Annotated in this window: 35 protein-coding genes, 1 tRNA gene and 2 pseudogenes; 18 read left to right on the top strand and 20 right to left on the bottom strand. The window is 70.8% G+C overall.

Annotated features, from left to right (window positions below; translation table 11 throughout):
• Nucleotides 1–288 precede the first annotated feature (288 nt).
• The 3 genes from ABT025_RS11110 (at nucleotide 289) to ABT025_RS11100 (ending at nucleotide 3,573) form a co-directional block, all read left to right on the top strand.
• Complete coding sequence (locus ABT025_RS11110; RefSeq protein WP_350992335.1) at nucleotides 289–2,136, top strand: DUF8823 domain-containing protein; 1,848 nt, start codon at nucleotides 289–291, stop codon at nucleotides 2,134–2,136.
• Between the two features lie 99 nt (nucleotides 2,137–2,235).
• Complete coding sequence (locus tag ABT025_RS11105) at nucleotides 2,236–3,168, top strand: adhesin (RefSeq protein ID WP_350992333.1); 933 nt, start codon at nucleotides 2,236–2,238, stop codon at nucleotides 3,166–3,168.
• A gap of 180 nt (nucleotides 3,169–3,348) precedes the next feature.
• Entirely contained in the window at nucleotides 3,349–3,573 is a 225-nt protein-coding gene (locus ABT025_RS11100) for a hypothetical protein (protein ID WP_350992331.1), read from the top strand.
• Here the strand turns inward: ABT025_RS11100 and ABT025_RS11095 are convergent.
• The 7 genes from ABT025_RS11095 to ABT025_RS11065 all read right to left on the bottom strand — a co-directional run bounded on the left by ABT025_RS11095 (nucleotide 3,561) and on the right by ABT025_RS11065 (nucleotide 15,906).
• Nucleotides 3,561–5,033 (bottom strand): glycosyltransferase family 39 protein, encoded by a 1,473-nt coding sequence (locus tag ABT025_RS11095; RefSeq protein ID WP_350992329.1) that lies wholly within the window; start codon nucleotides 5,031–5,033, stop codon nucleotides 3,561–3,563. The genes ABT025_RS11100 and ABT025_RS11095 overlap by 13 nt on opposite strands.
• A gap of 451 nt (nucleotides 5,034–5,484) precedes the next feature.
• A complete protein-coding gene (locus tag ABT025_RS11090) occupies nucleotides 5,485–8,199 on the bottom strand; it encodes an FG-GAP-like repeat-containing protein (protein ID WP_350992327.1) in 2,715 nt (904 codons plus the stop codon).
• A gap of 310 nt (nucleotides 8,200–8,509) precedes the next feature.
• Nucleotides 8,510–12,241, bottom strand: coding sequence for a trypsin-like peptidase domain-containing protein (locus ABT025_RS11085; protein ID WP_350992325.1), 3,732 nt, complete (start codon nucleotides 12,239–12,241; stop codon nucleotides 8,510–8,512).
• Between the two features lie 7 nt (nucleotides 12,242–12,248).
• Complete coding sequence (locus ABT025_RS11080) at nucleotides 12,249–12,554, bottom strand: trypco2 family protein (protein WP_350992323.1); 306 nt, start codon at nucleotides 12,552–12,554, stop codon at nucleotides 12,249–12,251.
• 348 nt (nucleotides 12,555–12,902) lie between these two features.
• Complete coding sequence (locus ABT025_RS11075) at nucleotides 12,903–13,511, bottom strand: hypothetical protein (RefSeq protein WP_350992321.1); 609 nt, start codon at nucleotides 13,509–13,511, stop codon at nucleotides 12,903–12,905.
• Between the two features lie 371 nt (nucleotides 13,512–13,882).
• Entirely contained in the window at nucleotides 13,883–15,310 is a 1,428-nt protein-coding gene (locus ABT025_RS11070; protein ID WP_350992319.1) for an FG-GAP-like repeat-containing protein, read from the bottom strand.
• Between the two features lie 335 nt (nucleotides 15,311–15,645).
• Nucleotides 15,646–15,906 (bottom strand): cold-shock protein, encoded by a 261-nt coding sequence (locus ABT025_RS11065; protein WP_350992317.1) that lies wholly within the window; start codon nucleotides 15,904–15,906, stop codon nucleotides 15,646–15,648.
• 54 nt (nucleotides 15,907–15,960) lie between these two features.
• On the opposite strand from ABT025_RS11065, the pseudogene ABT025_RS39480 reads away from it, so the two are divergent.
• Nucleotides 15,961–16,143 (top strand): annotated as a pseudogene (locus tag ABT025_RS39480) (site-specific integrase); the annotation flags it as partial.
• Between the two features lie 65 nt (nucleotides 16,144–16,208).
• Here ABT025_RS39480 and ABT025_RS11060 read toward each other — a convergent pair.
• The 4 genes from ABT025_RS11060 to ABT025_RS11045 form a co-directional block, all read right to left on the bottom strand.
• Nucleotides 16,209–16,281, bottom strand: a tRNA-Arg gene (locus ABT025_RS11060).
• A 443-nt stretch (nucleotides 16,282–16,724) separates the two neighbouring features.
• Nucleotides 16,725–17,423, bottom strand: a complete 699-nt coding sequence (locus ABT025_RS11055; protein ID WP_350992315.1) for a HEAT repeat domain-containing protein — start codon at nucleotides 17,421–17,423, stop codon at nucleotides 16,725–16,727.
• Between the two features lie 61 nt (nucleotides 17,424–17,484).
• Nucleotides 17,485–18,108 (bottom strand): glyoxalase, encoded by a 624-nt coding sequence (locus ABT025_RS11050; RefSeq protein ID WP_350992313.1) that lies wholly within the window; start codon nucleotides 18,106–18,108, stop codon nucleotides 17,485–17,487.
• 164 nt (nucleotides 18,109–18,272) lie between these two features.
• Nucleotides 18,273–19,031 (bottom strand): IclR family transcriptional regulator, encoded by a 759-nt coding sequence (locus ABT025_RS11045; RefSeq protein WP_350992311.1) that lies wholly within the window; start codon nucleotides 19,029–19,031, stop codon nucleotides 18,273–18,275.
• Between the two features lie 319 nt (nucleotides 19,032–19,350).
• Here ABT025_RS11045 and ABT025_RS11040 point away from each other — a divergent pair.
• Nucleotides 19,351–21,104, top strand: a pseudogene (locus ABT025_RS11040) (class I adenylate-forming enzyme family protein).
• Here ABT025_RS11040 and ABT025_RS11035 read toward each other — a convergent pair.
• Nucleotides 21,091–22,368, bottom strand: a complete 1,278-nt coding sequence (locus tag ABT025_RS11035; protein ID WP_350992307.1) for a M6 family metalloprotease domain-containing protein — start codon at nucleotides 22,366–22,368, stop codon at nucleotides 21,091–21,093. The pseudogene ABT025_RS11040 and the gene ABT025_RS11035 sit on opposite strands and share 14 nt — an antisense overlap.
• Nucleotides 22,369–22,770: 402 nt before the next feature.
• Between ABT025_RS11035 and ABT025_RS11030 the strand changes: the two genes are divergently transcribed.
• Nucleotides 22,771–23,433: a TetR/AcrR family transcriptional regulator gene (locus tag ABT025_RS11030; RefSeq protein WP_350992305.1), complete on the top strand. Its 663-nt coding sequence runs from the start codon at nucleotides 22,771–22,773 to the stop codon at nucleotides 23,431–23,433.
• Between the two features lie 170 nt (nucleotides 23,434–23,603).
• Nucleotides 23,604–25,136: an MFS transporter gene (locus ABT025_RS11025; protein ID WP_350992303.1), complete on the top strand. Its 1,533-nt coding sequence runs from the start codon at nucleotides 23,604–23,606 to the stop codon at nucleotides 25,134–25,136.
• Nucleotides 25,137–25,243: 107 nt separating this feature from the next.
• Here ABT025_RS11025 and ABT025_RS11020 read toward each other — a convergent pair whose 3' ends face one another.
• Nucleotides 25,244–25,756: a MarR family winged helix-turn-helix transcriptional regulator gene (locus ABT025_RS11020; RefSeq protein WP_350992301.1), complete on the bottom strand. Its 513-nt coding sequence runs from the start codon at nucleotides 25,754–25,756 to the stop codon at nucleotides 25,244–25,246.
• A 134-nt stretch (nucleotides 25,757–25,890) separates the two neighbouring features.
• Here ABT025_RS11020 and ABT025_RS11015 point away from each other — a divergent pair, with 134 nt between their 5' ends.
• Nucleotides 25,891–26,673 (top strand): dioxygenase family protein, encoded by a 783-nt coding sequence (locus ABT025_RS11015; protein ID WP_350992299.1) that lies wholly within the window; start codon nucleotides 25,891–25,893, stop codon nucleotides 26,671–26,673.
• 88 nt (nucleotides 26,674–26,761) lie between these two features.
• Here the strand turns inward: ABT025_RS11015 and ABT025_RS11010 are convergent, their stop codons facing one another.
• Entirely contained in the window at nucleotides 26,762–27,802 is a 1,041-nt protein-coding gene (locus ABT025_RS11010) for a questin oxidase family protein (RefSeq protein ID WP_350992297.1), read from the bottom strand.
• Between the two features lie 248 nt (nucleotides 27,803–28,050).
• Entirely contained in the window at nucleotides 28,051–28,605 is a 555-nt protein-coding gene (locus tag ABT025_RS11005) for a GNAT family N-acetyltransferase (RefSeq protein ID WP_350992295.1), read from the bottom strand.
• Between the two features lie 147 nt (nucleotides 28,606–28,752).
• Here ABT025_RS11005 and ABT025_RS11000 point away from each other — a divergent pair, with 147 nt between their 5' ends.
• Complete coding sequence (locus ABT025_RS11000; RefSeq protein ID WP_350992293.1) at nucleotides 28,753–29,751, top strand: sigma-70 family RNA polymerase sigma factor; 999 nt, start codon at nucleotides 28,753–28,755, stop codon at nucleotides 29,749–29,751.
• Nucleotides 29,752–29,961: 210 nt separating this feature from the next.
• On the opposite strand, the gene ABT025_RS10995 is transcribed toward ABT025_RS11000, so the two are convergent.
• On the bottom strand, nucleotides 29,962–30,942 hold the full coding sequence (locus tag ABT025_RS10995; protein WP_350992291.1) for a helix-turn-helix transcriptional regulator: 981 nt from the start codon (nucleotides 30,940–30,942) through the stop codon (nucleotides 29,962–29,964).
• Between the two features lie 62 nt (nucleotides 30,943–31,004).
• On the opposite strand from ABT025_RS10995, the gene ABT025_RS10990 reads away from it, so the two are divergent.
• Nucleotides 31,005–32,558 carry an MFS transporter gene (locus ABT025_RS10990; protein WP_350992289.1) on the top strand — a complete coding sequence of 518 codons (1,554 nt, stop codon included), beginning with the start codon at nucleotides 31,005–31,007 and terminating at the stop codon, nucleotides 32,556–32,558.
• 93 nt (nucleotides 32,559–32,651) lie between these two features.
• Here ABT025_RS10990 and ABT025_RS10985 read toward each other — a convergent pair whose 3' ends face one another.
• The gene (locus ABT025_RS10985) at nucleotides 32,652–33,422 is read right to left on the bottom strand and encodes a DUF6227 family protein (RefSeq protein ID WP_350992287.1); all 771 of its coding nucleotides are present in this window, start codon (nucleotides 33,420–33,422) and stop codon (nucleotides 32,652–32,654) included.
• Between the two features lie 133 nt (nucleotides 33,423–33,555).
• Nucleotides 33,556–34,701, bottom strand: a complete 1,146-nt coding sequence (locus ABT025_RS10980; RefSeq protein ID WP_350992285.1) for a P1 family peptidase — start codon at nucleotides 34,699–34,701, stop codon at nucleotides 33,556–33,558.
• A gap of 305 nt (nucleotides 34,702–35,006) precedes the next feature.
• On the opposite strand from ABT025_RS10980, the gene pflB reads away from it, so the two are divergent.
• The 8 genes from pflB (at nucleotide 35,007) to ABT025_RS10940 (ending at nucleotide 43,802) form a co-directional block, all read left to right on the top strand.
• Nucleotides 35,007–37,265 (top strand): formate C-acetyltransferase, encoded by a 2,259-nt coding sequence (pflB, locus tag ABT025_RS10975; RefSeq protein ID WP_350992283.1) that lies wholly within the window; start codon nucleotides 35,007–35,009, stop codon nucleotides 37,263–37,265.
• Nucleotides 37,266–37,411: 146 nt separating this feature from the next.
• On the top strand, nucleotides 37,412–38,233 hold the full coding sequence (pflA, locus tag ABT025_RS10970; protein WP_350992281.1) for a pyruvate formate-lyase-activating protein: 822 nt from the start codon (nucleotides 37,412–37,414) through the stop codon (nucleotides 38,231–38,233).
• A gap of 105 nt (nucleotides 38,234–38,338) precedes the next feature.
• A complete protein-coding gene (locus tag ABT025_RS10965; RefSeq protein WP_350992279.1) occupies nucleotides 38,339–39,490 on the top strand; it encodes an MFS transporter in 1,152 nt (383 codons plus the stop codon).
• A complete protein-coding gene (locus ABT025_RS10960) occupies nucleotides 39,487–41,811 on the top strand; it encodes a molybdopterin oxidoreductase family protein (RefSeq protein WP_350992277.1) in 2,325 nt (774 codons plus the stop codon). Before ABT025_RS10965 ends, ABT025_RS10960 begins: the two co-directional genes overlap by 4 nt.
• A 7-nt stretch (nucleotides 41,812–41,818) precedes the next feature.
• Complete coding sequence (locus ABT025_RS10955) at nucleotides 41,819–42,421, top strand: 4Fe-4S dicluster domain-containing protein (RefSeq protein ID WP_136327991.1); 603 nt, start codon at nucleotides 41,819–41,821, stop codon at nucleotides 42,419–42,421.
• Nucleotides 42,418–43,122, top strand: coding sequence for a QcrA and Rieske domain-containing protein (locus ABT025_RS10950; RefSeq protein ID WP_350992274.1), 705 nt, complete (start codon nucleotides 42,418–42,420; stop codon nucleotides 43,120–43,122). The genes ABT025_RS10955 and ABT025_RS10950 overlap by 4 nt, the downstream gene beginning before the upstream one ends.
• On the top strand, nucleotides 43,119–43,496 hold the full coding sequence (locus tag ABT025_RS10945; RefSeq protein ID WP_350992272.1) for a hypothetical protein: 378 nt from the start codon (nucleotides 43,119–43,121) through the stop codon (nucleotides 43,494–43,496). Before ABT025_RS10950 ends, ABT025_RS10945 begins: the two co-directional genes overlap by 4 nt.
• Before the next feature lie 96 nt (nucleotides 43,497–43,592).
• Nucleotides 43,593–43,802: a hypothetical protein gene (locus ABT025_RS10940; RefSeq protein ID WP_350992270.1), complete on the top strand. Its 210-nt coding sequence runs from the start codon at nucleotides 43,593–43,595 to the stop codon at nucleotides 43,800–43,802.
• Between the two features lie 59 nt (nucleotides 43,803–43,861).
• Here ABT025_RS10940 and ABT025_RS10935 read toward each other — a convergent pair whose 3' ends face one another.
• Both ABT025_RS10935 and ABT025_RS10930 read right to left on the bottom strand, forming a co-directional pair.
• Nucleotides 43,862–44,347 carry a large conductance mechanosensitive channel protein MscL gene (locus tag ABT025_RS10935; RefSeq protein ID WP_502971919.1) on the bottom strand — a complete coding sequence of 162 codons (486 nt, stop codon included), beginning with the start codon at nucleotides 44,345–44,347 and terminating at the stop codon, nucleotides 43,862–43,864.
• 174 nt (nucleotides 44,348–44,521) lie between these two features.
• Nucleotides 44,522–45,109 carry a hypothetical protein gene (locus tag ABT025_RS10930; RefSeq protein WP_350992266.1) on the bottom strand — a complete coding sequence of 196 codons (588 nt, stop codon included), beginning with the start codon at nucleotides 45,107–45,109 and terminating at the stop codon, nucleotides 44,522–44,524.
• Between the last annotated feature and the right edge of the window lie 312 nt (nucleotides 45,110–45,421).

Below are 45,421 nucleotides of genomic sequence, written 5' to 3'. Positions count from 1 at the left end.
GGTACGAGGCCGTGGCCGCGCCGAAGACGAATCCGGGCGGGACTGGACGGGCGCGAGGGCGACCACGAGGGCACGGGCGGCGGCGCGGTGTCGGCGTTCACGCAACCGCACCCGGCGTCCACCGGGGTGCGAGCCACCTCACGGGGTTATTCGGGGCCGCGGCGAGAATGTGCGTGTTAGCGTCCCGGGGGCAACGCGTGGACCCTGGAACGCGTCTTCCCGCCCATGAGACCCGAGCAGGCAAGCCGGCGGTTCCAACGCGTCCGGGGAGGGACGGGGAGAGTCGCAGTGACCACTGCCGAGCCGACACGGGCGGAGCAAAGCACGGCTTCCGCAGGCTCCACGGAGAGTGCGGAGAGTCCGGGCGGGACAGGCGATCCGAAGGAGCCGCGTCGTTTCGCCGGCCGGTTCGACCGGCTCGACCCGCTCAAACAGCGATGTCTGAGCCACCCCGTGCTGCTGACGACCGCCGTGGCGGCGGCCGTCCACATCCTCTGGTTCCTCTTCTTCGCCAACAGCGGCGGTGACATCGCGGCTCAGGACGCCTGGGCCGAGTTCGTCGGCCGGCACCCCGGGACCGCGTACAACCTGGCCTGGTACGGGGGAATGCACCCCGTCTCGTACAGCGTCGTCTCGCCGTATCTGATGTCGCTGCTCGGCGTACGCACGACGATGATGATCGCCGGGACGGTCTCGGCGGGGCTGACCTCGCTGATCCTGTACCGGGTGAAGGCGGTGCGCAATCCGCTGGCCTGCTCGATGGCGGGTGTCTTCGCGTATCTGTGCAACGCGCTGTCGGGCCGGGTGACGTTCGGGCTCGGCATGATGTTCGCGGTCGGTGCGACTGCGGCAGTGTTCTGCTGGCCGCATCGCTGGCGGTACAAGCGCTGGGCGAAGGCGGCCGTCGCCGCGCCGCTCGCCGCGCTCGCGACGGCGGGCAGTCCGGTTGCCGGGCTCTTCCTCGGAGTGATCGCGGCCGCGCTGTTCCTGAACGGGCGGCGCCCCGGCGCGTACGCCCTGGGGCTGGCGCCGGTCGCGGTGGTGGCGCTGTCCTCGTGGCTGTTCCCGTTCTCCGGTACGCAGCCGATGTCGATCGCGACGCTGTCGGGGCCGTTCATCTTCGCTGTTCTCGTCTTCTTCCTGGTGCCGGGCGACTGGAAGACGGTGCGTACCGCGGCCGCCGTGTACGGCATCGGGACGCTGCTGACCTACGTGATCGACTCGCAGATCGGCTCGAACGTCTCGCGGATGGCGATGCTGTTCGCCGGGGTGGCGCTGCTTGCCGCGCTGCCGTACACCGTGCCCCGCTCCCGTAAGTGGTACGCGCTGGTCCTCGCGTTCGCCGGGCTGAACTTCTGGATCGGCTTCAAGGGTGTCGACGACATCGTCAAGACCGCGCCCACCGCGTCGTGGGCGCGCGCACTGGCGCCGCTGGTCGACCAGTTGCAGCAGATCGGAGCCGATCGGGGCCGGGTCGAGGTGGTCCCCGCGAGCAGCCACCGGGAGGCGGCCGCGATGCTGCCGTACGTCAATCTGGCCCGCGGCTGGAACCGGCAGGCCGACATGGAGCGCAACCCGCTCTTCTACGACGACACCCTGAACCCCGTCAACTACCGCCAGTGGCTCGACCGCTGGGCCGTGCACTACGTGGTGCTGCCCACGGGCGACCCGGACTCCAGCGGTGCCGTCCAGGAGGCCGAGCTGGTCGACAAGGGGCAGCCGTACCTCAAGGCGATCTGGTCCGACGAGAACTGGCGGCTCTTCGCGGTCGACAGCCCCGTGCCGATGGCCGATCCGCCGGCGACGGTGGACGAGGCCGGTGCCGGGGAGCTGACGATCCATGTGAAGAAGGCGGGCCGGGTACTGATCCGTATCCCGTACTCGCACTGGCTCGCCGTCGTCGACGAGGACGGCAACAGCATGGAGCGGCCGCAGGAGACCGAGGCGTCCAAGCAGCGTGCCGACAAGGACACCCCGAAGTCCTTCGTGAACACGAACGGCTGCCTGATCAAGGTGGAGGAGGACGAGCACGGCGACGAGTGGACGGAACTGCTCGCCCCCCGCCCCGGTGTGTACCGGCTGGGTGCTCCCTACCAGCTGTCGCCCGGGACGCCGTGCCCGGACGAACTGCGCTGACACCCGCCGCCGGTCCCCGCGCTGCGGTACGGGGACCGGCCGGGCCAATTCCGTACGAGCTCTCCCTGCGGGGACGCGGCACTGGCATGGTGTGCTGCCATGAGGTGCCAACAGTGCGGCGGCGAACGGCGTGGGGCGCTGCCCGGTATGAGCTGTCCCGACTGCGACTCCGTGACGCGTGCGGGCAGCGGGGACGGCGCCTGGATCGCCCGGGAGACGCTCGCGGGCCGGATATCCACCCTCCCCGGGAACCGCAAGGCCTGGCTGGCAGCGGGCGTGGTGGTGCTGACCGGCTTCCTCGTCACGGTGGTGTCGCTCATCGCGTCGGCGGGCGGCGAGACCCGCACCGGGGCGATCGGGCAGGCGGGCACGGGCCCCGGAGACCGGGCGGGCGGCGCCCCCACCCGGATCAGTCCCTCGGACGCCGGACCGGCCGCCACCGATCCCGCGTCCTCACCGGCCGCGAAGCCGTCGGAGTCCGGCAGCCGCCCCTCCGCACCGGCGCCCGTGTCCCCGTCCCCCTACCGCTACGCGGCGTGGGCGGGCCCCGGCTGCTCGACGGGGGACTACCGCGAGCACGGGCGCTTCGAGAACGGTGAAGCGGGCTGGTACACGGTCGACTCGGGCGGCTTCCACGGCGGCTCGTGCGACGGCCGGTTCAGCGCCGTCCCGATGTCCGGCAGCCCGGACGAGGACCGGGGCAACACCGCTACCTGGTCCTGGCGCCTGGGGCCAGGCTTCCATGAGTGCGCGCTGACCGTCTTCGTCCCGCGCTCGGGCCGGGACCGGGACGTCGCCGGAAACCCCACCGTCTACCGGGTGCTCTCCGACCCCGCGAACGCGGACTCCGCGTACACGGGATTCGCCTTACGCCAGACCGTGCACCGGGGCAGCGCGGTCGACGTGAACAGCTACCCGGTCAAGGGCGACACCTTCGCGGTCCAGCTGATCGACCGGGGCCGGGACTGGGGCAGTACGCAGTTGGTGGGTGCGCATCACGCGGCGGCGCAGCTGAAGGCATCCTGCCGCTGAGGCGGCGTCTGCCGGGTGGGTGGATACTTCCGCTTCGGGGAGGACCCGCGCTTCCCGAGCTCCGGGCGGAGCGGCGCTCCCCATTCCCTGAAGGATCCGCCCTTCCCGAGCCCGGGGCGGGACCGCCCTTCCCAAGTCCCGGGCGGATACGAGCAGATACGAGACAAGGCAGGTGCGCCCATGCCGGCACCCTCAGGCTTCAGCTACGAGTCCCGCAACGACGGAACAGTCCTCATCACCCACCGCGACCGGAAGGCCACGACGCTGCGGGGCGACCGGGCGGCGAAGTTCGTGGCCGAGGTCGAGGCCGGTGACGCGCAGGCGGTGATGGCCCGCTGGACTGGCGCGTACAAGTTCGGCAATGAGCGCATGGCGCGCAACCACCCCAGGAATCAAGGGCGTTGACCGGACCGGAGCCGTTCGGTGCCGCGGCCGGCCGGGGTGCACCCGCCGCGGTCGTGGCGGTGTCGGTACACCGTGACCTGGCGGCCGCGTGCGGTGGTCGCGGAGCAGCGGACGAAGTACGCCTTCAGGGCGCGCTGTTTGGCCCGGTCGCGCTTCGTGGCGGCGGGCGGGGCCCCCGGGTCGCTGACGACGACGATCCGGTGTGCGGCCGCCACCGCGGTGGCGATCTGTTCCGGGCTGCCCTCCACGCCGCTCAAGGTGCCGGACTCCAGCGGGCCCCGGACCAGGGCCAGGTCTCTGGCCCCGGTGAACGCGGCAGGGGAGACGAGGGCGGTGTCGCGGCGTGCCGCGGGGATGTACAGCACGGCATCGCCCGCCTCGCGGACAGCGGCGACGCTCTCGGCCGTGGCCAGCACGTCGTCGACCCGGCTGTTCGCATGGCGGAGTGACAACTGGAGGGGGAGCAGCCCGAGAAAGGCGAGAGCCATGACCGCGACGACCGTCCGGCGGGGAGGAGTGCGCAGCCGGTACGCGAGCGCGTGGCAGGCTGCGCCGATGAGCAGGGCGAGCCCGATGTGGCTGAACAGCACGTAGCGGGTGAGGTAGACGGGGCGGGCCAGGGAGGCGGTGAGCAGCACGAGCGGGGGGAGTACGAGCAGGGGCAGGGCGACCGCGGTGAGCGGGAGTCGCGTGCCGTGGGGCATACGGCGGCCTTCTCCCGACCGTACCGCCCATGCGCAGAGGGTGCCTGCGGCCAGCGTGAGCAGGAGCACCGACAGCGTGCTCGGGCTGACGGGGCGGATCCAGGCCACCTGCTGCGACTGCGCCTCGCTCGCCACCACGAGGGGGAGCGTGCCGGTCACGGCGCAGGACGCGGCGATGCCCCAGCGCACCACGGTGGCGCGCGGAGGACGGGCCAGGACGATCGTCGCCGCATGGGCGCACAGCATCAGGAGCGAGAACCAGTTGAGCAGCGCCGCGACCAGCACGGTCACGCCGTAGGCCGCCCAGCGCCCCGTGCCCGGGCTGTCCACCGCCATGACCAGCAGCAGACAGGCCAGGGCCGAACACGCCGTCACCAGGGCGTAGGGGCGCCCCTCCTGCGCGAACTGCTGGACCGCGGGGATCAGGGCGAAGGCCAGCCCGCCGGCTAGCCCCGCACACCGGCCGGCCAGTCGGGAACCCAGGAGGGTGATCAGGGCGGCGGCACCGGCCATGGCCAGGGCGGAAGGCAGCCGCAGGGCGACTAGACTGTCTCCGGCGACGGCGAATACCCCGTGCATGAACAGGTAGTAGAGGCCGTGTACGACGTCGATCCGGTCCAGCAGATGCACTGTGTCGGGGACGCTCCGGTGGGCCGCCTCCCACGTCGCCGCTTCGTCGCGCCACATGCTGTTGTCGCGGGTGATGCCCCACAGGCCGAGCAGAAGAGTGAGAGTGGCCGGCCCGGCCGCGGCCAATCCCGCCCGCTCTCGTGCTGCGGGACTGACAGTTCCAGGTCTGACAGCTCCGGGCGTGGCAGCACCGGGCGTGGCAGCACCAGGTCTGGCAGCACCAGGTCTGGCAGTTCCGGGCATGGCAGTTCCGGGCATGGCGAACCTCTGTTGGGCGCGAAGGGGACCACCGGAATGCCGGGCGGTCGCCGGGCGATCCCGATCACCTGAAACACGCTAGGCCGCTGCCCCGTTGAGGTCGTCACCTGCGATGGCGACCCCGGGGGTCCACCGCAGGGACTACGGCGGAGGGCCCTTCGCCCGGCGGACGTAGTCCTCCCGGCAGACGCCGCGACGCGGGTGCCCGCCCTGCATCCGGACAGCATGCGGAAGGGCCGGTACTCAGCGATTCCTGCTGAGTACCGGCCCTTGCGGCCCTTCCGTTCCTACTTGAGTAGCCCTGAGCCGCCCTGAGTCGCTACGGCGTCAGCGTCTGGCCGAGGTGGGCCGCTGCCGGGGTGCCGAGGTTGGAGCGGCCGTAGTAGAGCGCGCTCTTGGGGGAGACCCCCGCGCTGCCGCTGTCCAGCTGCAGGAAGACGCCGTCGCCGGCGTTCTCGCCGTCCGCGCCGATCGCCAGGTCCGCACGGCCGTAACCGGACAGGTCCTGGAGGAGGACGGAGGAGCCGAGGCGGTCGCCGGATTCGGTGTCACCCGAGATGTCGGCCGTGTCCTGGCTGTACGCGATCGAGCCGGTGCCGGAGATACCGGTGGAGGTGCCCTTGAAGAGGATCACCGTACCGGCGTCGACCTGGCTCACACCGCCGCGGGCGATGTCCTCGTTCGGGGCGCCGGCCAGAACGTCCGCGTATCCGTCGAGGTTGTAGTCGCCGACGGCGACGGAGGTGCCGAGGTCGTCACCCGCCTCACCGGTGCCCGGCACGTCGACGGAGTCCTGTCCGAGAGTGATCGCGCCGGTCGCGGTGAGCCCGGTCGTGGTGCCCTTGAGCAGGGTGACCGTGCCGCCCTTGGCGGTCGTACCCGACTCGGTCGTGCCCGGCTGGCCGACGACCAGGTCGTCGATGCCGTCGCCGGTGACGTCGCCGGCGGCGAGGGAGCGGCCGCCCTTCGCCGTGAGGATCCCGACGCGCTGCAGGCCGGTGGCCGAGCCCTTCAGCCAGAGAATCCGGGAAACGCTGCTCGGGTCACGGAAGTTGACCACGGCGTCCGCGTACCCGTCCAGGTTGAAGTCACCGGTGGCGACGGCCGCGTAGGACACGGCCGCGGTGTAGGCGGAGGTGTTCAGGTACCCCGACTTGGCGGCGCCGGACTGGGAGTCGTACGACCACCAGCGGCCTGGCGTGCCGGGCGCGACCGAGAAGATGTCGGCCTTGCCGTCCGCGTTGAAGTCCCCGGTGGCGACGGAGGTGCCGAGCTTCTCACCGGCGGCTCGGGTCGCGGTGGCGGTCCCGTACGACGTGCCGGTGGTGAGCGCGGGGCCGTACATCACGGAGATGAGGCCCGAGTCGGCGTGACCGCTGGTGTCGTCCTCGCCCGGTGCGCCGATGACCAGGTCGCCGTATCCGTCGCCGTTGACATCGCCGTAGGCGTTGGACGAACCGAAGAGGTCACCGGTCTCGTTGCTGCCGGGGACGCCGGTGCTGTTCTGGTCGATGATCGTCCTGGCGGAGGCCACGGGGCCGTCGTCACCGCCCGGGACGACCGTGATCGAACCGGTGTTGCTGCTCGTCTTCGGGGTGCCGGCGACCAGGTCGGTCACGCCGTCACCGTTGAAGTCCGTGCGGGTGAGGGCATGCGAGATGCCGGGCGCGGCAGCGAGGGTGCGGATCAGCGGCAGCTTGGTGTACAGCGCGTCGCCGGGGCAGAGCGTGGTGTTGGTGTCGCGGTGGCCGAAGACCCGGGGCAGCGTGATCGAGTCGCCCTGGGCGACCTTGTTGCCGTCCTGGCCGAGCGGTGAGCCGGACACCAGAGTCACGTCGGAGGTCGGGCTGATGCCGTACATGCCGAACTTCCAGGCGACGACACGGGAGATGGCCTCCAGGCCGGCCCGCGTCGGCTTCAGCGTCATCGTGTTGCCGATGTACGAGATGCCTACCGTGTTGGTGTTGAAGCCGACGTCGTGGGCGCCGACCACCGGGAGGTCCATGCCGCCGCTGCGGCCCTCGAAGATCTGGCCGCAGCGGTCGACGACGAAGTTGTAGCCGATGTCGTAGTAGCCACGGGCGAAGTGCTCCTGCTGGATGGTGCGCATCCGGGCCTTCGACTGGCTGCACGGGACACCGTTGTCCTGGTCCACACCGGTGTGGTGGACGACGGCGGCCTTGATCTCCTGGCCGTACCCGGGTGTGCCGTCGTAGTCCGTGGAGGCACCCCACTCGGCCTGGGTGATGACCGGCGGCTTGACGACGGTCGAGGGGAGGGGGGCCGGGACGGTCGGGGACGGGGAGGCCGTGACCGTCTCGCTGGGCGTGGTGCCGGGCGACGCGGTGCCGGTCGGCGAGGCCGTGTCGGTCGGGGACGCGCTGTCGGTCGGGGACGCGGAGTCCGTCGGGGACGCGGAGTCCGTCGGTGTGGCCGTGTCGGTGACGGTGTCCGTCGGCGTCGGCGTGACGTCCTGCGCGTACGCGGCGGGCTCCGCGGTGCCCTTCGGGTCGGTGCCCGGGTCGAGGAGCTTCACGTCCATGCCGGACGGGAGGGCGGCGGTGGAGCCGTCCTCGGCGACCACCCGCACCTCGACACCGTCCGAGGGCCCGGTCCACACCGAGGCGGTGCCGCCACGGGTGGCCGCGTCCTCGGCCTCCTTGCCGTCGGCGGAGAAGGGATCGTCCGGCAGGGCCTGCCAGCCCGACCACTTACCGGTCCCGGCTTCCTGCGATCGGATCTGGGCGGTCCCCTTGAGCTCGGCCCCAGGGTCCGGCCAGGTCAGCAGTACCGCGCTGAACTGCGCGGTGTCCTGCTTCGGCAGCCCCTTGCGGCCGGCACCCTGCCCGGCGAGCTTGACCGTACGCACGGCTGCGGCCCGCTCCTTGTGGCCGTTCGCCGGTCCGTTGTCGGCCGGCCCGGCGACTGCGTAGGCTGTCGCCCCCGCCCCGCCCAGGACGACGGCGCCGACGGTCAGCCAGGCACGTCTCTTCAGGCTCAGCGGTTTGTACGCGTGCTTTGTGCGCGGGCTCAATGCCCCACCCCATTGCTTCCGTTCGCGGTCACGTGAGCACCACAAGTTCTCTTGACGGTCTGAAGTACCCAGCGTCCGCAGGGCTTGGAGTGTCACACCCGATGCCGGTCCCGGCCCGGTCGCGACGCGGTCGCGACGCGGTCCGGACACGGTCCGGGATGCGCTCCACCGCTTCGACGAAGCAGGCCCGGCCGGTGCGGACCCGGTCCGGCCCCTCGCCCGAGCCGAGCGGAAATCCGACGGCCGCGTCACGGCCCCGTCGGAGTCGACGGCTTTCGCCGGGGCTGCCCGCCGTTCACGCTCATCCCGCTCATTCCGCTGTTCCGGCCCGGTCCGCCCGGTCCGTCCGGTCCGCTGTTCCCGTTCGAGGGGGCGCGGGGGCCAGTGGCGCACGGCCGTCGGACGGTTCCGGGCGCGGTGCCGGGACGCCCGCCGGCCGTTGCCCGCGGATGGTGTCCGAACCGGGCGGCATCCAGGTGTCGACGAAACGGAGGGCCTCGGCCCTGCGTTCGTCGTCGGGCCACCCGGCAGCCCACCGACGCAGGCGCTCGGCCAACTCCCGCGTCTCCGCACCGGTGAACCGGCCGCTGAGCGCCATTGCACGGCATCGGGCGACGATGGTGACCAGTGGGCGGTACACGGCTGCGCTCATGGAGAACGGCAGAGCGACCCAGCGCTGGATGCAGTCGTCCGCCCAGGCGGCCCCCACCCCGGTGCGGAATCCGATCGCGAGCTGGCACATGAGGACATCGAGTATGCCGTTCGGATTGCTCGCAGCCCCGCGCAGTTCGCAGTGGTCGAGACAGAGCTCGACGGCCCGGAACCAGTCACGGGTGCTCTCCCACGACGTGACGTGGGGGCCCACCAGCGGGGCGGCCGCGGCCATACGCGGGACGACATCCTCGTGATCGGGGTTGGCGTGGACCCAGGCGAGCAGTGCCCGGAGGATCTTGGTGCTCATGATCCTCTTGCGCAGCACCCACTTGCTCATGAACAGGAAGTCCGGCGTCGGCATCCGCGCATCGAGCCACGCCTCGACGAACCCGGTCACCTCGGGCGGCACTTCGTCGATCGGGAGCCGTCTGAGCAGCGCTTCCAGCACGAACTCGGACCCCGGACCTGCGGCGTGGTCGCCGATGCCGAGCCAGACGAGGGTGGCAGCGATGGCCCTCCTGGTATCGCCGGGCGCGAGCTCGGTGCGGTCGAGCAGCGGATCGAGGACGAACTTCGCCTCCAGGGCCGTGGCGTGGCTGTCGGTGTCGAGCCAGGCGAGGGCCGTGGTGATGATCCGGCACGCCTCGTCGTGAGTGAGGTCGTGGCGGGAGAGGAGTGAGTTCAGGACGTACTGGGCGTCGAGGTGGGTGCCGCGGTCATCCGCGCCGAACCAGGCGAACGAGGCCGTGACGGCCCGCCGTACCTGGTGTGGCGTGAGGCCGGTTTGTTCGAGGAGCGGATCGAGGACGTAACCGGCCTGGGCCGTGGTGATGTGGTCGTCGGTGTCGAGCCAGGCGAGCGCGGTGGTGACGGCTCTGCGTGCGTCGTCCTCGGTGAGGTCGGTGCGGTCGAGCAGGGTGTTGAGGACGAACTGGGCGTCGATGTTCGCCTTGTGGTTGTCCGTGTCGAGCCAGGCGAGCGCGGTGGTGACGGCTCTGCGTGCCTCGTCCTCGGTGAGGTCGGTGCGGTCGAGCAGCGGGCTGAGGACGAACTGGGCGTCCTGCTGGGTGATGCGGTCCTCGGGTTCGAGCCAGACGAGCGCCGTGGTGATGGCCTGACGGGCGTCACCCGCGCTGAGGATGTCCCGGGACAGCAGCGGCCGGAGCACGAACTTCGCCTGGTCGGTCTGCCCGTGGAACCTCAGCCACCCCAGTGCGGTGCGGCCCAGGCGCCGGGCACTGCCGTCCGGGAGATACCGCAGTCCGCGGTAGAGGAGGTGGCGGGCGTTGACATCGGTGCCGAAGTCGGCGAGCCAGGGGCCCACGATCTGTTCCCAGCAGCGGACCGCGGCGGCGGACCAGGGTGATTCCGAGCAGACGGCGCCGAGTGCGTAGCTGCCGATGTTGGAGTTCTCCCGCATGATGCGGCCGATGGTTCCGGCGTGGTCGACGAACCAGTCGTTGAGTACGGCGGTCACGGGGCCCGCGCGGTCGACCAGCGCCATGTCGTTGACGAGGCGGGTGACGTTGACCGCGAAGCGCCCGACGGTGCGGGGGCTGGTCAGGCAGCCGGCGAGCATGGCGTACGAGCCGGCCGCATCGGGGGCGGCGTCCCGCTCAGGCAGGAGAACGGACTCCATGAACTGGTCGGCCACGATGTCGTGGGCGACCGAGAGCACGCCTTCGCTGTCGGTCTCCAGCCAGCCCAGCGACACGAGGGTCGTCACCACGGCGTCGGCGTCCGGTACGTCGGACGCCGCCTCCCCGTTCGCCATGGCCTCGGTGAGGGCCGCCCGGGCAGCGGCCATGACGGGGGTGCGGGGCTGGGGGCAGGCCGCCGCGGCCGCCGCGGCGGCCACCAGGACGTGGGAGGCCCGGGCGGGCGCGTAGATGCTCGTACGCCCGGGCACGGTCAGCTCGTCCTCGTGGAGTCGGCTGACCAGCCAGACCGGCAGCTCGCCGCCCTCCCGCAGGCCTGCCGTCTCGGGCAGGGACAGCTTCGACTCGATCCGGTGCTCGATCTCCCGGGCGACCAGCAGGGCCACGATCGGGCGGCGTCCACAGATCGCCAGCATGCGGTCCATACCCAGGCGGCGGAGGGCCGTCGGTGCCAGGGTCGTCAGGGCGTTGGTCGCCACCAGCTGCTGGAAGTCGTCGTCCTGCCGCAGTTCCACTTCCTCGAACAGCTCCTGCAGCAAAGGGCTGTTGGACTTTTTCAGCTTCAGCCAGCCCGGACGGACGGAGGCGAGCAGTGCCACATGGACATGGCGGCGGCGGGCCTCCGGCAGCAACTGGCGTCGCAGGGCCGTCAGATCGAGCTGTGCCTCGTTCAGATAGTCGACGACCACCAGGACGGGGGTCGGCTCCGCGAACACTTCCTGAGCGATTCGCGCGGTCACCGACTCCTCTTCGCCGGGCACCACGTGCAGGACCCGCCAGCACGCCTCCAGGGCGAGCCGGCCCACTTCCAGACAGGTCCGGCTCTTGCCCGTGCCCGCGGCGCCCACCAGGAGCACACCCGCGTCCCGCGCGTTGACCAGGCGCACGAACAGATTCTCGGGCTCGGCCGGATGGTCGCTGCCCGGTGAGACGAAGGCCAGCCGGTCCTGTGTGAGGTTCTTCTTGAAGTCCGGTAAGCCGTCGATGAGTTCGTGCTGCGAGATGACCGGGCGCAGCGGCCCCTTCTCGTCGTCCTGCGGCAGGTTGACCGGTACCGTCCAGGACGGTACGCCGTGGCGGGCGAGAACGGCGCAGAACTCCGGGTCGGCCAGCGCCGTGGCGACCGGCTCGGCCTCCGCGCTGTTGGTGCCCGCCGCGGGCAGGCGCTGCGCCTGCACTGCGATCAGCGTCCCGCTGTCCTCGGCGAACAAGGCGGCGCCGGACATGCCGAGCCAGGGGTCCGGCACGCCTCGTGCCGGTTCGCGTGGCGGGGTGGTGGTGAACGTGAGATCCAGCAGTCCGGACTTCAGGTTCGAGCCGAGCTGTACGAATCCGGTGACCTGTTTGCTGTCACGTCGCAGCAACCCCTCCCTGCCCACCGCCTCGGGCCGCAGGGCGAAGGCGGGGAACCCGACCGAGGCGAACGGGATGCTGCCCGCACCCTCCGGCAGCCGCCCGAAGACGGCGGCCGGAACCCTGTCCGGCACGGGCCCGTCGAGGTGGAGCAGCGCAAGATCCTGCGTGGGGCTCCGCCACAGCCGCGTGGCGGGGTACTGGTCGGCACGTGCCCCTAGGAGGACGGTGCAGACGACGTCCGCCGCATCGTCGCCGACCAGGTGGTCCGCCGTGAGGACGAGCCGGGAGGAGATGCGGTAACCGGACCCGTACTCGGCCTTGTCGCTGCGTCTGACCAGGACCTCGGCCACCCGGGCCGTGTCGACAGGACTCATTCAGCGATCAGTTCGTCGCCAGCAGACCCGAAACGTCGTCACTGGTCCGGACCAGCTCGCCCGTGTCCGTCTCGGCTGTCAGGCTGATCTTGACCGTGTGGGTCTGCGCCGACTTCGCACTGCCCTTGCCGCCGAGCGAGACCACCCAGAACCGCACTCCCGCGTTGGCCTCGGCGGACTTCTCCACGGCGACCTGGAGCTCGAGATCAATGGAGTCGATACGGAACTTGACGTCCTGGTTGTGCGCTTCGAGCCGCGCGCGGTTGATCTCCGACCGCAGGGATGCGAGCAGGTCGGCGAGTTCGATGTCCATGGGCCCCCCGAGGCGAACGAGCGGAAGACAAAGTGTTGCAGAAAGCCGGTGTGGTGTCCCCGGCTTGCGCGATCCGGTCCGAGCGGATCGCCGAGGCGGAGGATCCCTGAGTTTCGCGCCACGCGGCTTCCTGCCCGGTCCTGGCCGGTCCTGCTCGATTCCGCCCGGTCCTGCCCGGTTCTGCTTCTGATACCTCGTGCGGGAGCTGTCCGCTCACGGATCGCGCAGGCATGAACGGGGCGCGGGTGTAGGCGGAGGGCGCGTCGGCGTCGGCCATGCTCCGTGGCCGACGAGGACGTACGCAAAGCGCCCCCGTCGAACACGTGTTGAGGGTGGGTGACGGCCGGGTCAGGCAGCCTGGAGCACTTCGCAGGAACAGTGGCGGAATTCCAGGCCGAGTTCGTGGTCCACGGCTGCGCTCGAACGCGTGGCGGCTTCGGCGACCTTCTCCCAGGAGCCGTACTTCATGTAGAGCTGGTCCGCTGTCGGGCCGAGCGGGTTGCCGTACTTCTTCTGGTTGCGGGCCTCCAGTTCCGCGACCTGTTCCGGGGTCATGCCGGCGCGGACGATGTCCTTGGCGTCGTTGCGCATCCGGACCAGAGTGCGGGCGATGTCCTCCTCCGAACGCCCTTCGGCGCGCATGGCGCACTCCGTGCGTTCCATGTCCTCAAGAAGCCCGTGGTAACGCATCCGCTGGTCGCGGGCGACCTCGCGCTCCTCCGGGGTCTCGCTACGGATCAGGCACACGACCGGCTCCGGGCTGGTGCAGTCACCGTGGTCCGGGGCCGCCTGGGAGACAGGGGCGACGACGACCGAACCGCAGCCGGCGGACGACCGGCACGGCTGCGCCACGTGCGCGGCGGCGGAGGCGGACTGAAGGGGGAGGAAGGCGGCTTGGGCGACCAGCAACGTGGGAACCACGCGGCGGGCCAGCGAACGCAGACTGATCAGTGACATGCGCTCATCGTTCGGCAGACCACGACGGGACCGGGGCATGGCGAGGCCGAAGTACTCCTGGCGGGCGGCCGACTCCACTCCGCCGAGTGAAGCGAGGAGCAGCGCCGCCGGGGAAGACGCGCGGCCACTCTGCGCTCATCACCAAACCGAGTACGTGCCCGAGCCCGTTCCTCCGAGGCTGTTCCCTTCGGGCCTGCTTCCTTCGAGCCCGTTCCCTTCGAGCCCGTTCCCTTCGAGCCTGTTCCCTTCAGGCGGACCCGGCGATCGCGGAGAGGAGACGGTGGCGCGGCTCGTGCCGCGAGCACACGCCGCTCCTCCGCGATCGCCCGGCCGGGGCAGACGTGCGGCCGGGCGGGGCTGCCGGGTCCCGGTCAGATGACTCCGAGGAGCCCGTTGCCGCCGAGGAGGGTGCTGTCCTTCTGCGGGAAGCCGACGGACGAGGCGGTGATCATGATGCTGCCCTTGCCGGTGGGCCCGCCGGTGCCACCCGGAAGGACCCAGACGGCGCCGGTGGCGTTGTTCTCCTCCGCTGCGCTGACGAAGAGTTCAGGCCTGCCGTCCTTGTTGATGTCGCCGACGGCCACGGTGGTGCCGAACGAGTCATCGGCCTCGTCCGCTCCGGGGATTCCGGCGGAGTTCTGGGTGAAGGCGTAGGCGCCGCCGCCCAGGGCCCCGGTGCGGCGGCCGGGGATGACCGTCACCTGCCCGGCGTTCCGTTGGAGCGTGTCCTCCTGCGGCGCGCCGACCACGATGTCCGCCAGCCCGTCACGGTTCAGGTCGGCCACCGCGAGGGCGCCGCCGAAGTTGTCCCACTTCTCGCTCGCACCGGGAACGCCGGAGGTGTTCTGGGTCAGCTGCACCGGCTTCACGTCCCGCGCGATGCCCTGCGCCGAGCCGTACCAGAGGAGCACCCGGCCCCCGAGCGCACCGTTGGCTCCGGTGCTGTCGGGCTCGTCGGGGTCTCCGACCACGAGATCGGCGTATCCGTCGCCGTTGACGTCCCCGGTGGCCGCGATCAGGCCGTTGCCCGTCTGCTGTGCGCCGCTGCCGGCAGCGGCGGCGTACACCTCGCCGCCGCTCAGCCCGCTCATCCGGACGGTGACGGCCACCTCGTCCGGGAAGCCGTCGTGGCCGAAATCGCCCAGCGCGACGCTTCCTACGGAAGGGGTGTCCCGGTTCTCCACGGCCTGGCCGTAGGTGCCGTTGCGGCTGAAGGGCCCCGTGAAGCGCATCGCCCCCTCGTACCCGGCGACGAGCACCTCGGTCTTCGCGCCGGGGCCGGAGCCGAGCGCCGCGATGTCGAGGCCGTAGTACTTGCCGGCTGTTGTCGCCGGCAGATACGTGCCGGCTGTCAGCCCCTTCTTGCCACCCCACAGGACCGTCACGGTGCCGGCGTCCTGGCCCTGCGTGGTGTCCTCGTACGGGGTGGAGACCACCAGGTCCGCATAGCCGTCCCGGTTCAGGTCCGCCGTCGCGGTGGCGGCCCCGAAGCCGTCGTTCGTCTCGGCCGCACCCGGCACCCCCGCGGTGTTCTGCGTGATGGTCGCCCGCCGGGACGTCGACAGCCCCGACTTCGATCCGTAGAGCACGACCACGGCACCGGCGCCCTGCTTGCCGGCCACGTTCGCCCCCGGCGCGGGCAGCACGGCGTCGCTGTACCCGTCACCGTTGAAGTCACCGGGCACCGCCCCGTGCACGGCCGCCGCGGGCGTGGCGGACAGCAGCGGAGCGCCCATGACGACGGCGACCAGAAGCGCCCCCGTTCTCCAACCGCCGCGCAGACCTTCTCTGTTCATCATGAGCCGGATCCCCCTCCCCCTCGACGCACCTGGCGTGCGCCGCGGTCAGGGCATCGTACGAGGAGCCACGCAGGCCCTGACGTCCAGCCCGATGAGGCCCTCACACAAACGGCCTCGACGGCCTCGGACGAGGAGCCCGAGGCCGAATGGAGCGCCTCCCCGGGGGAGAAACTCCGGCCAGTGGCGTAACGCGCTTCGCCCCTCGGCAGGATTCGAACCTGCGACACCCGCTTCAGGGGTCGATCCGCACCCGCATCCGAGGCCGTCGACGGCTGGCCCGGTGGTCGCCCGGTGGGCATGCCGCCGTCCGGCCCCGTTGATGTCAGCCGTGGATGTCAGACGGGGCGGGGAACGATGCTCACCGCCCGGTAGTCGTATCCGTCCTGCTTGAATCCGGGGGCTTCCCAGGTGAGATCGACCTGTTGCCCTGGTGACAGTGTGCGAAAGCCGGGCGCCTGGATGTCGGCGTAGTGACCGAAGCACCCTCCGGGAGTCTCCGGCGAGTCGAGGACACCCCAACCCTCCTCGTCCCTCCACTCACGCACAGTCGCAGTCACTGCTGCGGCGACCTTGCGGGTCCCTCTCCGACGACTCATTGCCTCTCCCCTCATCCGTCCCACAAGATCCAAAACGCGTGACGCTCAGGTCCCGGCACGGCAACCTTGCTCAGGGTGGCGGGAGTTGCGTCCCGCGTCGTGATGGAGAGCCTGGGCCGCGCTCGGACCAGCATCACCGTGGACGTCCGTACGCACGTCGTGCGGGACACGCAGCGCGAGGCCGTGAGCCACACGGTCCGGCTGCTCAGGAAGCGCCCCGGTCGTCAGTATCCGTGATCGTTGATGTCAGAACTCGATGCCAAAGGCCCCGGACCATGATCGGTCCGGGGCCTTTTCCTCTGTGCCCTCGGCAGGATTCGAACCTGCGACACCCGCTTTAGGAGAGCGGTGCTCTATCCCCTGAGCTACGAAGGCGGGGATCCGTCGGAAAGCGTGTCCGGGAGTCTGCCGCGACAGGCGGACGCTCGGGCTTGCTCAGCGACAGGTCGCGGTGGCGGCCCGTGAGGGCGCAGCCACCGCGGTCAGTGTAGCGGGTGGTGCCTGATCCGAGGGCGGGGAGATGTGCTTACCGGCTCGGGCTGCGAGCCTGTGGATGATCTTGGCGTGTGTGAGGGAGTTGCTCAGCGAGGCCCAAGGGCTGTCCCGTAATCCCTTGCGGGCGCGCGACGACAGCTACGGCACCTCGCCGCGTTGTCGGAACGTCCGAACACATCCAGTATGCGGACGCTCCTCCGCCTTGCGATGCACCGCATCCGACGCCGCGCGCCGATCCACCACGGCTTACGGGACAGCCCTTGGGTGACGTGGATCAGCAGGGTTGCGATTGCACCGGGACCCACTGTCCTGGCAGAAGCCCCTTACGCGGCTTCGGCGGCCAGTGCCGCCGCCCGTTCCGGATCCCCGCCGGCGCGGGCGAGCAGGGCGTCCGCGTTCCACGCCGACTCGCTGTGCCCGACGGTGCCGAGCAACAGCGTCAGGTTCGTCTCGAAGCGCGACGCGTACAGGGCCCAGTCCGCCGCGGGCAGGAGGGCGTGGACCGCTTCCAGCAGGGCCCACGCCGCGGCATCGCGCAGCTCCCGTGCGGCCGGGTCGCAGGCCTGGAGTGCTTCCTGAACACCGGGGTCCGCGGGGTCGTACGTGCGCAGCGACGGAAGCAGTCGTGGATCGCCCAGTACCGCTGCCGCGTTGAACGTCTGCACGTAGGCGGTCGGTTCTTCGAGCAGCGCGGCGAGCAGGGGAACGGCACGCGGATCCCGGCGCACGGCGAGACCGCGTACGGCCTCCTCGCGCGTCTCGGGGTCCTCGTCCTCGACGCGACGCCACAGGGCCGACCTGATGTCCGGTCCGTCCACATCGGCCAGCTGCCCCAGCGCAAAGGTGGCCCGCTCGCGCACAGACGCCTCCCGGTCGCGGGTCAGCGGGATCAGGGCGGCCAGTGCGGGGTCGTCCGGCTGCCCGGACATGGCCGCGGGCAGCTCGCCCGCCGCCTCGGCGCGGAGGTCGGGATCCGTATGGCCCGCCTGAGCGACGAGGGCAGAGATCGCGTCCGCGTTCATGCCCTCATTCTCCGGCAGGCCTGCCTGTTTCCCGGCGGCGGGCGGATTCCCCGGAACCGGATCAGGGCGCGGGTGTCAGCGACGCGGCCTCCCAGCCGAACCCGTCCGGGTCGGTGAAAGCGCCGGTGCCGCCCACGAGCGCGAGCCGGTGCGAGCCGGTGCCGTCGACGGGGACGCCGACGTCCTTGGCGAGAGCGCGACGCCCGTACAGGGCCAGCTTGACGGGGCTGCCCTGGGTGTCGAACTCGACGTACTTGCTGCCGAAGCTCTTGGCCACGGTGAGGCCGCGCTCGACGTAGAAGCGCTTGCTGGCGGTCACGCTCTCAGTGCCGAGCAGGAGCACCATCTGGTCGATCTGCCCGGTGGCCGGGGCGGTGTCCTTCTTCGCCGACGTGGCGATCTTCCAGATCGTTCCGTCCGGGGCGCGGACGACGCCGCCGTAGCCCCAGAACGACTTGGTGGCGGGCTTCAGCGTGGTGGCGCCGGCGTCGAGGGCGGCGTCGACGAAGCCGCGGACGTCGGCCGGCTGGGGCATCGTGAGCGACAGCGAGAACCCGCGGAAACCGGTGGTGGGCGCATCCGATGAGCGCAGGCCCACCCGGGTGTCCAGGCCGAGCGCGGCGTAGAAGTCGTGGGCGGCCGCGGTGTCGGCCACCTCGAGGGTGAGGGCTTCGATGGAGGTCATGTGCTTCACGTTATTTGCGGGGCGGTCGCGGGTGCTTCTTGATTCCTGACCGGTTCGGCTGCCGGGCAGCAGGCAGCAGGCAGCAGGCAGCAGGTAGCCGGCAGCCAGGTGGCGGGGCAGCGGAGCGGCCGGCTGTCGCTTGCTGCGCGCCGCTTCTTCGACGGTCAGCCGGTGACGGTGAACGCGAGCGAGATCAGAGTCCGTTCGCTACGTGCCTTGAGCTGCTGGGCGGTCCGGTGCAGCCGGTGCGACTCGGTCGACGGAAGCGATATCGCGATGGTCGAGGGGACGGCGCCGACCGTGATGGGTACGGCGGCGCAGACCGAGCCCATCGCGTACTCCTCGGTCTCGTGCACGGGCTCGCCCCTGCGGGCGCGGGCCAGTCGGCTGAGGACGGTTTCGGGCTCCGTCACCGTGTGCCGGGTCAGGGGAAAGGGCGGGTAGCGGTCCAGGTGTTCCCGGCGGGATGCCTCGTCGAGCTGGCCCAGGAGGCACTGGCCGATGGCGTGGGCGTGGGCGGATGCGCCGAAGGGCACGCTCTCTTCGACCTTCGCGTGGGAGGGCCCGTCCACGGCGTGCGTGAGCCGTACCTCGCCGTCCACGTAGAGCGCGTGGTAGACGGCGGCGTCCAGGTCGTGGGCCACCTCGGTCAGCCAGTGCGAGGGGTCGGAGCCGGCTTCGGCGGGGCGGCCGAGGTTGAGGGTGGCGTCCCCGGGCACGTACAGGCCCTGGTCCCGACGCAGGTAGCGCTCGTGCACAAGGGTGCGCAGCAGGTGGTACGTCGTGCTCAGCGGCAGTTGGGCGCGGCGGGCCAATTGCTTCGCTGCGGCACCGTGCGGATGGTCCGACGCCGCTTCCAGGAGCCGCAGGGCGCGCTGCACGGAGCCGATCAGGGTGGGGGAGCCTGCGGGGGAAGGCGGCACGGACGCTCCAGATTGTCACTCGGTATCGGAGATGGACACCGCGTCCTCGGACACTTGCGGACACCTGGGCTTGCGCCTCGGTGCGCGTCTTGCGACTACTGGTCACCCCGGGGTTCTTTCGCATTTTGTCCCGGATCGGGCCGTTGAGGGAAGTTGGCGTGTACCTGGAGGTCCGTGCGGCTTCGGGTGCGACCGTTCGCGCTGTGACGTGAGTCACTGGCGCTTGTCCGGTGCTTGAAGGGCGGCTGATCGGGATTGCCGTCAATGTGTTGCGTCATACGGGGCGTGCCGCCCGAATCCGTGCTCAGGAAGGTTGTTCGTGCCGCATTCCGATCCGACCCCAGCCGTACCTCCCTCCTCCGGGCCCGCCGCGGCGAAGACCGAGGCCCCGGCGGCTCGCGTGCATGCCGCGCTGACCGGTCCCGGCGGTCCGTTCGCCGTAGTGCGGGAGGAGGACGGGCCTCACGCGGGTTCGCTCGTGTACGCGGACGGGCCCAGGACGCTCCGTGAGTTCGTGGAGACCACATGGGCGTTCGGGGACCAGCCGTTCCTGATCGCGGGGGATCGCAGCTATTCGTACGGGGAGTTCTTCGCCGCCGCGTCCGCTCTGGCGTGCCGGCTGAGCGAGGGGTACGGGCTCCGCCCGGGCGACCGGGTGGTGGTCGCGATGGGGAACCGGCCGGAGTGGCAGATCGCGTTCTGGGCCGCCCAGCTGGCCGGTCTGGTCGCGGTCCCGCTGAACGCCCGGTGGACGGAGGCCGAGTTCACCTACGCGCTCGACGACTGCGGGCCGCGGGCGCTGCTGGTTGACGGGGAGCGGATGCCGCCGGTCGCGGAATGGGTCCGGAGGTCCGGGGCGCGCGTGATCGTCTTCGGCGGCGGTGGCGGTGAGGGGGAAGACGACGGGCGCCGCTCCGCTCGCGAGGTCCGCGCCGGAGGGCTTGCCGAGGGCGTCGAGTGGTACGAGGACCTGCCGGCGCCCGATCCGTTCGCCGCGCCGCCCGAGGTCGAGATCCGGCCCGAGGACGACGCGACGATCGTCTACACCCCGGGCACCACCGGCAGGCCCAAGGGTGCCGTCGCCACTCAGCTCGCCCAGGCGGGTGCCGCGCGCAACCCGCGCTTCCAGGCGGCCGCCTCCGCGCTCGGCCGGGGTGTCATTCCGGGACAGGGGCCCGCGCCCGTCACGCTGTTGACGTTCCCGTTTCCCCACGTGGCCGCCTTCGCGGGCATCTGCGCCGCGATGTCGGTGGGTGGCGCCGTCGTCCTGATGCGCGAGTGGGACGCGGAGGAGGCGCTGCGCCTGATCCGGGAGCACCACGTCACTCATTACTCCGGGGCGCCGGCAAGCGCCCTCCGGCTGCTTGCCGCGGCCGCCCGGACGGGAGACGGGCTGGAGAGCCTCCAGGTGCTCGACACCGGTGGGGTCGCGGCACCACGGGACCTGGTCGTGCAGCTGACCGCCCGCTACGGGGAGCGGATCGAGCCGCGCAACGGTTACGGGCTCACCGAGACCGGCGGTGGCGTCATGGCGGACTTCGGCGCCGAGTGCCGGCTGCACCCGGGCAGCGTGGGGCGGCCGACGCCGAGTACCGAGGTGCGGATCGCCTCCCCGACGGGCGAGGCGCTGCCCGACGGGGAGGCCGGCGAGCTGTGGCTTCGTGGCCAGGCGCTGGTCCGTGGCTACTGGCAGGACGAGGAGGCCACGGCGCAGGCGTTCACCGGCGGCTGGTTCCGTACCGGCGACCTCGCGGTGGTCCGGGAAGGCCGGGTCGATGCCGTCGAGCGGATCAAGGACGTGGCCGCTCGCGGCGGCGAGAACGTGTGCTGAGCCGGGGCCGAGTCGACGCCGTACGTCCATCCAGGGCCGAGTCGACGCCGTACGTGCACTCGGGCACGGCGGGCATGGAGCCCGCGGCGTGCACGGCGGGTATCGAGAGGGCGGCGGGCACGACGGACGCGGCGGTTCCGGGAGCGGTTCACCCGGTGCTCGGCAAGGAGGGCGCCGCCGTCGTCCGGCTCAGCCCCGGAACCGGACGCACGGCCGGGGCGCGCGTGGTCAGAGGCGGGTGATGCGTACGCGGTAGTCGCCCTTGGTGTCCTTGTCGACCACCGATATGCGGATCCCGTTGGCCCGGTCGGTGAAGGTCTGACCGGGCTGGAACGGGGCGTCGGAGAGTTCGGCGTGCACATTGGGCATCCGGGTGCAGCCGCTGCTGTCCTTGGTGCTGTCGGTGACGGACACGGGGCCCTGGCCGGTGTCGACGTCCGAGCTCACCTTGTAGATCAGCACGCCGGGCCGGCACACCTCCTGGTCGTTGCCGGCCTGGGTCCGTACCTCCACCGCATAGCCGGATTCCGCGGTCAGCGGTACGAACGCCAGCTTCGTGCCGCCGTGGGTGGCCAGCGGTTCCAGGACGTGGTCGCTGGTGCCGGGCTGGGAGGCGCAGCTGATCTGGTCGTTGTCCAGCCAGCCGAGCTTCCATTTGTGCCAGCCCAGCAGGTCGTTGTTGGCGCCCCAGTCCTCCGACATGATGTCCCAGTGCCCGACCGAGCCCCCGCCCTCCATCGTGTAGAGGTCGGGCAGGCCGAAGACATGGCCGTTCTCGTGCGGCAGGACGCGGTAGCCGGTCTGGGGGTACGAGCCCGAGCCGTCGTCCTGGCGGCTGTAGACGAAGGACGTGTTGGAGAGCGGGACGCCGTCCGCATACGGGGCGTCGTCGTTGCCCGAGAAGGTCACGGACAGCACGGTGTCCAGGGCGGAGGGCCCGGCGTTCGGCGTGACCAGGATGTTGATCAGGTCGTAAGCGGTGAAGTCCACCTTCGGGTCGGCGGCGGCGACGATGTCCTGGACGAGGTGGCGGTAGCCCGGTTCGTACGGTGATCCGCGTTCGATCCCGTACTCCGCGAACGGCAGCGGCATCCGCAGCCAGGTCTTCACCGGCGCTTCGGGCACATAGGTGAGCCGCCCGTAGGAACTGGTGCGGAACCAGTCCGTGGTCTGGGGGAAGAACTCCGCCAGCCGGTCCATGGCCGGTTCCTTCCCCGGTGCGTCAGGGAAGTCGATCATCAGGTTCAGTGCGTGCACCTGGCCGGTGGAACGGGCGTAGCCCGGCTGCGTGGGCATGCCCTCCGACATCTGTACCCCCATGGTCGCGGATATCCGGCACGGGCCGAGACCGGCCGACCGGGCGGTGGTCAGCGGTCCGGCTGAGGCCCTGCTGGGCAGGGGAAGCGTGTTGCTGGCCGAGGCCAGTGCTGCGATGACCAGGGCCGTTGCCGCGCCGAGGGCCACCGGGTGACGGTGCTTGCGTATCCGGCGGCGGGGCTTCTGCATAGAGGCGCCTTCGGGTCCGCGGCAGTCGGCCGACCCCGACTGCGCTCTGTCGATCAGCCTCGGCCGGGCGGTGCGGCGCCGCGCGTTGGGTGCGCCGATCGGTGGGTTTTTCCCCGACCGGAGGGTGTGGCGCAGGTCACAATGGAGTCGGAAATAACCGGGGACCATTTCCCCGTTTGCATCGGTGTCCCTGCGAAACGGGGAAGCGGTCCCCGGTTAACCGGACGGGTCGCCGGAGTTACAGACGCAGGAACGGCACAAGCCCGGGCGGGCGCAAGCCTCAGGCCGGCACCGCCGCAGCAGGACCCGTAGCCGGACGACCATCCGGAACACCGGCCGGAAAGCCAGCCGGACGATCATCCGGAGCCCATCCGGAAGACCAGGAAGAGAAGGAGCGCCGCCGTGGACACCGTCGCCCGCACCGCAGCCGGAACCGCGCAGCCGCGTACGCCCCGCCCGCGGGCCGACGCGCTGCGCAACCGGGAGCGGATCGTGACGGCCGCGCGCGAGATGTTCGTCGAGTTCGGGCCGGACGTGCCGCTCGACGAGGTCGCCCGCCGCGCGGGCGTCGGCAACGCCACCCTCTACCGGAACTTCCCCGACCGGGCCGCACTGACCCATGAGGTCGTCCTCGCGGTCACCTCCCGTACCACCGACCGTGCCGAGGAGGCAGCGAGGGAGGAGCCCGACGCCTTCGTCGCGCTCACCCGCTTCGTGCACGCGGCGGCCGACGAACGGATCGGGGCGCTGTGCCCCATGCTGTCCGGCGGCTTCGACAAGGACCATCCCGAACTGCTCGCCGAGCGCCGGCGCCTCGAAGAGGCCGTCGAGGGGCTCGTCGCGCGCGCCATGTCCGCGGGGCGCCTGCGTACCGACATCGCCGTCGGAGACGTACTGGTCGCCCTCTCCCAGCTCACCCGGCCGCTGCCGGGCATCGCCTGCCCGAACATCGACCGGTTCACCCACCGCCACATCCAGCTGTTCCTGGACGGACTGGAGGCCCCGGCCCGGTCCGTACTGCCCGGAACGGCGGCGACCTTGGAGGACCTGCGGCGTCGGACCTGACCAACGCACCGGGCTCCTGAACCGGACGCCCGGCCGCGTGTCCGCCACGCCTCGACCACCTTCTCCCATCTCTCCCTGACCAGAGTCCGACCCTCGCTTCCGCTCGGCCCTCACCGAACGCACGGTTCACGACCTCGCGCGCCCTCGCGCGTCCTTAGGTGGCTACTCCCATGTCAAAAACAGCTGATATCCGACTCCCGGACCCCAGTCGCTGGAAAGCGCTGGCGTTCATCGCGCTCGCGCAGTTGATGGTCGTGCTCGACGCCACCATCGTGAACATCGCGCTCCCGCACGCCCAGACCGATCTCGGCATCACCGATGCCAACAAGCAGTGGGTCATCACGGCCTACGCCCTCGCCTTCGGCGGACTGCTGCTCTTCGGCGGCCGGATCGCCGACCTCTGGGGCCGTAAGCGCACCTTCGTCGTCGGTCTGATCGGCTTCGCGCTCGCCTCCGCACTCGGTGGCGCGGCGCAGAACCAGGGCATGCTGTTCGGCTCCCGCGCGCTCCAGGGCGTGTTCGGCGCGCTGCTCGCCCCGGCGGCCCTCTCGCTGCTCGCGGTGATGTTCACCGATGCCAAGGAGCGCGCCAAGGCGTTCGGCATCTACGGTGCGATCGCCGGTGGCGGCGGCGCCGTCGGTCTGATCCTCGGCGGTCTGCTCACCCAGACGCTGAACTGGCGCTGGACGTTCTTCGTCAACATCCCGTTCGCGATCGTCGCCGCAGCCGGTGCGTACTTCGTGATCCGCGAGCCGGCCGGCAGCCGTAACCGTTCCTCGCTCGACATCCCCGGCGTCGTCCTGTCCGCGCTGGGTCTGGTCTCGCTGGTCTACGGGTTCACCCGCGCCGAGTCCAGCGGCTGGTCGGACTCGCTGACCATCGGCACGTTCGTCGCCTCCGGCGTGCTGCTGCTCGCCTTCGTCCTGGTCGAGTCCAAGGTCAAGTCCCCGCTGCTCCCGCTGCGCGTCGTGATGGACCGCAACCGCGGCGGCGTCTACCTCTCGCTGGGTCTCGCCGTCATCGCGATGTTCGGCCTGTTCCTGTTCCTCACGTACTACCTGCAGGTCGTCAAGGGCTACTCGCCGATCAAGACCGGCTTCGCCTTCATGCCGATGATCGTCGGCATGATCACGGGCTCGACGCAGATCGGTGCCCGGCTGATGACGCGGGTCCCGGCCCGCATGCTGATGGCTCCCGGCTTCCTGACCGCCGGTGTCGGCATGCTGCTGCTCACGCAGCTGGAGATCGACTCGTCCTACGCGGCGGTCATCCTGCCGGGTCAGCTCCTGCTGGGTCTCGGCATGGGCACGGCGTTCATGCCCGCCATGTCGCTGGCCACGCACGGCATCGAGCCGCGTGACGCGGGTGTCGCCTCCGCGATGGTCAACACCTCGCAGCAGGTCGGTGGCGCGATCGGTACGGCGCTGCTCAACACCATCGCGGCCTCGGCCGCCACGGCGTACGCCACCTCGCACGCCGCGCTGGGTGCCACCGACCCGGAGCTGCTGAAGCTCCAGTCGATGGTGCACGGCTTCACCGGCGCCATCTGGTGGGCCGTCGGCATCCTGGTGGTGGCCGCCGCGATCGCGGGGACCTTCATCAACGCCGGCCGTCCGTCGGCCACCACGACGTCCGGGGGCACCGGTTCCGGTGACTCCGCGGGTGTCGAGGACGAGTTCAAGGTGCCGGTCGTCGCGCACTGACCGCTCGCGCGCGGCGTGCCGTGACACGGTGTGAAGCGAACTCCGCCCCGGTTCCGTTCGACGGAACCGGGGCGGAGGCGCGTGCGGGGGCAGGGGGTGTGGCGCGGTCAGCGGAGCCAGGGGAGGTCGGCGTCGGTGCCCTCCGGCTGGAGACCGGCCGCCATGACCTGCATGATCTCGCCGAGCGTGTGCACCTGCTCGGGGGTGAGCCGGTCGAACATCGCCTGGCGTACGGCGCTGACGTGGCCCGGGGCCGAGCGGCGGAGCATCTCGTAGCCCTCCTGGGTGAGGACCGCGTTCTGGCCGCGCTTGTCGGACGGGCAGTCCTCGCGGCGCACCCAGCCGCTCTTCTCCAGCCGGGCGACGGCGTGCGAGAGCCGGGACCGGGTGATCTTGGCGTCCTTGGCCAGTTCGGTCATCCGCATCTGGTGGCGGGGCGCCTGGGAGAGCTGGACGAGTAGTCCGTAATAGATGTGCGGCATGCCGGCATCGCGCTGCAACTGGCGGTCGAGGTGATCCTCCAGGAGCGTGGTGGCGTGCAGATACGCACGCCAGACGCTCTGTTCTTCTTCGCTGAGCCAGCGCGGCCCACCGGTGGATGCCGTGGTCATGTACTCCACTGTACGACCTTTTCTTGAAAGTTGAACTAGATAGAGCTAAGGTCTCCAAAGGTGGGAACTTGAATATTAAAGAACTGTTCCTGTTGAAGACCCCGTAGAAGACTTACCTTGAGCAGCAGTGGATGGGGAGTGTCATGACAGTCACCGCGGAGCGCATGCCCGCCCTCTATCTCTCCCACGGCGCACCGCCGCTGGCCGACGACCCGGTCTGGCCCGGCGAGCTCGCGGCCTGGTCCGCCGGGCTGCCCCGGCCCACCGCCGTCCTCATGGTCTCCGCCCATTGGGAGGAGGCCCCGCTCGCGCTCGGCGCCACCGAGACGATCCCGCTGGTCTACGACTTCTGGGGCTTCCCCGAGCACTACTACCAGGTGCGGTACGCCGCGCCGGGTGCCCCGAAGCTGGCCGAGAGCGTCCGGAAGCTGCTGCGCGGCGCCGGTACGCCGGTCCAGGACATCCCGGACCGGGGCCTCGACCACGGGGCGTACGTCCCGCTGGTGGAGATGTTCCCGGCGGCCGACATCCCGGTGCTGCAGATCTCCATGCCCACCCTGGACCCGCAGAAGCTGATGGACATCGGGCGCAAGCTCGCGCCGCTCCGCGACGAGGGTGTCCTGATCGTCGGCAGCGGCTTCTTCACCCACAACCTCGCCGCGCTGCGCCATACGGGTGGCGGCGTGCCCGGCTGGTCGGCGGAGTTCGACGACTGGGGGCACCGAGCGCTCCAGGCGCGGGACATCGACGCGCTGCTGGACTTCGAGCACAAGTCCCCGGCCGGCCGGCTGGCCCACCCGCGCACCGAGCACTTCGCGCCCCTCTTCGTCACGCTCGGGGCCGCTGAGCAGGAGCTCGACCAGGGGCGCAGCGTGATCGAAGGCTTCTGGATGGGTCTGGCCAAGCGCTCGGTGCAGTTCGGCTGAGGCGAAGGGGAGGGCCTGCCACCCCGGGCCGGTTTCGGGGCGGCGGCCCGGGGCGGCCGGCCCGAGCCGCCCGGGGCCGGGACCGGGGTCAGAACGCCGGCGGGTTCAGCTCGACCGAGCGGAGCGCGGCTGCCAGTGCGGTCGCGCCGCCGACGTCCAGTGCGGTGTCGGTGAACTTGATGGTGTGGTCGTCGCCGTGGGCCGCCGCCCGCGCGAAGACCTCCTCGGCGGACAGTCCGCCGGGGACGGCGCCCGGATCGGCGGGCCTCGCCGGGGAGTAGGCGGCGGTGACCGCCGCGCTCGCCGCCCAGGCCGCCTCCAGGCTCGGCGCCCACAGTGCGCGGGGGAGTGCGGGCAGCGTGCGCAGCACGGCGTTGGGCGCGGTTGCGGCATGCACCAGCATGATCGGCGCGCCGTATCCGTATGTCGCGTAGCGGTGGGTGGCGGCCCGCACCAGTTCCGTCAGCCGGGCGCGGGCGGCCTCGGGGCCGGCCACTGGCCGCCCCGGCCACCTCGGGAACGCGGTCAGCTGCCCCAGCCGGCCCTGGATGCCACCGCTCTGGTCGGGGACGGGCGCCACGGCGTCCAGCGCGGCCGCGGCGTCGGCCGCCGGGGCTGCCGCGGACAGCGGCGGCAGCGGCTGGTGGCGGGCCGCCCAGTAGCCGAGCGCATGGGCAAGCTCGGTGACGCGGGGCGCGTTCTCATCGGCGCTCAGGAGCGTGCGCACGCTGTGGCCGACCCGGATCACCGGGTGCGTGGCGCCCGCCGCGATGCCGGGCAGCAGCCGCGGCCACCACTCGGCGAGCACTTCGCGCCAGGGCCGGCCGGCCGTCTCGCGTGCGAAGTACGCCGCCCAGTCGGCGATGCGCCGCGGGTCGCCCAGCGCCTCCTGCCAGTTCTCCGGGGTAACCTCGGTGAACCGGTCCGGCATGTCCTCCAGTCTGGCCCGGTAGTGGTCCAGCCAGCGGTGTACCCCCGGTGCCTGGCCGTGGCGCACCAGCGCCTCCACGGCCATCGGGGCGTGATTGCTCAGCCAGCCGTCCCGCTCGGGACCGAAGGTGTGCAGTCGTTCCAGTGCTTCGTCGAGGGTTCCTGAGGTGTCGGGTGCGTTGGGTGACGTGAGGTCCATGCGGAACCACGCCAGGCACGGCGGCGGCGCCCGGTATCCGGCTGAGGTCCCGGACAGGGCGGACCGCAGACCTAGGTCCTCTCGTTCGGATCGTGCCGGGGCTCGCGTGCCCCGGCACGCGCATCTGCCGCGTTGCCGTCGGTCGCCGGAGCTCCGCGGTGGCTCCCTCCTCCGCCTTGCAGCCGCGCGCACCGGACCCCGCTCCCTGATCCGGCCTGATCCGGACGAAAGGCCCTACGGGACAGCCCTCAGGCCTGCGGACCCAGGTGTTTCTCGTACCAGGCCACGTCCCAGTACCGGTCGAACTTCCGGCCGACCTCCGAGTACGTACCGATGTGGCGGAAGCCGAAGCGTTCGTGCAGCCGGGCCGAGGACTCGTTGGGCTGGGTGATGCCCGCGTACGCGCGACGCAGGTCCTCGCCGGCGAGGGCCTCGAAGAGCGCCGCGTACAGGAGGGTGCCGATGCCTCGGCCCGTGGCGTCGGGGGAGCAGTAGACGCTCACCTCGACGGATGTGGAGTACGCCGCCTTGGGGCGGAACGCGCTGCTGGTGGCGTAGCCCAGGATCCGGGTGCCCGTCCCGCCCGTTTCGTCGACATTGCGGACATCCTGAGCAACCAGAAGCCGGTGCGGGCCGTCTTCTGGATGAGAGCGCAACCAGGGGAGGCGCTGCTCGGGAGTGAACGGGGCCGTGTCGAATGTGAGGGCGGTCTCACGTACGTAATGGTTGTAGATGTCCGTGAGAGGTCCCAGATCGCCCTCGACTCCTGGTCTGACCTGCACTTCTGTGTCCGGCTGTGTCATGTGCCCTCCCTGGTGGCGCGACAGGGTACTGCATGATCTCGAAAATGAATGCCGGTCATGGGAATTCTGTCCGGATTCCAGTCGTTGTTTCCATCGGATGCAGGGCACCCGAAAAGGTGTCGCGACCTACTCAGCAAGGGAGCACGCATGGCAACCCGTGCCGTCGCCCGTCGTTCGTCCGCCACCGGCGGGACCAACCGGGCAAGCAGCGTTCGCGCCGTGGGCGGGGAGATCGCCGATCGCGACCTGGTCGGCATGTACCTGGACGAGATCGCGCGCACGCCGCTGCTCGATGCCGCCAAGGAGGTCGAGCTGTCGCAGACCCTGGAAGCGGGTGTCTTCGCTCAGCAGGTCCTCGACGGTGCGGTGGAGAGCGAAGCCGGCGGGGCCTCGCGCGAGGAGCTGGAGGCGCTGGTCGCCGAGGGCGAGCGCGCCAAGGACGTATTCATCCGTTCCAACCTCCGGCTTGTCGTCGCCGTCGCTCGCCGCTATCCGCGAGCCGGGCTGCCGCTGCTCGACCTGATCCAGGAGGGCAACGCCGGCCTGGTGCGCGCGGTCGAGAAGTTCGACTACGCCAAGGGCTTCAAGTTCTCCACTTATGCGACGTGGTGGATCCGGCAGGCCATCACCCGTTCCATAGCCGACCAGTCGCGCACGATCCGGCTCCCCGTCCACCTGGTGGAGGAGCTCGGCCGGATCCGCCGTGTGCAGCGCGAATTCAACCGCGAGCACGGGCGCGACCCGGAGCACTCGGAGATCGCCGCCGAGCTGGACTCGACGACGTCGCGGGTCAGTGATGTCCTGGACTGGGCCCGCGACCCGGTCAGTCTGAACATGTCGGTGGACGACGACGGCGACACGCAGTTCGGTGACCTCCTGGAGGACACCTCCGCCGTTTCGCCCGAGCAGTCCGTGATGACACTGCTGCGCAGCGAGGAGCTGGAGGAGCTGATCGGCAAGCTCGACAACCGCACCGCGTCGATCATCCGTATGCGGTACGGCATCGAGGACGGCCGTGAGCGGACCCTGACCGAGGTGGGCAAGCAGCACGGGCTCACTCGCGAGCGGATCCGCCAGATCGAGAAGCACGCGCTGCTCGAACTGAAGCGAATGGCTCACGACACGGGTTTTGACGCTGCAGCATGAGCCCGCGTCCAGTAACCTCCGAATTGGGCCGCTTCACATCGGTGGCCCCCTAGAGCTGAGTCCCGGCGCCCACCCCCCCCCTGGCGCCGGGGCTCATCCTTTTTCCGGCGTCTCCCGCCGTCTCCGCCGTCTCCCGGTGTCTTCCTTCCGGTGTCTTTCCCGGCAGCCTTTCCGGTAGCTCGGCGGGTTCCACGAGCAGTACGACGGGTTCTACGAAGCGGGCGTCGTCCGGGATGCCGCCGCGCGGGTGAGCCGGCTGCCCAGGTCCTTCAGGTACGTCACCAGCTGCGGCGGCTGGTGCGCGGTGAACTCGCAGTCCACCAGCGCGAGGCGCAACGCCACCCATTCCAGTGAGTCGTTCAGCACCGCCCGCAGCCGGCAGCCGTGCTCGCCGGTCTGCTCCAGCGGGCCCATCGAGGCGGGCAGCCGCGAGGCCACGAACTCGGCGGGCGCCGCGAAACTCACGTCGACCGCCAGCTCCGGCTGCCTGCGCGCCATGGAACTGCTGAGGAACTCCGCCGCGTCGCCGGTCGGCAGCTCGCGCGGCGTGAAACGGGCGCCCGTCGCGAACGGATCACTCACCCGGTCGACCCGGAAGGTGCGCCAGTCCTCCCGCTCCAGGTCGTACGCGACCAGGTACCAGCGCCACCCGGTGCTCACCAGGCGGTACGGCTCCACCTGCCGCCTCGACTCGGCGCCGTCCCTCGCCCGGTACGCGAACCGCAGCCGCTCCCGGCCCGTGACCGCCGACGCCATCACGGTCAGCGTCTGCGGGTCGATCGTCGAGCCGTCCCCGCGGGCCAGCGGCATCGTCGCGTTCTGCAGGGTGGAGACCCGGTGGCGCAGCCGTGAGGGCAGCACCTGTTCCAGCTTGGCCAGCGCCCGTACGGAGGCCTCGTCGACGCCCTCGATGGCATGGCCGGCCCCGGCCCGCAGGCCCACCGCGATGGCCACCGCCTCCTCGTCGTCCAGAAGGAGCGGCGGCATCGCCGTGCCGGCCACGAGCCGGTAGCCGCCGACCGAGCCCCGTGAGGCCTCGACGGGGTAGCCCAGGTCGCGGAGGCGGTCGATGTCGCGCCGGATGGTGCGGGCGCTGACGTCGAGCCGGTCGGCGAGTTCACTGCCCGGCCACTCGCGCGGCGTCTGGAGCAGTGACAGCAGATTCAGCAGTCGTGCCGGGGTGTCGGTCATGTCACCCAGGATGCCCGTCCAATGGGTCACGAACTGACCTAATGAACGTTTAACTTCCTCATATGACTTCCTCCGCATCCCTGCCGTCGTCGGCGGCCGCCCCCGCGGTCCCCTCGGCCCCGTCGGACCGCCGCCGGTGGTTCGCCCTGGCCATCGTGATGACCGCCGCCTTCATGGACCTGGTCGACGTCACGATCGTCAACATCGCCATCCCGAGCATCAAGGCGGACACCGGCGCCTCCTTCAGCTCGATCCAGTGGATCACCGCCGGGTACGCCCTGGCCTTCGCCGCCGGTCTGATCACCGGTGGCCGGCTCGGTGACATCTACGGTCGCAAGCGGCTCTTCCTCATCGGGATCGGCGGCTTCACCGTCGCCTCCGCGCTCTGCGGATTCGCCGCGAACCCGGAGATGCTGGTCGCCTCCCGCATCCTCCAGGGCGGCACGGCCGCGCTGATGGTGCCGCAGGTGCTGTCGATCGTGCACGCCACCTTCCCGGCCCACGAGCGCGGCAAGGTCTTCGGCCTCTTCGGCGCGATCGTCGGCCTCGGCGCCGTGTCCGGTCCGCTGCTGGGCGCGCTGCTCACCGAGTGGAACATCGCCGGTCTCGAATGGCGCCCGATCTTCCTGATCAACCTGCCGGTCGGCATCGCGGGCCTGATCCTGGGCCGCAAGTTCATCTCCGAGTCCAAGGCGCCGAAGGCGCTCCGCCTCGACCTGGTCGGCGTGGTGCTGGTGACGCTGGCGATGCTCATGCTCATCTACCCGCTGACCCGCGGCGAGGAGCTGGGCTGGCCGCTCTGGGGCTACCTGTCGATGGCCGGCAGCATCGTCGTCTTCGCCGCCCTCGTGCTTTTCGAGCGGGCGAAGGCGCGCCGGGACGGTTCGCCGCTGGTCGAGCTGTCGCTGTTCCGGGTCAAGAGCTTTGCCGCGGGCATCGCCGTGCAGCTGACCTTCGGAATCGGCCTCGGGATCTTCTTCCTGGTCTGGACGCTGTACATGCAGGAGGGGCTCGGCTGGAGTGCGCTGCGGGCCGGTACGACCGGTATCCCGTTCTCGGTCGCCGTCTCGTTCGCCGCCGGTATCTCCGTACAGAAGCTGGTGCCGCGCTTCGGCCGCAAGGTGCTCCAGGCGGGGGCGCTGCTCATGATCGCCGGGCTGCTGCTCTACATCTGGGAGTCCGACCGCTACGGCATGGGGATCACGTCCTGGCAGATGGCGCTGCCGCTGGTGGTCATGGGGGCCGGCATGGGGCTGATCGTCGCCCCGCTGGCCGACGCGGTGCTGTCCGAGGTGCCCAAGGAGCACTCCGGATCGGCTTCCGGACTGTTCAACACCGTGCAGCAGATGGGCAATGCGCTGGGTCTGGCTCTGGTCTCGGTCATCTTCTTCGGGGCGATGGGCGACAGGCTGACGCCGCCGCAGATCGGTCCGGCGTTCGCCGACGCCTTCGAGCAGTCGCTGTGGTGGGTCGCGGGCGTGCTCGCGGTGATCTTCCTGGTGATGTTCGCGCTGCCGGCCCGGCCGAAGCAGCACGTGGAGGGCGGCGACGAGAGCGCCGACGAGAGCGGCGGCTCCTTCGACGAGCCCGTCAAGGAGCCGGTGCTGACGCACTGAGCAGCCGCGACGCGGAAGCGGAAGAAGCGACGGTGCCCGCACCCCGGCCGGGGTGCGGGCACCGTCATGCCCGGGGTCGTGCCGGGCAGCGCGTCAGCAGATGCGGGTGCGGCTCTCCATCGCGCCGCGCGCCGCGTCCTCGTCGCCGTACACCTCGCACATGTGGCGGCCGTCCGGCGTCGCCGTGTGCTCGACCTCCCACAGGCTCGTCTCCCTGCCGTCGAGAAGCAGGAAGGCGTGCTCGTACAGCGTGAACCCGGCGTCCCGTCCGTCCACCTGGCACTGCCGCCCGAAGACCTGGGTGATGTGGTGGGCGAAGGCCGACCGCAGCAGGCGCGCCGTCGCCGCGCCCGGCACATCCCGGTTCTCCGCCCGGCGCAGCACCCGGCGGGCGTGGTCCGCCGAGTTGTCCGGGGCGTACATCCGGGGGAGCGGGGCCGGTGGCGCCGCCATCAGGGCGTCGAGGATCTCCAGGTCGGCCTGCGGCCCGTCGTGCCCGAAGACCGGGCCGTCGCAGAAGCCGCCGGTCAGCCGGGCCGCCGCGATGTGGGCGTCGGCCTCGTCGTCGTACAGCTCGTGCTGTCGGGGGCCGCGCAGCGCGTCGAATCCCGGGTCCGCGGCGTCGCGCGGGCCGCAGTGCACCAGCTCCCACAGGGCGAGCGGTGAGCCGTCGGCCAGCAGATACGTGTGCCGATAGGTCTCACGGTGCAGGGAGGAACTGTGGTGGGAGGAGTGCAGGGCGCTGCTGTGGGCGAGCGCGGTGCCGAGCCGCTCGACCGTGCTGTCGGGCAGGTCGAACGAGTTGAGAGCCCGTCGCAGGAGTCGCTCGAGGTGCTGCTCGGTTGTCTCGTACGGATCGCTCAAGGTGCTTTCTCCAGGCCGTCGCCGCGTGTGACTTGGTGCGTGCTCAACGTAGTCCCTGGGTCTGACATCGTGACCGGGGTTGAGAAAAACGTACGGTGCACGCAGAAGGTTCCTGCTCTTCGTCCGAACTTCCCTACGCCGATGGCGAGTCGACGTCGTGTGCCTTGTTGTCCGGTGACTGTGCGGTTTGCTGCGATGTGCCGTAGAGATCGCTGTACGCGAGGTATGTGGCGCCGCCGTCGCTGCCGTTGACGCCTGTGGCAGCCCGCACGGCCTTCACGATGGCCCGGGTCACGGCCTCCGCGCCCGCCGCCAGCAGGTCGTTGAGTGCGAACGGGTTCGCCGCGTCCAGCGATCGCCCGCCGGTGGCCAGGGCGAAAACGGTGTCCCCGTCGGTCATCAGATGTACGGGCCGGATGGCGCGGGCCAGCCCGTCGTGCGCCGTCCCCGCGAGTTTCTGTGCCTGCGCGCGGCCGAGTTCGGCGTCCGTCGCGACGACGGCGAGCGTGGTGTTGAGCGGGGGGCGCGTGTTTGCGTCGTGCGCCTGCGCCAGGCGCCGTTGCGCCTCCTGGTGGATCTCCGGCGCGGGTGCGACGGCCGGCTCGGCGCCGCCGTACTCCCCGTACAGCACCCCGGTACGCGGATCGAGCACGGAGCCCGCCGCGTTCACCACGGCCAGCGCGGCCACGGTGATCCCGGACGGCAGCAGGACGCTCGCCGTGCCCACCCCGCCCTTCAGCTGCCCGGCGACCGCGCCCGTGCCCGCCCCGGCGCAGCCCTCGGCGACCGCGGCGCCCGGCTCCGTGCGCGCCGCGTCCTCCACCGCGGCCCGGCCGGTCGAGGCGTCCGGCCTGGCTCGCCAGTCGCCGCCCCGCCCCAGGTCGAAGACGCAGGCCGCGGGGACCACCGGGACCACCTGGGCAGGATCGGCGCCGACCCGCACGCCGCGCCCCTGCTCCTCCAGCCAGGCCATCACCCCGGACGCCGCGTCGAGGCCGTACGCGCTGCCGCCGGTGAGGACCACGGCGTCGATGCGCTGCACCAGGTTGCGCGGATCCAGCGCGTCCGTCTCCCGGGTGCCGGGGCCCCCGCCGCGTACGTCGACGGCGGCGACCGCGCCGCCCTCGGGCGCGAGGACCACGGTGGTGCCGCTGAGCGCCCCCTCGCCCGCCACCCGCGCATGCCCGACGCGGATCCCGGCGACGTCGGTCAGGGCGTCCCGCCGACGGGGCGACGGCGAGGGCGTCGATGTGGGTGCTGGGTTGTCCTGGCCGGTCATCCGGTGCTCCTCGTGGTGCGGGTGGCTGACGGTGCTGGGCGGGCCGTGCACCGTGAACGTACCCGCCGGGAGGCGGGGGAAGCGGGACGCGCCGAAATATTTGTGAATGCATTCACAAGCGAATTATGGGCCAAGGTCCCACGAGAACGCCCAGCTCGGACGGTGTATGCGCGGTCGCCACCGGCAATCGACGGGACCAACGGCCCTTCGTCCAGGACCAATGCGGGCCGCCGCACGCGCCGATCGGGAGTGCAATGGACGCAGCGGCGAAGAAGACGCGCGGACGACAGCGGAAGGTGCGGGCCATGACGGCGACTGCGGCAGAGGCGACCACGGACAGCGGCGCCTGGGACGGCTTCAGGGGCGGGCTGTGGCGCGACGCGATCGACGTCCGGGACTTCGTCCAGCACAACTACACGCCCTACGAGGGCGACAGTTCCTTCCTCGCCGGCCCGACCGCCCGGACCACCGCGGTCTGGGAGAAGCTCCTCGCGAAGTTCCCGGACGAGATCGCCCGGGGCGTGTACGACGTGGACGTGAACACCCCGTCCCGGATCGACGCCTTTTGCCCCGGCTACGTCGACGCCGGCCTGGACCTGATCGTCGGCCTGCAGACCGACGCCCCGCTGAAGCGCGCCATCATGCCGAACGGCGGCTGGCGCATGGTCGAGGGCGCCCTGAACGCGTACGGCTACGAGGCCGACCCCGCGGTCAAGGACGTCTACACCCACCTCCGCAAGACCCACAACGAGGGCGTCTTCGACGCGTACACCCCCGAGATCCGCGCCTGCCGCTCGTCCGGGATCATCACCGGTCTGCCGGACGCCTACGGCCGCGGCCGGATCATCGGCGACTACCGCCGCATCGCGCTCTACGGCGTCGACCGGCTGATCGCCGCCAAGGAGGCGGACAGGACCGCCCTCGGCGAGCAGTGGCCGACGGAACACGTCATCCGGGACCGCGAGGAGGTCTCCGAGCAGATCAAGGCCCTGAACGAACTCAAGGCGATGGCCCTGACGTACGGCTACGACATCTCCGGCCCCGCCTGCACCGGCCGCGAGGCGGTTCAGTGGCTGTACTTCGGCTACCTCGGCGCCGTGAAGGAGCAGAACGGCGCGGCCATGTCGATCGGCCGTATCGACAGCTTCCTCGACATCTACCTCCAGCGCGACATCGAGCGCGGGCTGATCACGGAGGAGCGGGCCCAGGAGTTCATCGACGACTTCGTCATCAAGCTCCGCATCGTGCGCTTCCTGCGCACCTCCGAGTACAACGAGCTCTACTCCGGTGACCCGACCTGGGTCACCTGGTCGATGGCCGGCATCGGCGAGGACGGCCGTCCGCTCGTCTCCCGTACGACCTTCCGCGCCCTGCAGACGCTCTACAACCTCGGCCCGGCCCCCGAGCCGAACCTCACCGTCTTCTGGTCGCGCCGGCTGCCCGCCGGATTCAAGGAGTTCGCCTCGCAGGTGGCCATCGACACCTCGGCGCTCCAGTTCGAGTCCGACGACCTGATGCGTCCGAAGTACGGGGACGACACCGCGATCGCCTGCTGTGTCTCCGCGATGGCGACGGGCAAGCAGATGCAGTTCTTCGGCGCCCGCGTCAACGTCGCCAAGGCCCTGCTGTACGCGATCAACGGCGGCCGCGACGAGCGCACCGGCAAGCTCGTGGTGGACGGCTTCGAGCCGATCACCGACGAGTACCTGGACTACGACACCCTTGTCCGGCGGTACGACGCGATGCTCGACTGGCTGGCCAGGACCTATGTGCACGCGCTGAACGTCATCCACTACATGCACGACAAGTACGCCTACGAGCGGCTGGAGATGGCCCTCCACGACCAGGAGATCCTGCGCACCATGGCCTGCGGAATCGCCGGCCTCTCGGTCGCGGCCGACTCGCTCTCCGCCGTGAAGTACGCCCGGGTGAAGGTGATCCGCGACGGGACCGGGCTGGCGACGGACTACGAAATCGAGGGCGACCACCCCGCCTACGGGAACAACGACGAACGGGCCGACTCCCTGGCGCGCGGCATCGTCCACGACTTCATGGAGAAGATCCGCGAGCACCCCGCCTACCGGGACGCGGTGCACACCCAGTCGGTCCTGACGATCACCTCCAACGTGGTCTACGGCAGGAAGACCGGCAACACCCCGGACGGCCGCCGGTCCGGCGCCCCCTTCGCCCCCGGCGCCAACCCGATGAACGGGCGCGACGAGCACGGCTACATCGCCTCCGCCCTCTCCGTCGCCAAGCTGCCGTACGACGATGCCGAGGACGGCATCTCACTGACCAACACCATCACGCCCGACGCACTCGGGCGGACCCCCGGGGAGCGCGTCCACAACCTCGCCGGCGTCCTGGACGGATTCACGGCGAGCGACGGCTTCCACATGAACGTCAACGTCCTGGACCGGGCGACTCTCCAGGACGCCATGGAGCATCCGGAGAACTACCCGCAACTGACCATCCGGGTCTCCGGATACGCGGTCAACTTCACGCGGCTGACCCGCGAGCAGCAGCTCGACGTCATCAACCGCACCTTCCACGACTCGCTCTGAACCCTGCTCGGGGCCGGCCGGAGCGCCGGCCCCGAGCCCCCTGAACCGCGCGGCGCCGGGCGCCCATCCCCCGTACGGCCCCGGCGGCGCGCGCCCCACCCCAGCGGCCCAGCCGGCCGCAGACCCTCCGCGAAGAAGGTCCCGTCATGGCCGTCCTCCTCGACAGCGCCGCCACCCGTGCCCCGTCCGTCCCCTCGGGCGCTCCCGCCACTCCGGCGGGCGCGGTCACGAGGCGCGCGGTCTCCGGATCGGTCCACTCCTGGGACCTGTCGTCGGGCCTCGACGGTCCCGGTACCCGCTTCGTCACCTTCCTGTCCGGCTGCCCGCTGACCTGCCTCTACTGCCACAACCCGGACACCATGCGGATGCGCAGCGGCACCCGGACCTCGGCCGACGACATGGTGGCCGAGGCGGACAAGTACACGACGTTCATCCGGGCCGCGGGCGGCGGAGCCACCATCAGCGGCGGTGAACCCCTGCTGCAGCCCGTCTTCGCCGGTGAGCTCCTGCACCGCTACAAGCACGAGCTGGGGCTGCACACCGCACTCGACACCTCCGGATTCCTCGGGACCCGGGCCACCGACGCGCTGCTGCGCGACGCCGATCTGGTCCTGCTCGACATCAAGTCCTGGGACCGTGCCACCTACCGCGAGGTCACGGGCCGGCCGCTGGAGCCCACCCTGGACTTCGCCCGCCGCCTCGCCGCTCTCGGCAAGGAGGTGCACGTCCGCTTCGTGCTGGTCCCCGGACTGACCGACGACCCGGCCAACATCGACGGGGTCGCGGCCTTCGCCGCCTCCCTCGGCAACGTCTCGCGCGTCGACGTCCTCCCGTTCCACAAGCTCGGCGAGGCGAAGTGGCGGGCGCTGGGAAAGCCGTTCACCCTGCACGACACCCCGCCGCCCACCCCCGGGCAGGTGGCCGCCGCCCGAGAGGTCTTCGCCTCGCGCGGGCTGCATGCCGTGTGAGGCGTACGTCGCACTCGTCGCCCGGATGCGACCGAACCTCGACGCGCTCACCCCGTAGGGCCATAAAACAGGACTAATATCCCCATACGGCCCTACGGTGGCGGGGTGACCGAGCCACCAGAAGCCTCTGCCGCAGCCGCGCAGCCCGCCCCCGGTGCCAGCACCGGTTCATCCGGCGCGGCCGACGGCCCGCCGTCGTCCGGCGGGTCCGCCCGCTCCGGCGCCGCCGTCCCCCGGTCCGTCACCGCCCGCGCGACGGCGGCCGGTGTGATCGTCTCCCTCCTGCTGATCGTGGCCATCGTGCTGGGCAGCCGGTTCCTGGAGAACTTCGACTCCGCGCTTCTGCCGTACGCCGTGGCCACGGTCTTCCTCGCTTTCGGCGTCGCCTACCGCTACACGGTCTGGGTCTCCGCCCCGGGCGCCCGACGGCTGTTCAGGAAGGGCTGGGGGAGCCTGTTCTCGGCCGAGAACTTCCGTAAGGCACCCACCGCCCTGCCGAAGATGATCGCCACCTACCTGGGCTTCCAGAAGTTCCTCGGCGCCCGCTCCCACGCCCGCTGGGCCGCCCACCAGCTGATCTTCTGGGGCTGCATCCTCGCCTCCCTGATCACCTTCCCGCTGACGTGGGGCTGGTTCACCTTCACCTCGAACAGCGGCTCCGGGCCCGGCTACGAGATGCGTATCTGGGGCTTCAAGATCGTCGGCTTCGACTCCCTGGACATCCTCGGCTGGCTGATGTTCCACGGCCTGGACATCGCCGCCGTCCTCGTCATCCCCGGAGCCTCCTACTTCCTGTGGCGCCGGATGAAGGACCGCGGCGCCATCACCGGCCAGCGGTTCGGCTACGACCTGGTGCCACTCATCGCGCTGATCGTCATCTCCGTGACGGGCCTGCTCCTCACCTTCTCGTCGATCTTCCTGCACGGTGGCGGATACGAGTTCCTGGCGATCCTCCACATGGTCTCGGTGGTCTTCACCCTCATCTACATCCCGTTCGGGAAGTTCTTCCACATCGTCCAGCGCCCCGCCGCAGTCGGCATGCAGCTGTTCAAGTACACCGGCCGGCAGGACCAGGAGGTCTTCAGCTGCCGGCGCTGCGAGGAGCCCATCGACACCGCCCCGTACGTCGAGAACCTCCGCGGCACCATGCGCGACCTCAGCCTCGACTTCGACCAGTGGGCCGAGTACTGCCCGCGCTGCAAGCGGGTGCTGCGCGGCAGCGCCTATCTCTCCCAGGTGAAGAAGGGCTTCAAGTGACCGCGGATCCGCGAGCAGCCGACACCCGTGCGGTCGTCCCCCTCGACCCCTCCCTCGCTCCGCCCGGCACCCGCGCCTTCCGGGACGCCGGTGGCATCCCCGCCGACCAGTGGCACGCCGACCAGAACGGCGAGACGCTCGTCCCCACCCACTGCTGCTTCTGCGGGGTGCAGTGCGGGATGTATCTGCGGGTCGACCGCGGCGGCAAGGTCTTCGGCGTCGAACCCCGCAACCACGACATCAACCGAATGCGTCTGTGCCCCAAGGGCATCAACGCGTACCAGCAGGTCAACCACCCCGACCGGCTCACCGCCCCGCTCATGCGCCGCTCCCGCGACGAGGATTTCCGGGAGGTCTCCTGGGACGAGGCGCTCGACTTCACCGTCGCCGAGATCAAGCGCATCCAGCAGGCCTACGGAAACGACGCCTTCGGGCTGCTCGGCGGCGCGAGCCTCTTCTCCGAGAAAACCTATCTGGTCGGCAAGTTCGCCCGGGTCGCCCTCAAGACCCGGCACGTCGACTACAACGGCCGGCTCTGCATGGTCAGCGCGGCGGGCGCCAACAAGCTCGCCTTCGGTATCGACAGGGCCGGCAACCCCTTCTCCGACATCCTGCTCACCGACTGCCTCCTGATCGCGGGCTCCAACGTCGGCGAGTGCTTCCCCGTGATGACCCAGTACGTGTGGGGCGCCCGGGACCGCGGCGCCAGTCTCATCGTCATCGACCCGCGCGAGACGGCCATCGCCAGGACCGCCGACATCCATGTCGCGCTCAAGCCCGGGACGGACTCGGCGTTCTTCAACTCCGTGCTCAACGTGGTCATCGAGGAAGGCCTCACCGACGAGGCCTACCTCGCTGCCCACGCCACCGGCTGGGAGGAGGTGAAGGCCAAGGTGGCCGAGTACCCGCCGGCCCGGGCCGCCGAGATCTGCGGCATCCCCGCGGAACAGATCGTCCAGGTCGCCCGCACCTTCGCCCGCGCCCCCAAGGCCATGGCCTGGCACGCCCGCGGCATCGAGCACCACTCGCAGGGCGTCGAGAACTGCCTCAGCGTGATCAACCTCTGCACCGCCACCGGACACATCGGCAAGCCCGGTGCCGGCTACGGCACCATCACCGGGCAGGGCAACGGGCAGGGCGGACGCGAGCACGGCCAGAAGTCCGACCTCCTGCCGGGCGGCCGCTCGATCCTGAACGAGGAGCACCGCCGGCAGATCTGCGAGATCTGGGGCATCGAGGAGTCCGAACTCCCGACCGCCGGAACCTCGATGATGGAAATGGTCTGGCAGATGCAGCGCCGCGAGATCCGTGGACTGATCGGCATCTGCAACAACCCCTTCGTCTCCCTGCCCAACTACAAGGTGGTCAAGGAGGGGTACGACACCGCTGAGTTCCACGCGCAATTCGACTTCTTCCTCTCCGAGACCGCGGCCAACGCGCATGTGGTCTTCCCCGTCACCACCTGGGCCGAGGACGACGGGGTGATGGCCAACGCCGAGGCCCGGGTGGTCAAGCACAACAAGGCCCAGGACCCGCCCCCCGGTGTACGGACCGACACCTGGGTGATGTGCGAACTGGCCAGACGTCTCGGCGCGGGCGACAAATTCGCCTTCGCCGACTCCCGCGAAGTCTTCGACGAACTGCGGATCGCCTCCGCCGGCACCGTCAACGACTACTACGGCATCACCTACGAACGGCTGGAGGAGACCGGCGGAATCGCCTGGCCCTGCCCCTCCACCGACCACCCCGGCACCCCCCGGCTCTTCGAGGACGGCAGGACCTACCACCCCGACGGCAAGATCCATATGCAGGTCGTCGAATGGCACCTGCCGATGGACCCGTACGACGACGACCACCCCATGTCCCTCACCACCGGTCGCACCGTCGCGCACTTCCTCTCCGGCAACCAGACCCGCCGCCTGGGCGCCCTCGTCGAACAGACCCCGCGCCCCTGGGTCGAGATCCATCCCTCCCACGGCTTCCGCAACGGCGAACCGGTCCGCGTCGTCACCCGGCGCGGCAGCGAGGTCTTCCCCGCCCTGGTCACCGAGGCGATCCGCCCCGACACCGTCTTCATCCCCTACCACTGGCCGGTCCCCACCGCCGCCAACGCGCTGACCATCGACGCTCTGGACCCCCGCTCCAAGATCCCCGAGTACAAGGTCTGCGCCTGCCGCATCGAGCACGCCGAGAAGATCGACGAGGTGCCCGCACCCCCGGTCGCACCGGGCCATGTCGCCTACCCGGAGACCCAGGTCTCCCGCACCGACCCGCTGCCGCCCACGGCCCCGCAGGGCCGTGGCACCTCGGAAAGGAGCTGATGCCCGCATGATGGGCAGAACGATCTTCATCGACCCGGGGCGCTGCATCGGCTGCCAGGCCTGTGTCTCCGCCTGCCGGGAATGCGATTCCCACCGCGGCAAGTCGATGATCCACCTCGACTACACCGACGAGGGCCAGTCCGTCGCCTCCCTTCCCACGGTCTGCATGCACTGCGAGGACCCCGTCGCCCCCTGTGCCGAGGTCTGCCCCGCCGACGCGATCCTGGTGACCGCGGACGGGGTGGTGCAGCAGGCGGACACCACCCGCTGCATCGGCTGCGCCAACTGCGTCAACGCCTGCCCCTTCGGTGTACCGAAGATCGACCTCCAGGCGAAGCTCCAGATGAAGTGCAACCTCTGCTACGACCGCACCGCCTATGGCCTCGCCCCCATGTGCGCCACCGTCTGCCCGACCGGAGCGCTCTTCTACGGAACCGTCGAGGAGCTCCAGGCGGAGCGCCCCGGGGTGCAGGTCGCCGACACCTTCGTCTTCGGCGAGACGGAGGTCCGCACCGGCGTGGCCATGGTGGTCCCCGCCGACAGGGTCCAGTGGCCGGTGCCGGGCGGCCTGCCCGTCGTGGAGATCAACGGGAAGGACGTCCGTCGATGAGTGTCACCGATCAGCCGCCCTCCGGGGGGTCGCGACAGCCGCCCTCCGGGGACCCGCGCGAGGCCCTGCACGACCGGATCGCGGCGGACTCCCTCACCACCCGTCGCGACTACCTCCGCATCGTCGCCACCGTCTCCGGCGGTCTCGCCGTAGGCGGGCTCGGCGTCGCGGCCGGCATGCTCCCGCGCCACGGCGACCCGGAGGACGACAAGGCGCCCGCGCCGAAGAGGATCGGCTCCCAGCTGCTGCCCGGCGAGTCGATCGCCTTCAGCTACCCGGACGAGGAGGACAAGGCGGTGGCCGTCCGGCTCGATGACGGCACCCTGGTCGGCTACTCGGCGATCTGCACCCACCTGGCCTGTGCCGTGCTCTGGCAGAAGGACCGGGGCTCCGAGGGCGAGCTGTACTGCCCCTGCCACGAGGGTGTCTTCGACGCGCGCACCGGCGAGGTCACGGCCGGACCGCCGCCCCGTGGGCTGCCCAAGGTGGTCCTCACCGAGCAGACGGACGGCAGCATCTGGGCCGTCGGGACCACCCGCTCCGGCGAGAGTATCGAGCAGGGGCTGTGCCGCCAGCTCGGCGACGACCGCCCGGACCTCGCCTCCCGCATCGGCTGCCCCGGAGTCCGCGGGGGCGCCGAAGCCCCCGGCATCTCCCGTACCGCGGCCACCGAGCCCCCGACCTCCGGCAGGCGGACATGAGCGACGCCCAGCAGCCCACCGGCCCGCACTACCCGGAGTACCACCCGGGCAGCGCACGGCCCGAACTCAACCGGCCCGTCCATGAGCGCTACCCGCAGATCCGGCCCACCAGCGGCTACGGTGACCCCCGCGTCCGCCACACCGGGCCGGGGCCGGGAGCGGGCAGCGACCAGGAACCTGAGCGGTCCTCGAAACTGACGGCGCGGCTGACCCTGGCCATGACCGTCGTCATCGGGCAGCTCTGGGGACTCACGGTCGTCATCGACGAATGGATGGAGGGCAACACCGGTACCGCCTGGTGGGGGGCCGGATTCCTCTGCCTGTCGTTCCTCGTCGTACTCGGACTCTGGTGGCTCGACCCCAAGGACCGCTGAGCCGCGTCCCGGGAGGCGGGCCGCCGGGAGCCCCGGCCTCACGCGGTGCGCTTCGGCGCGCCCCCGCTCACCTTGGGGCGGCCGTACCCTGGAGGCATGAGTACCGCCCCCGCCCCCGGACCGCGCGATTCGAAGCCGGACTCGCCGGACCGGCCGAAGCCCAAGCCGGCACTGATCTTCGACGATCCGCTGGACCAGCAGTCCGCGGACGATACGGACCGGGGGTGGGGTGAGCGGGCCCCCTCCGGTGGCAGCGCCGCCGACCTGGCCCGTTTCCTCGACGAGAAGCCGCCCCACCACGTCTGAGCCCGCCCCTGCCCGGCCCGGGGTTCCTACTCGTGGCGCCCCCGCACCGGCTTGCGGTTCTACTCCTGGCGCCCCCGCCCCGGGTCCTCGCCACGGTTCCCTTCCACCGGGCTGCCGCTGTTTCCGCTGCTGCTGCCGCTCCGCTGCGCGATCAGTGCGTCGCGGATCTCCTTCAGGACCTCCAGCTCGCTCACCTCCATCGTCTCCTGCACGCCCTCCTTCGCCGCCTGCATGGCTGCCCGCTTGGCGAGGTACTTCGCCATCGGGAGCACCATCAGGAAGTAGACGACGGCAGCGGTGATCAGGAAGCTGAGGGTGGCGCTGAGCACCGAACCCCACAGGATCCGGATGCCCTCGGTCACCTCGCCCGTCTTCGGGTCCGTATGGCAGGGGCCTTTGAGGCAGGAGCTGTAGCTCTCCAGGTCCTTGGTGCCGAACGCACCGACGAGCGGATTGATCACGCCCCTGACGATGGCGTTCACGATGTTCGTGAACGCGGCACCGATGACGACGGCGACCGCCAGATCGATCACGTTGCCGCGCATCAGGAAGGCCTTGAAGCCGTCCAGGAGGCTGACCTTCTTCTTCTCGCTCACGCGTGAGCCGTCCTTTGTATGTGCCGTAAGGGGAGCGAACTGTTCCGCAACCTACGGCAGTACAAGGGGAATCCACCCCATCCACGGCTGATGCCAGGTGACGTGATGGTTCGTCAGTACGAATCAACACAGGATCACCGCAAATCCGGCCGAGATCCCCGCACCGGCCAGCGCCGTGGCCGTCGCCCGCGGTACGGAGAGCACGATCAGTGCCCCGTTCTCCGCGGAGCCCTCGGCGGACGCCGAAGGGACCCGGGTCACCCGCGCACCCTCAGCCAGCACCCGGGAGCCGGCACCGGCGCCCTCGGACGCGATCACGTCGACCCGGTCTCCCGGCCGCAGCAGCCGGACGGTTTCCGCATCGGCGATCCGGACGGGCGCGGACACCAGACGAACCGGCGGTGACGCCCGCCGATGCGCCGTCCCGGTCGCGTGCGCCGCGCCGCCGCCCGCACCGCCGGCCTTGCCCTCACCCCCGCCGAGTCCCGAAGCGGCCAGCGCGGCGGCCGTCAGGGCCAGCCCCGCAGCCATCGCCCGCCGCTGTCGCCACACCGCGCGCCGCAACCGGTGCCCACTGCCCCCGCGCACCCGCAGCGGGGGAAAGGGCGGCACCCCGCAGGGCGGCGGCGCGGGGGCGGGCAGGGGCGGAGATGTGGACGGGGAGACCGCTGCGGACTGCGAGGGCGTGGAGGGAGGGCCGTACGGGGGCATGCCAAACACCGCCTGCGTCGAGGGAGTTCAGGGATGGGACGAATCGGACGGGGTGAATCGGATCGTGAGGTCCGGCCGAAGGGAAACGGCCGAACAGGTCTCACGATCCACCACCCGCGCGATTCCCGCTGAGCCCTGTGGAGGGCCCACCCGATGTGGAAAACTCCCTCACCCTTGTGAGGGGCGAAGCACCCCTCACGGGCTTGATGGAGGAGCTGGGCTTGAGGAGGAGCGAGCCTGAGAGGAACTTGAGAGGCTTGAGGAACTTGAGGAGTCTGAGGGGCGAATTGAGAGCCGCCGGGAGCGCAGCTC

The sequence above is a fragment of the Streptomyces sp. NPDC002809 genome, from assembly GCF_040295435.1.
In the GTDB taxonomy this organism is placed as follows: Bacteria; Actinomycetota; Actinomycetes; order Streptomycetales; family Streptomycetaceae; genus Streptomyces.
The sequence above is the reverse complement of the archived record's forward strand: the minus strand, read 5'-3'. Positions and strand labels throughout refer to the sequence as shown.

Coding starts and splice junctions, on each gene's coding strand:
- ABT025_RS11105 (WP_350992333.1), top strand. CDS start 2,236: ATGAGGTGCCAACAGTGCGGCGGCGAACGGCGTGGGGCGCTGCCCGGT.
- ABT025_RS11100 (WP_350992331.1), top strand. CDS start 3,349: ATGCCGGCACCCTCAGGCTTCAGCTACGAGTCCCGCAACGACGGAACA.
- ABT025_RS11085 (WP_350992325.1), bottom strand. CDS start 12,241: ATGAGTCCTGTCGACACGGCCCGGGTGGCCGAGGTCCTGGTCAGACGC.
- ABT025_RS11080 (WP_350992323.1), bottom strand. CDS start 12,554: ATGGACATCGAACTCGCCGACCTGCTCGCATCCCTGCGGTCGGAGATC.
- ABT025_RS11075 (WP_350992321.1), bottom strand. CDS start 13,511: ATGTCACTGATCAGTCTGCGTTCGCTGGCCCGCCGCGTGGTTCCCACG.
- ABT025_RS11070 (WP_350992319.1), bottom strand. CDS start 15,310: ATGATGAACAGAGAAGGTCTGCGCGGCGGTTGGAGAACGGGGGCGCTT.
- ABT025_RS11065 (WP_350992317.1), bottom strand. CDS start 15,906: ATGAGTCGTCGGAGAGGGACCCGCAAGGTCGCCGCAGCAGTGACTGCG.
- ABT025_RS11055 (WP_350992315.1), bottom strand. CDS start 17,423: ATGAACGCGGACGCGATCTCTGCCCTCGTCGCTCAGGCGGGCCATACG.
- ABT025_RS11050 (WP_350992313.1), bottom strand. CDS start 18,108: ATGACCTCCATCGAAGCCCTCACCCTCGAGGTGGCCGACACCGCGGCC.
- ABT025_RS11035 (WP_350992307.1), bottom strand. CDS start 22,368: ATGCAGAAGCCCCGCCGCCGGATACGCAAGCACCGTCACCCGGTGGCC.
- ABT025_RS11025 (WP_350992303.1), top strand. CDS start 23,604: ATGTCAAAAACAGCTGATATCCGACTCCCGGACCCCAGTCGCTGGAAA.
- ABT025_RS11015 (WP_350992299.1), top strand. CDS start 25,891: ATGACAGTCACCGCGGAGCGCATGCCCGCCCTCTATCTCTCCCACGGC.
- ABT025_RS11010 (WP_350992297.1), bottom strand. CDS start 27,802: ATGGACCTCACGTCACCCAACGCACCCGACACCTCAGGAACCCTCGAC.
- ABT025_RS11005 (WP_350992295.1), bottom strand. CDS start 28,605: ATGACACAGCCGGACACAGAAGTGCAGGTCAGACCAGGAGTCGAGGGC.
- ABT025_RS11000 (WP_350992293.1), top strand. CDS start 28,753: ATGGCAACCCGTGCCGTCGCCCGTCGTTCGTCCGCCACCGGCGGGACC.
- ABT025_RS10995 (WP_350992291.1), bottom strand. CDS start 30,942: ATGACCGACACCCCGGCACGACTGCTGAATCTGCTGTCACTGCTCCAG.
- ABT025_RS10990 (WP_350992289.1), top strand. CDS start 31,005: ATGACTTCCTCCGCATCCCTGCCGTCGTCGGCGGCCGCCCCCGCGGTC.
- ABT025_RS10980 (WP_350992285.1), bottom strand. CDS start 34,701: ATGACCGGCCAGGACAACCCAGCACCCACATCGACGCCCTCGCCGTCG.
- pflB (WP_350992283.1), top strand. CDS start 35,007: ATGACGGCGACTGCGGCAGAGGCGACCACGGACAGCGGCGCCTGGGAC.
- pflA (WP_350992281.1), top strand. CDS start 37,412: ATGGCCGTCCTCCTCGACAGCGCCGCCACCCGTGCCCCGTCCGTCCCC.
- ABT025_RS10955 (WP_136327991.1), top strand. CDS start 41,819: ATGATGGGCAGAACGATCTTCATCGACCCGGGGCGCTGCATCGGCTGC.
- ABT025_RS10950 (WP_350992274.1), top strand. CDS start 42,418: ATGAGTGTCACCGATCAGCCGCCCTCCGGGGGGTCGCGACAGCCGCCC.
- ABT025_RS10945 (WP_350992272.1), top strand. CDS start 43,119: ATGAGCGACGCCCAGCAGCCCACCGGCCCGCACTACCCGGAGTACCAC.
- ABT025_RS10940 (WP_350992270.1), top strand. CDS start 43,593: ATGAGTACCGCCCCCGCCCCCGGACCGCGCGATTCGAAGCCGGACTCG.
- ABT025_RS10935 (WP_502971919.1), bottom strand. CDS start 44,347: ATGCGCGGCAACGTGATCGATCTGGCGGTCGCCGTCGTCATCGGTGCC.
- ABT025_RS10930 (WP_350992266.1), bottom strand. CDS start 45,109: ATGCCCCCGTACGGCCCTCCCTCCACGCCCTCGCAGTCCGCAGCGGTC.